Origin of the sequence: Photobacterium carnosum (assembly GCF_002849605.1) — a bacterium.
Taxonomy (GTDB): Bacteria; Pseudomonadota; Gammaproteobacteria; order Enterobacterales; family Vibrionaceae; genus Photobacterium; species Photobacterium carnosum.
Map to the genome: position 1 here is coordinate 115,344 of NZ_NPIB01000005.1, position 57,671 is coordinate 173,014.

At 41.1% G+C, this 57,671-nt stretch carries 58 protein-coding genes (2 of these 58 cut by a window edge); 23 read left to right on the forward strand and 35 right to left on the reverse strand.

What is annotated here, in order from left to right; genetic code table 11:
* Positions 1-567, reverse strand: partial view of a RadC family protein gene (gene radC, locus CIK00_RS06680; RefSeq protein ID WP_101768127.1) — the 5' portion only. It extends 108 nt beyond the left edge of the window; the window shows 567 of its 675 coding nt (coding positions 1-567); it begins with the start codon at positions 565-567; the stop codon falls past the left edge of the window.
* A 238-nt stretch (positions 568-805) separates the two neighbouring features.
* Here radC and coaBC point away from each other — a divergent pair, with 238 nt between their 5' ends.
* The 3 genes from coaBC (at position 806) to slmA (ending at position 3,314) form a co-directional block, all read left to right on the forward strand.
* Complete coding sequence (gene coaBC, locus CIK00_RS06685) at positions 806-2,020, forward strand: bifunctional phosphopantothenoylcysteine decarboxylase/phosphopantothenate--cysteine ligase CoaBC (protein ID WP_101768128.1); 1,215 nt, start codon at positions 806-808, stop codon at positions 2,018-2,020.
* 9 nt (positions 2,021-2,029) lie between these two features.
* Entirely contained in the window at positions 2,030-2,488 is a 459-nt protein-coding gene (gene dut, locus CIK00_RS06690; protein WP_101768129.1) for a dUTP diphosphatase, read from the forward strand.
* A 235-nt stretch (positions 2,489-2,723) separates the two neighbouring features.
* On the forward strand, positions 2,724-3,314 hold the full coding sequence (slmA, locus tag CIK00_RS06695) for a nucleoid occlusion factor SlmA (RefSeq protein ID WP_045035899.1): 591 nt from the start codon (positions 2,724-2,726) through the stop codon (positions 3,312-3,314).
* Positions 3,315-3,408: 94 nt separating this feature from the next.
* Here the strand turns inward: slmA and pyrE are convergent, their stop codons facing one another.
* Both pyrE and rph read right to left on the reverse strand, forming a co-directional pair.
* Positions 3,409-4,050: an orotate phosphoribosyltransferase gene (gene pyrE / locus CIK00_RS06700; protein ID WP_101768130.1), complete on the reverse strand. Its 642-nt coding sequence runs from the start codon at positions 4,048-4,050 to the stop codon at positions 3,409-3,411.
* 164 nt (positions 4,051-4,214) lie between these two features.
* A complete protein-coding gene (rph, locus tag CIK00_RS06705) occupies positions 4,215-4,931 on the reverse strand; it encodes a ribonuclease PH (protein WP_101768131.1) in 717 nt (238 codons plus the stop codon).
* 257 nt (positions 4,932-5,188) lie between these two features.
* On the opposite strand from rph, the gene CIK00_RS06710 reads away from it, so the two are divergent.
* The 7 genes from CIK00_RS06710 to CIK00_RS06740 all read left to right on the forward strand — a co-directional run bounded on the left by CIK00_RS06710 (position 5,189) and on the right by CIK00_RS06740 (position 13,950).
* The gene (locus CIK00_RS06710; RefSeq protein ID WP_101768132.1) at positions 5,189-6,052 is read left to right on the forward strand and encodes a YicC/YloC family endoribonuclease; all 864 of its coding nucleotides are present in this window, start codon (positions 5,189-5,191) and stop codon (positions 6,050-6,052) included.
* A 211-nt stretch (positions 6,053-6,263) separates the two neighbouring features.
* Positions 6,264-6,890, forward strand: coding sequence for a guanylate kinase (gene gmk, locus CIK00_RS06715; protein ID WP_101768133.1), 627 nt, complete (start codon positions 6,264-6,266; stop codon positions 6,888-6,890).
* 51 nt (positions 6,891-6,941) lie between these two features.
* Entirely contained in the window at positions 6,942-7,220 is a 279-nt protein-coding gene (gene rpoZ / locus CIK00_RS06720; protein WP_101768134.1) for a DNA-directed RNA polymerase subunit omega, read from the forward strand.
* Between the two features lie 15 nt (positions 7,221-7,235).
* Positions 7,236-9,338 (forward strand): bifunctional GTP diphosphokinase/guanosine-3',5'-bis pyrophosphate 3'-pyrophosphohydrolase, encoded by a 2,103-nt coding sequence (gene spoT, locus CIK00_RS06725; protein WP_101768135.1) that lies wholly within the window; start codon positions 7,236-7,238, stop codon positions 9,336-9,338.
* A gap of 115 nt (positions 9,339-9,453) precedes the next feature.
* Positions 9,454-10,182 carry a tRNA (guanosine(18)-2'-O)-methyltransferase TrmH gene (trmH, locus tag CIK00_RS06730; RefSeq protein WP_101768136.1) on the forward strand — a complete coding sequence of 243 codons (729 nt, stop codon included), beginning with the start codon at positions 9,454-9,456 and terminating at the stop codon, positions 10,180-10,182.
* A gap of 2 nt (positions 10,183-10,184) precedes the next feature.
* A complete protein-coding gene (recG, locus tag CIK00_RS06735) occupies positions 10,185-12,266 on the forward strand; it encodes an ATP-dependent DNA helicase RecG (protein ID WP_101768137.1) in 2,082 nt (693 codons plus the stop codon).
* Between the two features lie 274 nt (positions 12,267-12,540).
* Complete coding sequence (locus tag CIK00_RS06740; protein ID WP_101768138.1) at positions 12,541-13,950, forward strand: uracil-xanthine permease family protein; 1,410 nt, start codon at positions 12,541-12,543, stop codon at positions 13,948-13,950.
* An 87-nt stretch (positions 13,951-14,037) separates the two neighbouring features.
* Here CIK00_RS06740 and envZ read toward each other — a convergent pair whose 3' ends face one another.
* Both envZ and ompR read right to left on the reverse strand, forming a co-directional pair.
* On the reverse strand, positions 14,038-15,372 hold the full coding sequence (gene envZ, locus CIK00_RS06745; protein ID WP_101768139.1) for a two-component system sensor histidine kinase EnvZ: 1,335 nt from the start codon (positions 15,370-15,372) through the stop codon (positions 14,038-14,040).
* 3 nt (positions 15,373-15,375) lie between these two features.
* Positions 15,376-16,095, reverse strand: coding sequence for an osmolarity response regulator transcription factor OmpR (gene ompR, locus CIK00_RS06750; RefSeq protein WP_101768140.1), 720 nt, complete (start codon positions 16,093-16,095; stop codon positions 15,376-15,378).
* Between the two features lie 416 nt (positions 16,096-16,511).
* Between ompR and greB the strand changes: the two genes are divergently transcribed.
* Both greB and CIK00_RS06760 read left to right on the forward strand, forming a co-directional pair.
* Positions 16,512-16,985, forward strand: a complete 474-nt coding sequence (gene greB, locus CIK00_RS06755; protein WP_101768193.1) for a transcription elongation factor GreB — start codon at positions 16,512-16,514, stop codon at positions 16,983-16,985.
* Between the two features lie 118 nt (positions 16,986-17,103).
* Complete coding sequence (locus tag CIK00_RS06760; protein WP_101768141.1) at positions 17,104-19,434, forward strand: Tex family protein; 2,331 nt, start codon at positions 17,104-17,106, stop codon at positions 19,432-19,434.
* 56 nt (positions 19,435-19,490) lie between these two features.
* On the opposite strand, the gene CIK00_RS06765 is transcribed toward CIK00_RS06760, so the two are convergent.
* Positions 19,491-19,949 carry an ATP-dependent Lon protease gene (locus CIK00_RS06765; protein ID WP_101768142.1) on the reverse strand — a complete coding sequence of 153 codons (459 nt, stop codon included), beginning with the start codon at positions 19,947-19,949 and terminating at the stop codon, positions 19,491-19,493.
* 134 nt (positions 19,950-20,083) lie between these two features.
* Positions 20,084-20,848: a pimeloyl-ACP methyl ester esterase BioH gene (gene bioH, locus CIK00_RS06770; RefSeq protein WP_101768143.1), complete on the reverse strand. Its 765-nt coding sequence runs from the start codon at positions 20,846-20,848 to the stop codon at positions 20,084-20,086.
* A gap of 35 nt (positions 20,849-20,883) precedes the next feature.
* Here bioH and CIK00_RS06775 point away from each other — a divergent pair, with 35 nt between their 5' ends.
* Together CIK00_RS06775 and nfuA are read left to right on the forward strand one after the other, a co-directional pair.
* The gene (locus CIK00_RS06775; protein WP_101768144.1) at positions 20,884-21,594 is read left to right on the forward strand and encodes a phosphoribosyltransferase family protein; all 711 of its coding nucleotides are present in this window, start codon (positions 20,884-20,886) and stop codon (positions 21,592-21,594) included.
* A 126-nt stretch (positions 21,595-21,720) separates the two neighbouring features.
* On the forward strand, positions 21,721-22,308 hold the full coding sequence (nfuA, locus tag CIK00_RS06780; RefSeq protein WP_167388531.1) for a Fe-S biogenesis protein NfuA: 588 nt from the start codon (positions 21,721-21,723) through the stop codon (positions 22,306-22,308).
* A 74-nt stretch (positions 22,309-22,382) separates the two neighbouring features.
* Here nfuA and CIK00_RS06785 read toward each other — a convergent pair whose 3' ends face one another.
* From CIK00_RS06785 to CIK00_RS06810, 6 genes are all read right to left on the reverse strand, one after another.
* The gene (locus CIK00_RS06785; protein ID WP_101768145.1) at positions 22,383-22,766 is read right to left on the reverse strand and encodes a 3D domain-containing protein; all 384 of its coding nucleotides are present in this window, start codon (positions 22,764-22,766) and stop codon (positions 22,383-22,385) included.
* Positions 22,767-22,881: 115 nt separating this feature from the next.
* Positions 22,882-24,219: an MATE family efflux transporter DinF gene (dinF, locus tag CIK00_RS06790; RefSeq protein ID WP_101768146.1), complete on the reverse strand. Its 1,338-nt coding sequence runs from the start codon at positions 24,217-24,219 to the stop codon at positions 22,882-22,884.
* Between the two features lie 99 nt (positions 24,220-24,318).
* On the reverse strand, positions 24,319-25,245 hold the full coding sequence (gene cyoE, locus CIK00_RS06795; RefSeq protein ID WP_101768147.1) for a heme o synthase: 927 nt from the start codon (positions 25,243-25,245) through the stop codon (positions 24,319-24,321).
* 15 nt (positions 25,246-25,260) lie between these two features.
* Positions 25,261-26,292, reverse strand: a complete 1,032-nt coding sequence (locus CIK00_RS06800) for a COX15/CtaA family protein (protein WP_101768148.1) — start codon at positions 26,290-26,292, stop codon at positions 25,261-25,263.
* Positions 26,293-26,321: 29 nt separating this feature from the next.
* Positions 26,322-26,855, reverse strand: a complete 534-nt coding sequence (locus CIK00_RS06805; protein WP_101768149.1) for a cytochrome oxidase — start codon at positions 26,853-26,855, stop codon at positions 26,322-26,324.
* Positions 26,852-27,535, reverse strand: coding sequence for an SURF1 family protein (locus tag CIK00_RS06810; RefSeq protein WP_232598244.1), 684 nt, complete (start codon positions 27,533-27,535; stop codon positions 26,852-26,854). Before CIK00_RS06810 ends, CIK00_RS06805 begins: the two co-directional genes overlap by 4 nt.
* Before the next feature lie 69 nt (positions 27,536-27,604).
* Here CIK00_RS06810 and CIK00_RS06815 point away from each other — a divergent pair, with 69 nt between their 5' ends.
* On the forward strand, positions 27,605-27,817 hold the full coding sequence (locus CIK00_RS06815) for a DUF2909 family protein (protein WP_101768150.1): 213 nt from the start codon (positions 27,605-27,607) through the stop codon (positions 27,815-27,817).
* Between the two features lie 38 nt (positions 27,818-27,855).
* Here the strand turns inward: CIK00_RS06815 and CIK00_RS06820 are convergent, their stop codons facing one another.
* From CIK00_RS06820 to lexA, 5 genes are all read right to left on the reverse strand, one after another.
* Positions 27,856-28,758, reverse strand: a complete 903-nt coding sequence (locus tag CIK00_RS06820; protein WP_101768151.1) for a cytochrome c oxidase subunit 3 — start codon at positions 28,756-28,758, stop codon at positions 27,856-27,858.
* The gene (locus CIK00_RS06825; protein ID WP_101768152.1) at positions 28,742-29,320 is read right to left on the reverse strand and encodes a cytochrome c oxidase assembly protein; all 579 of its coding nucleotides are present in this window, start codon (positions 29,318-29,320) and stop codon (positions 28,742-28,744) included. Before CIK00_RS06825 ends, CIK00_RS06820 begins: the two co-directional genes overlap by 17 nt.
* 11 nt (positions 29,321-29,331) lie before the next feature.
* On the reverse strand, positions 29,332-30,921 hold the full coding sequence (gene ctaD / locus CIK00_RS06830; protein WP_101768153.1) for a cytochrome c oxidase subunit I: 1,590 nt from the start codon (positions 30,919-30,921) through the stop codon (positions 29,332-29,334).
* A gap of 18 nt (positions 30,922-30,939) precedes the next feature.
* Positions 30,940-32,076, reverse strand: coding sequence for a cytochrome c oxidase subunit II (coxB, locus tag CIK00_RS06835; protein ID WP_101768154.1), 1,137 nt, complete (start codon positions 32,074-32,076; stop codon positions 30,940-30,942).
* Positions 32,077-32,355: 279 nt separating this feature from the next.
* A complete protein-coding gene (gene lexA / locus CIK00_RS06840; RefSeq protein ID WP_101768155.1) occupies positions 32,356-32,976 on the reverse strand; it encodes a transcriptional repressor LexA in 621 nt (206 codons plus the stop codon).
* Positions 32,977-33,326: 350 nt separating this feature from the next.
* Between lexA and plsB the strand changes: the two genes are divergently transcribed.
* The gene (gene plsB, locus CIK00_RS06845; RefSeq protein WP_101768156.1) at positions 33,327-35,765 is read left to right on the forward strand and encodes a glycerol-3-phosphate 1-O-acyltransferase PlsB; all 2,439 of its coding nucleotides are present in this window, start codon (positions 33,327-33,329) and stop codon (positions 35,763-35,765) included.
* A 70-nt stretch (positions 35,766-35,835) separates the two neighbouring features.
* On the opposite strand, the gene ubiA is transcribed toward plsB, so the two are convergent.
* Positions 35,836-36,696: a 4-hydroxybenzoate octaprenyltransferase gene (gene ubiA / locus CIK00_RS06850; protein ID WP_101768157.1), complete on the reverse strand. Its 861-nt coding sequence runs from the start codon at positions 36,694-36,696 to the stop codon at positions 35,836-35,838.
* Positions 36,690-37,232 carry a chorismate--pyruvate lyase family protein gene (locus tag CIK00_RS06855; RefSeq protein ID WP_101768158.1) on the reverse strand — a complete coding sequence of 181 codons (543 nt, stop codon included), beginning with the start codon at positions 37,230-37,232 and terminating at the stop codon, positions 36,690-36,692. Before CIK00_RS06855 ends, ubiA begins: the two co-directional genes overlap by 7 nt.
* Positions 37,233-37,402: 170 nt before the next feature.
* Here CIK00_RS06855 and CIK00_RS06860 point away from each other — a divergent pair, with 170 nt between their 5' ends.
* Positions 37,403-37,825: a flagellar basal body-associated protein FliL gene (locus CIK00_RS06860; protein ID WP_101768159.1), complete on the forward strand. Its 423-nt coding sequence runs from the start codon at positions 37,403-37,405 to the stop codon at positions 37,823-37,825.
* Between the two features lie 67 nt (positions 37,826-37,892).
* Here CIK00_RS06860 and glpD read toward each other — a convergent pair whose 3' ends face one another.
* From glpD to ftsY, 9 genes are all read right to left on the reverse strand, one after another.
* A complete protein-coding gene (glpD, locus tag CIK00_RS06865) occupies positions 37,893-39,428 on the reverse strand; it encodes a glycerol-3-phosphate dehydrogenase (RefSeq protein ID WP_101768160.1) in 1,536 nt (511 codons plus the stop codon).
* A gap of 234 nt (positions 39,429-39,662) precedes the next feature.
* A complete protein-coding gene (locus CIK00_RS06870) occupies positions 39,663-40,424 on the reverse strand; it encodes a DeoR/GlpR family transcriptional regulator (RefSeq protein ID WP_101768161.1) in 762 nt (253 codons plus the stop codon).
* A 119-nt stretch (positions 40,425-40,543) separates the two neighbouring features.
* Positions 40,544-41,914 carry a glycerol-3-phosphate transporter gene (gene glpT, locus CIK00_RS06875; RefSeq protein ID WP_101768162.1) on the reverse strand — a complete coding sequence of 457 codons (1,371 nt, stop codon included), beginning with the start codon at positions 41,912-41,914 and terminating at the stop codon, positions 40,544-40,546.
* Between the two features lie 361 nt (positions 41,915-42,275).
* Complete coding sequence (gene glpG / locus CIK00_RS06880; protein WP_101768163.1) at positions 42,276-43,115, reverse strand: rhomboid family intramembrane serine protease GlpG; 840 nt, start codon at positions 43,113-43,115, stop codon at positions 42,276-42,278.
* A 110-nt stretch (positions 43,116-43,225) separates the two neighbouring features.
* A complete protein-coding gene (gene glpE / locus CIK00_RS06885) occupies positions 43,226-43,546 on the reverse strand; it encodes a thiosulfate sulfurtransferase GlpE (protein WP_101768164.1) in 321 nt (106 codons plus the stop codon).
* Between the two features lie 548 nt (positions 43,547-44,094).
* Complete coding sequence (rpoH, locus tag CIK00_RS06890; protein ID WP_101768165.1) at positions 44,095-44,955, reverse strand: RNA polymerase sigma factor RpoH; 861 nt, start codon at positions 44,953-44,955, stop codon at positions 44,095-44,097.
* Positions 44,956-45,133: 178 nt separating this feature from the next.
* Complete coding sequence (ftsX, locus tag CIK00_RS06895; RefSeq protein WP_101768166.1) at positions 45,134-46,066, reverse strand: permease-like cell division protein FtsX; 933 nt, start codon at positions 46,064-46,066, stop codon at positions 45,134-45,136.
* Positions 46,056-46,724, reverse strand: a complete 669-nt coding sequence (gene ftsE / locus CIK00_RS06900) for a cell division ATP-binding protein FtsE (protein WP_101768167.1) — start codon at positions 46,722-46,724, stop codon at positions 46,056-46,058. The genes ftsX and ftsE overlap by 11 nt, the downstream gene beginning before the upstream one ends.
* A gap of 4 nt (positions 46,725-46,728) precedes the next feature.
* Positions 46,729-48,135, reverse strand: a complete 1,407-nt coding sequence (gene ftsY / locus CIK00_RS06905; protein ID WP_101768168.1) for a signal recognition particle-docking protein FtsY — start codon at positions 48,133-48,135, stop codon at positions 46,729-46,731.
* 84 nt (positions 48,136-48,219) lie between these two features.
* On the opposite strand from ftsY, the gene rsmD reads away from it, so the two are divergent.
* On the forward strand, positions 48,220-48,825 hold the full coding sequence (gene rsmD / locus CIK00_RS06910) for a 16S rRNA (guanine(966)-N(2))-methyltransferase RsmD (protein ID WP_101768169.1): 606 nt from the start codon (positions 48,220-48,222) through the stop codon (positions 48,823-48,825).
* Complete coding sequence (locus tag CIK00_RS06915) at positions 48,822-49,088, forward strand: DUF1145 domain-containing protein (protein ID WP_101768170.1); 267 nt, start codon at positions 48,822-48,824, stop codon at positions 49,086-49,088. The genes rsmD and CIK00_RS06915 overlap by 4 nt, the downstream gene beginning before the upstream one ends.
* A 74-nt stretch (positions 49,089-49,162) precedes the next feature.
* Here CIK00_RS06915 and CIK00_RS06920 read toward each other — a convergent pair whose 3' ends face one another.
* Together CIK00_RS06920 and CIK00_RS06930 are read right to left on the reverse strand one after the other, a co-directional pair.
* Positions 49,163-49,492 carry a putative signal transducing protein gene (locus CIK00_RS06920; protein ID WP_101768171.1) on the reverse strand — a complete coding sequence of 110 codons (330 nt, stop codon included), beginning with the start codon at positions 49,490-49,492 and terminating at the stop codon, positions 49,163-49,165.
* 854 nt (positions 49,493-50,346) lie between these two features.
* Positions 50,347-50,706, reverse strand: a complete 360-nt coding sequence (locus CIK00_RS06930; RefSeq protein ID WP_101768173.1) for a DUF4145 domain-containing protein — start codon at positions 50,704-50,706, stop codon at positions 50,347-50,349.
* A gap of 183 nt (positions 50,707-50,889) precedes the next feature.
* On the opposite strand from CIK00_RS06930, the gene CIK00_RS06935 reads away from it, so the two are divergent.
* The gene (locus CIK00_RS06935) at positions 50,890-51,222 is read left to right on the forward strand and encodes a DUF2500 domain-containing protein (RefSeq protein WP_101768174.1); all 333 of its coding nucleotides are present in this window, start codon (positions 50,890-50,892) and stop codon (positions 51,220-51,222) included.
* Between the two features lie 68 nt (positions 51,223-51,290).
* Here the strand turns inward: CIK00_RS06935 and CIK00_RS06940 are convergent, their stop codons facing one another.
* Together CIK00_RS06940 and CIK00_RS06945 are read right to left on the reverse strand one after the other, a co-directional pair.
* On the reverse strand, positions 51,291-52,295 hold the full coding sequence (locus CIK00_RS06940) for an acyltransferase (protein WP_101768175.1): 1,005 nt from the start codon (positions 52,293-52,295) through the stop codon (positions 51,291-51,293).
* Between the two features lie 156 nt (positions 52,296-52,451).
* Positions 52,452-53,174, reverse strand: a complete 723-nt coding sequence (locus CIK00_RS06945; protein WP_045035854.1) for an SDR family oxidoreductase — start codon at positions 53,172-53,174, stop codon at positions 52,452-52,454.
* Between the two features lie 206 nt (positions 53,175-53,380).
* On the opposite strand from CIK00_RS06945, the gene CIK00_RS06950 reads away from it, so the two are divergent.
* The 3 genes from CIK00_RS06950 to CIK00_RS06960 all read left to right on the forward strand — a co-directional run bounded on the left by CIK00_RS06950 (position 53,381) and on the right by CIK00_RS06960 (position 55,854).
* Complete coding sequence (locus CIK00_RS06950; protein ID WP_101768176.1) at positions 53,381-54,238, forward strand: LysR family transcriptional regulator; 858 nt, start codon at positions 53,381-53,383, stop codon at positions 54,236-54,238.
* Between the two features lie 109 nt (positions 54,239-54,347).
* Positions 54,348-55,235: a patatin-like phospholipase family protein gene (locus CIK00_RS06955; protein WP_101768177.1), complete on the forward strand. Its 888-nt coding sequence runs from the start codon at positions 54,348-54,350 to the stop codon at positions 55,233-55,235.
* A 142-nt stretch (positions 55,236-55,377) separates the two neighbouring features.
* Positions 55,378-55,854, forward strand: coding sequence for a Dps family protein (locus CIK00_RS06960; RefSeq protein ID WP_101768178.1), 477 nt, complete (start codon positions 55,378-55,380; stop codon positions 55,852-55,854).
* Between the two features lie 156 nt (positions 55,855-56,010).
* On the opposite strand, the gene CIK00_RS06965 is transcribed toward CIK00_RS06960, so the two are convergent.
* Both CIK00_RS06965 and rhtB read right to left on the reverse strand, forming a co-directional pair.
* Complete coding sequence (locus CIK00_RS06965; protein WP_101768179.1) at positions 56,011-57,237, reverse strand: EAL and HDOD domain-containing protein; 1,227 nt, start codon at positions 57,235-57,237, stop codon at positions 56,011-56,013.
* A gap of 75 nt (positions 57,238-57,312) precedes the next feature.
* Positions 57,313-57,671, reverse strand: partial view of a homoserine/homoserine lactone efflux protein gene (rhtB, locus tag CIK00_RS06970; protein WP_101768180.1) — the 3' portion only. 259 nt of this gene lie beyond the right edge of the window; the window shows 359 of its 618 coding nt (coding positions 260-618); its start codon lies off the right edge, out of view — the gene reads right to left on this strand; its stop codon occupies positions 57,313-57,315.

The following is a 57,671-nucleotide window of genomic DNA, read 5'->3' on the forward strand; positions in this document are numbered from 1 at the left end:
TATTCGATGGTCAGCCTGACTAGGTTCAGCAACGCCTGATGGGTGATTATGCGCTAAAATTAACGCTGCTGCATTAAGTTCTAGTGATCTTTTTACAACTTCGCGTGGATAAACGCTCGCACAATCGAGTGTTCCTTCAAATAATACCTCCCCTGTGATCACTCGATGCTGATTGTCTAGGAATAGGATATAAAAGGCTTCACGCTGTTTATGGCGTAGTTTTTTAACTAAATATTGGCGGGTATTTTGTGGGTTTGTGAGCACATTATCTTTTTTTAAAATTTCTTCTAAATATCGGTCTCCCATGGCCAAAACGGCCTGTAAAAGTGCAAATTTTGCTGGACCCAAACCTTTAACCTGACAAAAAGTCTCTTTATCCGCTGCAAGCAAAGCGCGTAAAGAGCCAAATTCTTGCAATAAATACGTCGCCAGTTCTAACGCATTCATGCCTTTTATTCCGGTACGTAAAAAAATAGCTAATAATTCGGCATCAGTTAGCGCATTAGCACCATGAGATAATAATTTTTCTCGTGGTCGCGAGGCTAACGGCAATTGCTTAAGCGACATATTCCCTCCTTGTATTGATATTTCACTAGCAAAACAGGCTATCGCTTTTATACAACCCAGCAACCAACGTTCCTTGAATGCACCTCCAAAGTTTATGATGAATACTTTGTCTTACAACTGTAGAACCTCGACATGATCACTTCTAAAAATAAAACGAGGGATTGCAAGCAATGACCATTTATACGTTTGATGCTATCGTATCTGCCAAATTTACAGGCTTCTAGACACAGGCAAAACCATGCAAACACTGGCAGGAAAAAAAATCCTTCTCGGCATTAGCGGCGGTATCGCTGCCTATAAATGCGCAGAACTTACTCGTCGTTTAATCGAACGCGGTGCACAAGTCCAAGTCGTAATGACCAAAGCGGCACAAGAGTTCATTACCCCGTTAACAATGCAAGCTGTGTCAGGTAATCCAGTTTCAAGCAGCTTATTGGATCCTTCTGCTGAAGCATCTATGAGTCATATCGAATTAGCTAAATGGGCTGACCTTGTTTTGTTAGCCCCAGCAACTGCAGATTTAATTGCTCGAATCAATGCGGGCATGGGTAATGATTTACTATCAACATTGTGTCTAGCCACCGACGCTCCTATTGCCGTCGCACCAGCCATGAACCAACAGATGTACCGCAATGTCGCCACCCAAGAAAATCTTGCGACTCTGCAACGTCGTGGATTGATGTTATGGGGACCAGCCAGCGGTGAGCAAGCATGTGGGGATGTTGGCCCAGGACGAATGTTAGAACCAATGCAACTGGTGCATCATTGTGAAGATTTTTTTCAACAACCCGATCTTAGTGAACTAAATATTGTTATCACCGCAGGACCGACCCGTGAGGCGATTGATCCGGTACGTTACTTAAGTAATTACAGTTCAGGCAAGATGGGCTTTGCGATTGCCGCCGCCGCCGCTAAACGTGGGGCTAATGTCACCTTAATCAGTGGGCCAGTTAACCTTACGACACCAGCTGGCGTAACTCGAATTAATATTAATAGCGCCGTTGAGATGCAGCAGGCAGCATTAGCTTGCGCAGTAAAGAATGAAATATTTATTGCCTGTGCCGCCGTTGCTGATTTCCGTCCAGCACAGGTTGCAGAACAAAAGATGAAAAAGCAGCCTGGTAATGAAGAGATGGTAATTCAACTAGTAAAGAACCCCGATATCGTTGCCTCTATTGCAGCGCTAACAGAACAACGTCCCTTTACTGTTGGCTTTGCTGCTGAAACCCAAAATGTAGAGCATTATGCTCGTGGTAAACTCACCACTAAAAATCTCGACCTTATTTGTGCTAATGATGTATCCGTCCAAGGCCAAGGCTTTAATAGCGACACTAATGCACTCCATTTATACTGGCCTAACGGCGATAAAGCATTACCATTAGCCACCAAAGCAGATCTCGGCCAACAATTAGTTACCGAAATTGTTGCCCTTTATCAACACGCCACGCACTAGAGCATAATTATGAATACTATCGATCTTAAAATTCTTGACCCTCGAGTGGGAACAGAGTTTCCATTACCCGCGTATGCAACCACTGGCTCTGCTGGGCTTGATTTACGTGCATGTCTTGATCAAGCATTAACCGTTGCACCAGGTGAAACCCATCTCGTCTCAACGGGGTTAGCGATTCATATTGGCAATCCTCAGCTTGCAGCAACAATTTTACCGCGCTCAGGCCTTGGTCATAAGCATGGCATCGTCTTAGGTAACCTAGTTGGACTTATTGATTCAGATTACCAAGGTCAATTAATGGTGTCAGTTTGGAACCGTGGTGATACCACCTTTACTATTGAACCTGGCGATCGTATTGCACAGCTCGTTTTCTTACCTGTCGTACAAGCGCAGTTTAATATCGTGACCGATTTTGACGATGCAAGTCAGCGTGGTGAAGGTGGTTTTGGTCACTCAGGCCGTCAATAGTTTTATTTAAATCAATAACTGCCGGCGCTATACCTTTAATGTATAAAATGGTTTTGATGATAAAATAACCAATAATGTTTAAGTACAAAGCGCGACTATTGAGAGTTGCGCTTTTTTTGCGGATAAACTGCATACATTTACCATCGATCGCTTTTCACGACGCAACGGCATCGCTAAGATAAGCGGGGTTCATGCTGTCCATGGACAGTCTCATTTTGCAAAGGAACGATAATTCATGGCTGGCACCAAAAAAAGCAATCGCCGCGAAGAGATACTTCAGTGTCTTGCTCATATGTTGGAATCAAATCAAGGAAGCCAACGTATTACCACCAAAATGCTGGCGGCTAATGTTGGGGTCTCGGAAGCTGCACTCTATCGCCACTTCCCAAGTAAAGCACGGATGTTTGAAGGCCTGATTGAATTTATCGAAGATTCAATTATTACCCGTATTAACCGCATTCTTGATGACGAAAAAGATACCCTTACTCGTCTGCGTATGGTGCTACAACTAATCTTAATGTTTGGTGAACGTAACCCGGGTCTAAGTCGCATCATGACTGGACACGCATTAATGTTTGAACAAGATCGCCTACAGTCTCGCATTAATCAATTATTTGAACGAATTGAATCACAATTACGTCAAATACTGAAAGAGCGTAAGTTACGTGAAGGCAAAGGCTTTCCTGTTGAGGAATCAATTTTAGCGGCTCAGCTACTCGGTCAAGTTGAAGGTAGCCTTAGCCGTTATGTTCGTTCTAGCTTTAAATATAAGCCAACCGAAAACTTTGATGATTACTGGCAACTGCTTAGCGGTCAGTTAGGTTAACCACACCAACAAAACCCACTATAAAAGCACCATAAAAAAAGCGAGAGTCCATTGACCCTCGCTTTTTTATTACCGCTTACGGATTAAACCGCTATCACACGCCATATTGAGTACGGTACGCGGTGACAGATGCTAAATGTTGTTCCATATCCGCTTGTTCGCTTAAGTAGGTGACGACATCCCCTAGCGATACAATTGAAATCACGGCACAACCAAAGTCACGTTCAACTTCTTGAATCGCAGATAATTCACTTTGGCCTTTTTCTTGGCGATCAATTGCGACTAATACGCCCGCTAAATCAGCACCGTTCGCTTTAATGATTTCCATTGATTCACGAATGGCCGTTCCTGCGGTGATCACATCATCAACTAACATAATACGACCAACAAGATCACTCCCAACAAGATTGCCACCTTCACCGTGATTTTTAGCTTCTTTACGGTTAAAGCAATATGGCGTATCAATATCATGGTGATCCGCTAATGCCACAGCCGTCGTCGTTGCAATGGGGATCCCTTTGTACGCAGGGCCAAACAACACATCAAATTCAAGCTTGGCGTCAACCAATGCTGCAGCATAAAAACGGCCTAGACGCGCAAGATCACGACCAGTGTTAAATAATCCCGCATTAAAGAAATACGGACTCTTACGGCCGGACTTCAGAGTGAACTCACCAAACTTCAATACACCTTTCTCTAGGGCAAATTCGATGAACTGACGCTGATATGCTTTCATTGTGGCTCCTTAAAACGACTTTCGTGTTTTACAATATTGAAATGGAAGCAACCTTTACATTACGGCTAAGCATGTAAAACTGTTGCGGCTAAAAATTACGACTATTCCTATAGCCAATAAAATTTAGATAAAAAAAAGCGGCTCCAATAGGAACCGCTTAATCATTAATTTTCTAAGACTTGTTTTTGCATCGATATAATCTCAGTTATACCGTCTTTGGCCAGTGCGAGCATTGCCAACAACTCTTCATGACTGAACGCCTCACCTTCGGCGGTCCCTTGAATTTCAATCATCTTGCCATCTTCGGTCATCACTACATTCATGTCAGTTTCAGCGGCTGAGTCTTCAAGATATTCAAGATCGCAAATTGGCTCGCCTTTATAGATACCAACAGAAACGGCAGCAACCATTCCTTTAAGTGGATTTTTCTTAATCATACCTTTTTCAAGCATATAATTAATTGCATCAACCAACGCTACCATTGCACCCGTAATAGAAGCAGTTCGTGTACCACCATCAGCTTGAATCACATCACAATCAATAGTGATCATTTGCTCGCCAAGGACTTTTAAATCAACCGCTGCACGTAAACTACGCGCAATCAGACGTTGAATTTCCATGGTACGACCGCCTTGTTTACCACTGGCAGCTTCACGACGATTACGAGTATGCGTTGCACGTGGCAACATGCCATATTCTGCAGTCACCCAACCTTGGCCTTTACCTTTAAGCCAACGCGGCACATTTTCTTCAACACTAGCAGTACAAATTACTTTGGTGTTGCCAAATTCAACTAATACTGAACCCTCAGCATGGGCTGTATAATTACGAGTAATAGTGATTGGACGTACCTGAGTGGCACTTCTTCCGCTTGGACGCATCGGGATTTCCCTTTGGCTGGATGATATTAACCAGCGATTATAGCGACATCTCAATCCCAGTGCACGAGAAACCCACGGCTATAACGATGGATTCAACCTTGTTTTGCATTTACAACAGTAGCCCACAATGGACGATTTCGCATATAATGATAAAACTCGGTTACGACGCACCGCTATCGTTATTAACAGACCAGACTTACCATTGAATATGCTAAATCTAGCCGTCGAAACCATTATAACTAAAAGGTCACAAGCCAATGATCCATAGTATGACTGCTTATGCCCGTCGCGAAGTAAAAGGCGATTGGGGTACTGCTGTGTGGGAAATCCGCTCAGTAAACCAACGTTATCTTGAAACCTATATTCGTATGCCAGAGCAATTCCGTAGCCTTGAGCCAGTATTGCGTGAACGTTTTCGTAAACGTTTAGCGCGCGGAAAAGTTGAATGTAATCTTCGTTATGAAGCTAATATTGCGGGTAATGCTGAATTAACTATCAATGAAGCATTAGCAAAACAAGTGATTAATGCGGCACGTTGGGTAACAGAAACCGCTGGTGAAGGTAATATTGGTCCATTTCAGGTGCTTAACTGGCCGGGAGTGATGGAAGCACCAGAACAAGATTTAGATGTAATTAATAAAGATTTATTAACGGGCTTTGAGCTCGCAATGGATGACTTTATTGCCGCGCGTGCAAGCGAAGGCGACAACATGAAGCAGTTGATCGATCAACGTTTAGTAGCAATTTCAACAGAAGCTATCAAAGTACGCACTTTAATGCCGCAAATTATGATTTGGCAACGCGAGCGTATTATGTCTCGTCTTGATGAAGCTAAAGTTGATCTTGATAGCAACCGCCTAGAGCAAGAACTGATCATGCTGGCACAAAAAAGTGATGTTGCTGAAGAACTTGATCGCCTTGATTCACACGTAAAAGAAACCAATAAAATTCTTGCCAAAGGTGGCGCATGTGGTCGTCGTCTTGATTTTATGATGCAAGAATTTAATCGTGAATCAAACACATTGGCATCAAAATCAATCAATACTGACGTCACAGCATCTGCGGTTGAACTAAAAGTATTAATCGAGCAAATGCGTGAGCAGATTCAGAACATTGAGTAAATAATCCTGACTCAAGCTTTCCAAGCTGAGGATATATCTGCTTGGAAAGTGGTTTAAAAATGTCGTCTTATTGTAAAACCTCATCAAAGCCAGCTAGGCTTAAGTTAAGTTGACATAATAAAAAGATGAATTTTTAAGCAATCAGCTAATTTCAATTATGCGCAGATCGTGATAATCTTCGCGCCCTTCTATCACTGAGTGAAAATAGGCAATGAGCAAAGGTACTCTATACATCGTGTCGGCCCCAAGTGGTGCTGGTAAATCAAGTTTGATTAATGCCCTTCTTGAAACTAATCCGACCTATGACATGAAAGTATCCGTGTCCCATACGACCCGTGGCATGCGCCCGGGCGAGGAAAACGGCGTTCATTACAATTTCGTTAGCGTAGAAGAATTTACTGACTTGGTAGAACAAGGTGCATTCCTTGAGCATGCCGAAGTGTTTAGCAATTATTATGGTACTTCTCGTCCATGGATTGAGCAGCAATTAAATAAAGGTATTGATGTCTTTTTAGATATCGATTGGCAAGGTGCACGTCAAATTCGTAAACTAATGCCTCTCGCCAAAAGCTTGTTTATTCTACCTCCGTCAAAAGAGGAATTGGAGCGTCGACTTAATACTCGAGGTCAAGACAGCGAAGCCGTTATTGCCCGTCGTATGGAAGAAGCACGTTCAGAGATATCACACTATAACGAATACGATTATGTGATCGTTAATGATGATTTCGATGTCGCGTTAATTGACTTTAAAGCAATTATTCGTGCAGAACGATTGAAGCAAGACAAGCAAACTGCTAAATATAGAAGCATGTTGACTGCGCTACTAGCAGATCAGTAAGTTATTTTGTACAATTTTCTATCCCTAATTTAATAACCACTGGAGCCCTCCATGGCACGCGTAACTGTTCAAGACGCTGTTGATAAAATTGGTAATCGTTTCGATCTGATTCAAATTGCTTCTCGCCGAGCACGTCAACTGCAAACTGGTGGTAAGGAACCATTGGTTCCTGCAGAAAATGACAAATACACAGTAATTGCACTTCGTGAAATAGAAGAAGGCCTAATTACTAAAGATATCCTTGATGCTCGCGAGCGTCAGGAACTGCAAGAGCAAGAAGCAGCTGAATTAGCTGCGGTAAGTGCTATTGCTGGCGACCATCACCGTTAATCAGGAAACCAGGCATTGTATCTTTTTGATAGCCTGAAAGAAGTCGCAACCAAGTACCTGTCGGAGCCTCAACTTGAGGTGCTTCGGCAGGCTTATCTTGTTGCTCGCGACGCCCATGAAGGCCAAACTCGTTCAACAGGCGAGCCTTATATAATCCATCCAGTTGCGGTTGCCCGTATTCTGGCAGAAATGCGTCTTGATATTGAAGCACTGATGGCAGCCTTGCTGCATGATGTGATTGAAGATACCGAGGTCACTAAAGAGGATTTAGCCTGCCGTTTTGGCGATACCGTTGCCGAATTGGTTGATGGCGTATCTAAACTCGATAAACTAAAATTCCGCGATCGCAAAGAAGCACAAGCTGAGAATTTCCGTAAAATGATCATGGCCATGGCACATGATATTCGGGTGATTCTGATCAAACTTGCCGATCGTACGCATAATATGCGCACGTTAGGGGCTTTACGTCCTGATAAACGCCGCCGCATTGCTCGCGAAACCCTTGAAATATACTCTCCGCTTGCCCACCGCCTTGGTATCCATAACATCAAATCTGAACTTGAAGAGCTTGGCTTTGAAGCGTTATATCCCAACCGCTACCGCGTTCTAAAACAAGTCGTCGCAGCAGCCCGTGGCAATCGCAAAGAAATGATTCATAAGATCCACGTAGAAATTGAGGGTCGCCTTAACGATGCGGGGATAGCAGCAAAAGTATCTGGCCGCGAAAAGAATTTATACTCTATCTATAACAAGATGAAGAATAAAGAACAGCGCTTTCATTCGATCATGGACATCTACGCTTTCCGCGTATTAGTCAACGATCTTGATACTTGCTACCGCGTTTTGGGTCAAGTACATAACCTGTACAAACCACGCCCAAGCCGTGTGAAAGATTATATCGCCATTCCAAAAGCCAATGGCTATCAGTCACTGCATACCTCATTGGTAGGCCCTCACGGGGTACCTGTTGAAGTTCAGATTCGCACTGAAGACATGGATCAAATGGCAGATAAAGGTGTAGCAGCTCATTGGACTTACAAAGACGGTGAAACCCCTGGTACTACCGCCCAAATTAAAGCCCAACGTTGGATGCAAAGCCTACTTGAATTACAGCAAAGTGCGGGAAGCTCATTTGAGTTTATCGAAAATGTAAAATCTGATCTTTTCCCTGATGAAATTTACGTTTTCACCCCTAAAGGCCGTATTGTTGAATTGCCCGTCGGTGCAACCGCAGTTGATTTTGCCTATGCTGTACATACTGATATTGGGAATACCTGCGTCGGCTCTCGTGTTGATCGCCAGCCTTATCCATTAAGTAAACCACTTAAAAATGGCCAAACCATCGACATTATCAGCGCCCCTGGTGCTCGACCTAATGCCGCATGGCTTAACTATGTGGTCACTTCACGTGCGCGCACTAAAATTCGTCAAGTTTTAAAAACCATGCGTCGTGATGAATCAATAACTCTCGGTCGTCGTCTACTCAATCATGCCTTAGGTGGCGTGAGTATGCAGACTATCGCCCCAGAAAACATCACTAAAGTATTAAGCGATCTTAAACTTGAAACAATTGATGATTTACTGACTGAAATTGGTTTAGGTGAACTGATGAGTGTGGTGATTGCGCGCCGATTATTGGGTAACGCCGACGAACTAACAGCGAAAAGCAGCGATCGTCGATTACCAATTCAAGGGGCTGATGGTATTTTACTAACCTTTGCTAATTGCTGTCATCCGATCCATGGCGATCCAATCGTTGCCCATGTAAGTCCAGGCAAAGGCTTAGTGATTCACCGTGAAGAATGTGCCAATATTCGTGGTTACCGAAAGGAACCCGATAAGTACATGGCGGTTGAATGGAGCGAAGGTATTGAACAAGAGTTTATCACTAACCTCAAAGTCGATATGCAAAATCATCAAGGTGCTTTAGCCGGTTTAACCAATACTATTGCTGCAACTGGCTCTAATATCCAAGGTTTATCGACCGAAGAAAAAGATGGCCGTTTGTATACAATAACGGTACGTCTAACCACCAAGAGCCGCGTGCACTTAGCTAATATTATGCGTCGTATTCGTATTATGCCGGATGTAGTGCGGGTTGCTCGCCAAAAAAATTAACCTTATCTGCGGTTAATGATCTTAATAAAACGCCCACTTATGGGCGTTTTGTGTATTTGGCTTTCAATCCATATTATTATAACGTTATTCTTATTTTCGCAAATAGCATAACAATATGACCCCTGATCGCTTTCAACGTATCCATCAAGTCTTAGCCACTCGCCAACCTGATCTCACCGTATGTATGGAAGAAGTGCATAAACCCAATAATGTCTCAGCGATTATTCGCACCGCCGACGCTGTTGGGGTTCACAAAGTGCATGCTGTGTGGCCAAAAGAAGCAATGAAAGTATTAAGCCATACCTCAGCGGGAGCCCGTAATTGGGTTGAACTTGAAATTCACGACACCATGATCAATGCTATTAGCGCACTAAAATCCCAAGGTATGCAAATACTCGCCACTAATTTATCGACCACTGCAGTTGATTTTCGTGATGTTGATTACACAAAACCGACGGCAATTATTCTCGGTGGCGAAAAAAATGGGATCACAGCTGAAGCATTAGCACTGGCAGACCAAGACATCATTATTCCAATGGTTGGCATGGTACAGTCACTCAACGTGTCAGTTGCCAGTGCCTTAATTCTCTATGAAGCACAACGCCAACGCCAGAATGCAGGCATGTATGATCGCACCACCACCTTGCTTGATGACAGTGTGGTTAATCGCATTTTATTTGAACGTGGTCATCCAGTGTTAGCCAATGTCGCCAAACAGAAAAATCTACCGTATCCACAATTAGACGATCAAGGCCAAATTGTTGCCGATGAACAATGGTGGGCGGCAATGCAAGCGAAGAAAATCAAACGCCCAGTAGCAACTAGCGCAATAAAAAAGGATTAACCATGAGCGGACAACTCCTCAATACTGTCGCCCTCACCGAACTAGTTGGTATCGGCGCAAAAATGGCAGAAAAACTGCATAAAATCGGACTTAATAACGTCCAAGATGTGCTATTTCACTTACCATTACGTTATGAGGATCGCACCCGTATTTGGCCAATTAATCGCGTTGCGCCTGGGCAATTTCTAACGGTTCAAGGTGAAGTCAGCCATTGCAGCATTCAATTTGGCAAACGCAAAATGCTGACCGTAAAAATTGGCGATGATACTGGTTCAGTCACGTTAAAGTTTTTTAATTTTAATGCTGCGATGAAGAATAGTTTTAGTGACGGTAAACAAGTCAAAGCCTATGGCGAAATCAAAGGCAGCCAATTTGGACTTGAAATCATTCATCCTGATTACCGCCTTTTTTCAAAGCCAACAGAACTCAGTGTTGAAGAAACCCTCACGCCGGTATACCCAACCACTGATGGTTTACGCCAAACCACATTACGTAATTTAACCGATCAAGCTTTAGCGCTGCTTGAAAAATCAGCCGTAACAGAATTACTTCCCGCAGGGCTATACGACCAACAAATGACGCTGGCACAAGCGCTACAATTGATGCATCGTCCTACCGCTGACATTTCATTAGAACAACTTGATGCAGGTAAACATCCAGCTCAAAAACGACTGATTTTAGAAGAATTGTTAGCCCAAAACTTATCAATGCTAGCGCTACGCAGTAAAGGTCAACAACATCAAAGCTGGTCATTTTCTCCCCAAGATACACTCAAACAACAACTATTAGCGAGCTTACCGTTTACCCCAACAGGCGCACAGCAACGAGTAGTGGCCGATATTGAAGCGGACCTTACTAAATCACAACCAATGATGCGCTTAGTGCAAGGGGATGTAGGCTCGGGTAAAACCTTAGTCGCAGCCCTTGCCGCTTTACGTGCGATTGAACATGGTTATCAAGTTGCATTAATGGCACCAACGGAATTATTGGCAGAACAACATGTTGCCAACTTTAGCCAGTGGTTGAATCCAATGGGCATTGGTGTTGGTTGGATAGCAGGTAAACTTAAAGGCAAAGCGCGTGAAAAAGAATTAGTACGTATCGCTAATGGTGACGCCAAAATGGTGGTGGGAACCCATGCTTTATTTCAAGACCAAGTGGTATTTAATAACCTCGCCCTGATTATTATCGATGAACAACACCGTTTTGGTGTCCATCAACGGCTTGATCTCCGCGAAAAAGGCGCAACGAATGGATGTTATCCACATCAATTAGTGATGACAGCAACGCCGATCCCCCGCACCTTAGCCATGACCGCTTATGCCGACATGGATACCTCGGTGATTGATGAGTTACCGCCAGGTCGAACCCCAATTCAAACGGTGGCGCTACCAGATAGTCGTCGTCCGCAAATTATTGAACGTATTCGCGCCGCATGCCAACAAGAAGGCCGCCAAATCTATTGGGTGTGTACTTTAATTGATGAATCGGAAGTACTTGAAGCACAAGCAGCATCCGATACTGCCGATGAATTAACGCGGTTATTACCAGACATCAAGGTTGGCTTAGTCCACGGTCGAATGAAACCCAAAGAGAAACAAGCCATTATGGCAAGCTTCAAAGCAGGTGAAATTGATTTGCTGGTCGCAACAACAGTAATTGAAGTCGGGGTTGATGTTCCCAATGCCAGCTTAATGGTGATTGAAAATCCAGAACGGCTTGGATTAGCCCAATTACACCAACTACGAGGTCGAGTCGGTCGAGGTGAAATCGCCAGTCATTGTGTATTGCTTTACCATGCGCCACTAACCAAAACCGCACAAAAACGATTAGCGGTATTACGTGAAAGCAGTGATGGCTTTGTGATCGCAGAGCGCGATCTTGAAATTCGTGGCCCCGGTGAATTACTGGGAACGAAACAAACTGGCATTGCTGATTTTAAAGTGGCTGATTTGATTCGTGATCAATACTTAATTCCCCAAGTCCAAAAATTAGCCCGTCATATTCACGACCAATATCCTGATAATGCGATTGCAATTATCGATCGTTGGATTGGTCAACGAGAAAATTACTCTAACGCTTAACGCTTCTTTCATCACGGTTATAACAACCCAAAGTCATTAACCGTGATTCATTTCCTCTTTATATTTAGACCTACCGACCGCAATGATTAAAAACAAAGCAAACGATTGCTATTTTTCAAAAGATAACTACAATAGCCGCAAATTTACGCCACTTTAATCTCTGCCAGTGTTGATTTGGTTCTGAGTAACAGCAATCACAGACCACCGCCAACAACACAATCAATCGCCCATTCAGCGCGAATAATGGATACCAGAGAACCAGTTAGGATCATCTATGACTCAGCATCACACTAGCGTAACGCCAAGAAATTCTGACCTTGTTTACCGTTTAGATGATAGACCACCGTTGCCACAAACGCTCTTTGCAGCGACTCAACATTTATTGGCAATGTTTGTCGCAGTTATCACACCATCATTGATTATTTGTCAATCACTAGGCTTACCAGCAAGTGACACTAATACCATTGTCAGCATGTCATTGTTGGCATCAGGCATCGCTTCTTTTATCCAAATTAAAACCTTTGGCCCTATTGGCTCAGGGTTACTGTCTATTCAAGGTACTAGTTTTAATTTCTTAGGCCCAATCATTGGCGCAGGCTTGGCACTCAAAGCTGGCGGAGCAGATATTCAAACCATGATGGCGGCTATTTTTGGCACCATTATTTTTGCCGCTTTTACTGAAGTGTTTATCTCTCGCATTTTACAACACGCCCAGCGCATCATTACGCCATTAGTGTCTGGTATTGTGGTGACATTAATTGGTTTAACCTTAATTCAGATTGGCCTAACCTCGATTGGTGGCGGCTACAGTGCAATTGCCGACGGTAGCTTTGGCAGCCTTGATAATCTGATGCTTGCGGGGACGGTGTTAGGTTTTATTGTGTTACTTAACCGCTTTAAAAACCCTTACTTACGCGTGTCATCCATTGTTATCGCAATGGCAGCAGGAACATTACTGGCATGGATGTTAGGCATGATAAATACCAACATCACCAGCACGAATCCGTTAATTGCGATTCCAATGCCAATGCAATATGGCCTTAGTTTTGATTGGGGATTGTTAATTCCGTTAATGATAGTATTTGCGGTGACTTCCCTTGAAGCCATTGGTGATATTACGGCGACCTCTGAAACCTCGGAGCAGCCAGTAAAAGGGCCACTATATCTAAAACGAATCAAAGGGGGCGTACTTGCTGATGGTCTCAACTCGGCAATGGCGGCAGTGTTTAACAGCTTTCCAAACTCAACCTTTAGCCAAAACAATGGCATTATCCAATTAACTGGCGTAGCAAGTCGTTATATCGGCTACTTTGTCGCAGGAATGCTAGTTCTGCTGGGACTATTCCCTGACGTAGCCAGTCTGGTTCAATTGATTCCAGAACCAGTATTAGGCGGCGCAACCATCGTTATGTTTGGCACCATTGCTGCGTCTGGCATTCGTATTATTTCTCGCTGTCATCTTGATCGCCGTGCAATTTTAATCATGGCATTGTCTTTTTCAATGGGATTAGGCATCGCCCAAAAACCTGAAATATTGCAATTCTTACCTGAGATTATAAAAAGTATTCTCTCTTCAGGCATGGCCGCTGGCGGTATTACTGCGATTTTATTAAATATCATTTTACCCGATGATAATGCTGAACCTCTCGATCTGATTGACGAAGCAACAGCTACCGAAAACTAATTATTACCATCATTAAAAAAGCCCGTATCAAAATGAATGCGGGCTTTTTATATGACGTTATTATGCTAAAGAAACGCACTTAGACCATCACTGTTTTACTTTATGTAATGGCAAACTAATCTCAACTCTTAGGCCACCTTCACTACGATTACGTACTAAAATAACCCCTTCATTTTGATCAATGATCCGTTTCACAATCGCCAGCCCTAATCCAGTACCTTCCGTTTCATTACCTCGCGCAGAGTCACCACGAGTTAATGGCTGAAACATCTTTGTTACCTGATCAGGGGCAATGCCAGGTCCATTATCTTCAACACAGAACCATGCTGATTTACGATCAACAGAAGCGCCGCTAGACAGTTTGACCCAACCATTACCGTACCGTTGCGCATTAATAATTAAATTTGCAACGGCTCGTTTAAGTGCAACTGCATTAGCTGAAACTATGCCTGGAATCGGGGTTAATTGCTGTTCAATAACGTTGCCATAACTGCCTTCAGTATACGCAACATCTTCTAACAACAGATTAAGATCAACATCTTCTTCATCTTGTTTTTTAGTCGATTTCAAATAATCCATAAATTGACTAATAATGGCGTTACATTCTTCAGTATCAATAATCATCGAGTCGGCTAAGTAACTGTCCTCAGGTGACATCATTTCCGTTGCTAATCGAATCCGCGTTAATGGTGTTCGCAAGTCATGACTAACGCCTGCCATTAATAAAGCACGATCATCTTCAAGCTGTTTAATCCCTTGTGACATCTGGTTAAATGCCTTAGTTACTGAGCGAATTTCAGATGCACCTTGCTCAGGCAACTGTGGTGGCGTTTCACCACGTCCCACTTGCAATGCTGCTTGTTCCAGCTCGACTAACGGCCTATTTTGAATTCGAATAAACAACCAGCCGCCCGCTATTACAAGAAAAGCAATAATTAGGCTATAACGAAATAAAGGAGAAAAATCATCTTCTTGCAGTTCTGATAACGGAATTCGCATTAAAGAATTTGGCATCGCATCAGTTCTCATCCACAGTACATAACTATGGGCACCTAACAATAACCGCACATCCGTTGGTGAATGTAATTCACGTGACATTTCTTCACTCAAATAACTAATATGAGTGGCATCATTAAATTCTGCTGCACCTGGAGAATTAGGGGCATGTAACGTCACGCCTAATTCTTCAAGTAACTCTCGTCGAATGGGGCGATCAAGATGGACAGTTTGACCATCGGCCATCTTAATGTTTTCTTTCAGCATCAACTTTACTTCGTAAGCTAAAATACGATTAAACTGCTGAATACTAGGAAGTAGCGCGTAATTGACGATGGTCAGATACGAAAAAATCTGGCTTGAAATTAACAAGCCAGCTAATAATATCAGTGTTCGCGCAAAAGTACTTTTGGGCGATAACCGCATGGCTTACGCCTCACTACCATCAGGAACAAACACGTACCCTAAACCCCATACTGTTTGAATATAACGTGGGCGACTAGGATCTTCTTCAACCATACGACGCAGACGTGAAATCTGCACATCAATTGAACGTTCCATTGCTGAATATTCACGACCACGGGCCATATTCATTAACTTATCACGTGACATGGGCTCACGCGCATTGGTCACTAATGCTTTTAATACCGCAAATTCACCCGATGTCAGCGGCATTGGCGCATCGCCACGGAACATTTCACGCGTACCAAGATTAAGACGGAATTCACCAAACTCAATCACTTTACTTGAAATACTTGGTGCACCTGGTGCTTCAATGGTTTGACGACGTAATACGGCACGAATACGCGCTAATAATTCACGCGGATTAAACGGTTTAGGCAAATAATCGTCGGCTCCTACTTCAAGCCCAACAATACGATCAACTTCATCGCCTTTTGCCGTTAGCATCAAAATAGGTAGCATATTGTTAGCACTACGTAAGCGACGACAAATAGATAAGCCATCTTCACCGGGTAACATTAAATCTAATACCATCAGGTGAAACGTTTCACGTGCAAGTAAACGATCCATTTGCTCGCCATTAGCAACGCTACGTACTTGAAATCCCTGTTCAGAAAGATAACGCTCAAGTAATGCACGTAAACGCATGTCGTCATCGACCACTAATATCTTATAATTTTCCTTCATTTTTCACCTTCATCGATCACGATAGCGTAGTGTTACTAAATGTACGTAAGTCGTAATAACTAACGCTTAATTTGATTGTAGAGTGGCAATAATCACCAACACACAATAATCACTACATGTTATAAATTATAACATGCTAATTATTATCATGATTGTGTTATTAGTATTGTTATAACGTTTAACAATTACCCTTTTTATATGCCTTTATAGCATGGCGCTTCAACTCTGAACACTACTTTACCTGAGAGATTAATTTACGATACACACAAGGACACTTCTCGCCGTACTTACGCTATTTACAATTAATTCCTTCAGCGAATTAGTCCTCTTTAAAGGGGCGCAATTTATCATTATGCTACTTTCTATTTTGCACTATCGATGATAGAACAATGCCAAACTATCGTGCGAGAATGATGATGAGAACCAATTTAATCACCCGTGAAGGTTTTACTAAATTAGAGCAAGAATTAGATTATTTATGGCGTGAAGATCGTCCTGAAGTCACTAAAAAAGTCACTTGGGCTGCAAGTCTTGGTGATCGCAGCGAAAATGCCGACTATCAATATAATAAAAAACGGCTGCGTGAAATTGATCGCCGAGTTCGCTTTTTACGAAAACGTTTAGAAGCCGTTAGCGTGATTGATTACTCCCCTCAACAAGATGGCAAAGTATTTTTCGGTGCTTGGGTCGAAATTGAAAATGAAGCAGGAGAACAAAAAACCTTTCGCATTGTCGGCCCTGATGAGATTTATGGTCGTAACGATTACATCTCGATTGACTCACCAATGGCACGCGCGTTATTGAGCAAACAAGTTGACGATGACACGATAGTAACGACGCCACAAGGTAAAAAAACATGGTTTATTAATCATATTCGTTATCAAGATTAACCATGATCACAATCACCTAAAATCAGTTGTTTTAACACACTCTTCACCGCGGTTGACTTGCCAGATCAAGATTCAGCCGTAAAATGGAAGCTTAACGATCAACAAGAGATATCAACGGATGAGCAACGCTATCAACCAACAGATCGCCACCGAACTGAATGTCCGCACCGAACAAGTCAATGCGGCAGTCACCCTACTTGATGATGGTAATACGGTGCCATTTATTGCCCGTTACCGTAAAGAAGTCACTGGTGAATTGGATGACACCCAACTACGTAATCTAGAATCACGTTTAGGCTACCTGCGTGAACTCGATAGCCGCCGTCAGGTGATTTTAAAATCCATTACAGAGCAAGGTAAGCTAACAACAGCATTAGCCGCTGAAATCAATAATGCTGACAGTAAAACTCGCCTTGAAGATCTCTATCTACCTTATAAACAAAAGCGTCGTACTAAAGGTCAGATTGCTATTGAAGCAGGCATTGCCCCCCTTGCTGAATTGTTATGGAACCAACCACAACATTCACCAGAAACAGCGGCTGAGCAATACTTAAATCCAGAGCAAGGCTTTGCTGATAGTAAAGCGGTGTTAGATGGTGCGCGTGCGATATTGATGGAACAATTTGCGGAAGATGCGGCACTACTTGAAAAAATTCGTCGTCAATTAAATACGTCTGCAGAACTTACCTCTCGAGTCATTGGAGGGAAAGAACATGATGGTGCTAAATTTAAAGATTACTTTGACTATAATGAGCCGATTAAAAACATTCCGTCCCACCGTGCGCTAGCATTATTCCGTGGCCGTAATGAAGGTTTCTTACAACTATCACTCAATGCTGATCCCAATAAAGACGAAGCCGTTCGTAGCTCATATTGTGAAATCATTATTGCTGAACATTATAAGGTTACCCTTGGCTCACAAGCTGCCGATGCGTGGCGTAAACAAGTGATCAGCTGGACATGGCGCATTAAGATTTTAATGCACATGGAAACCGAGCTCATGAGCATTTTGCGTGAAAAAGCCGAAGATGGTGCAATTCAAGTTTTTGCAGATAATCTGCATGATTTATTAATGGCAGCGCCCGCAGGTCCACGAGTAACGCTAGCACTTGATCCCGGTTTACGTACGGGTAGTAAGATTGCTGTCGTCGATGAAACAGGTAAAGTTTTAGATACTGCGACCATTTACCCTCACCAGCCGCATAATAAAATCACTGAGTCAGCCAAAGTAGTTGTAGCGCTGATTAACAAGCATAACGTTAACTTAATTGCGATTGGTAATGGCACTGCTTCACGTGAAACAGATGCGTTTGTCGCGAAGCTTATTAAAGATAATCAGCTAAAAGTACAAAGTGTGATGGTCAGTGAAGCCGGTGCGTCGGTTTACTCAGCATCAGAATTAGCTGCAAAAGAATTCCCTAATATGGATGTGTCTATTCGCGGTGCAGTATCAATTGGCCGTCGTCTACAAGACCCATTGGCAGAGCTAGTTAAAATCGACCCTAAATCAATCGGTGTTGGCCAATACCAACATGATGTTAGCCAAAGCATGCTTGCGAAACGTTTGGATGTGGTAGTTGAAGACTGTGTAAATGCCGTCGGTGTAGATGTAAATACTGCATCAGCCGCGTTATTAACCCGTGTTGCAGGACTAAATGCCACCATCGCACAGAACATTGTTAATTACCGTGATGAAAATGGTCGCTTTGATGCGCGAACCGCCCTTAAAAAAGTCGCTCGTTTAGGGCCAAAAGCGTTTGAACAATGCGCGGGTTTCTTACGGATAATGAACGGTAAAAATCCACTAGATGGCTCAGCGGTTCACCCTGAATCTTATGCAGTGGTCAAAACAATATCAGCAGCCAACAACAAGCCTGTTGATGCAATTATTGGTAACAGTGACTTTTTGCGTAACCTTAAAGCCATTGATTATACCGATGCACATTTCGGTTTACCGACAGTAACAGACATCATTAGTGAGCTAGATAAACCTGGGCGAGATCCACGTCCTGAGTTCACCACAGCTACCTTTGCTGATGGCATTAATGAAGTAAAAGACTTGATTCCGGGAATGGTATTAGAAGGCGTGATCACTAACGTAACTAACTTTGGTGCTTTTGTTGATGTCGGTGTTCACCAAGATGGTTTGATCCATATCTCTGCCCTGTCTGATAAATTTATTTCAGATCCACGAGAAGTGGTTAAAGCCGGTGATGTGGTTAAAGTTAAAGTGATGGAAGTAGATATTCAACGCAAACGTATTGCGATGAGCATGCGTTTAAATGATGAACCTGGCCAAGAAAAGCCAAGTCGTCAATCAACGCCAGCACCTCGCCAGCAACCATCTCATCAACAGCCACGTCAAAACAACACATCTGCACCACAAAAGAATACCCCACCAATGGGTAACGCTTTTGCAGCTGCATTTGCTAATGCCAAGAAAAAATAATAACCACTGATGTAATTATTACCCCCAACAGCCAGACATTTGCTCTGGCTGTTAATTTAGATAACGCTAAGATACTGCGTGGGTGGGTTGGGTAATGTTGATTGAGCGTAATGATGACTCACCACACCTTTAGTACGTTCACTGGCACTGATTAGCGCTAATTGTTGTAATAGCTCTCGGGGCAGTTCAATGTGCATCGAATAACCTAATGGCTGATCTGGTGTCACATAATTATCGAGAGATAAAACCTGCACAATCTGTGCTAAGTGTTGTTGGTAACCTTTAAAAAATTTAGTTTGTGGCTGGCTATAATTAGGATGATCACTCGGGTCCCAACTCGATTTATTACGCTGTTTCTCTTCTGCACTAAGGGCATTTTCAGCGGCGGCCTCCCTACTTTCAACAATCGGTACAATCTTTTCACGCACACGGTTATCCCGCGCGACTTGATCCGTTAATGGATTAATGGTTGTCGCTAATACTGGCGTTGTTGACTGTAATGGCGCAATCACCATAGTAGATAATCCATTATCACCATACCCTCAAGGTTGTTATACCACTCTACTAATGATATCGACCGCTCCCGTTAATTATTAACCTAAATCGACCACTATAAATCCAATTATCTGACACAAAGCACTAAAACCAATCACGTCATAAAATTCTTTATTACCGTAATAAATTCATCCAAATGCGAAATAAACGGTGCATGAGATGCGTTAGCAAAAATATAACTCTGTGATTGAGGATATAACGCACCTAATAGCGGTTCAGTTTTAATCGGCACTAACGCATCTAAACGCCCATATAACCGTAACCATGGTTGTGATAACGCAGTTAGCGATTGGCGTAAATCAACGGTCTCTAATAATTCTAACCCTAGCGTTAAAGCCGCTAATTGCGGCTGCGGCCGAGATAACACGGCAGCTTTTAATTGCCGAATATCTTCTTTGGCGGTTTGACTACCCAATGCCTGTAAAACTAAAAACCGTTCAATAGTGAGCGCGAAATCGGCCACTAATTGGAGTTGAAAATTAGCCAAGACTCGCGGTTGAATACCCATCCAATCAGTTTGAGATCTAAAGCAAGGTGAACTTGCAACCGTGATCAATTGCGTTACCCGTTGAGGTGCAACCAAAGCGGCTTGAGTAGCAATAACCCCACCTAATGACCATCCTAACCACACTGCTTTTTCAGGAGCTTGCACTAATAACAGTTCGACAATGTCATTCAATGACGTCGCACTAGCATTGCCGTTATCACCATAACCCGGAAGATCGCACCAATGAACGCAATAGTGCTGACTTAGTCGCGGGATCACATCTTGCCATACTCCTGTATTCATTCCCCATCCATGAATGAGAACCAGATCAGGTCCTTGCCCTTCACAATGCCAATTAAACTGTGATGTCATTTATACTTCCTTTCATCAATTACGAACGAGGGATAATGATGCCAAACAGAGTGCCATCGTGGCGAGATAATTTATATCATCACTTATTATTTCAGCACTGTTCACTATGCCAACTTCCCTTAACTGCATCTGAACATTTTTGGTGCCACCATTGCCTATCTCAGTTTCCATCTTCTCCTTATTGTCAACATTGTGGCACCACCACCTTAACCACTATTGAACATTGTGGTCGTTGCTTAACCTCCCCACCGCTATGGCATCGTCTCTATCGTTTAGGCGAATATCAACCACCATTACAACAACTAGTGCACCAACTGAAATTTTGTGGGAAATTTTGGTTAGCACGACCACTGGCACAACAATTAGCTCATCAAATTACTCAACCTGCACCACTATTATTACCCGTACCTTTACACTGGCGGCGTTATTGCGGGCGCGGTTTTAATCAAAGTCATCAACTCGCATTAGCCCTTGGGACTATTTTAAATAGCCACGTTGATCACCATGCTTTTCAGCGTTTACGGCATACACAACCGCAACAACAACTGACACAAATTCAACGGCAACATAACTTACACCATGCGTTTCGATTACGACCAATAATCTTGCCTGAACATGTCGCTATTGTTGACGATGTCGTCACCACCGGCGCTACAGTAGATCAATTAACTCGGCTGCTAATTCGACACGGTGTAAAACAAGTAGATATTTATACGTTATGTCATACTGAACAATCAGTTAGTTAATCTTGCACAAAAAAGACGCGCATTAATTAATAAAACGTGGTCAAATAAAAAATGTCGCTTTAGAGATGCGACAATGACTCACAAAGAGTAGAATAAATAAAACTTACTAAATCAGTCAGGTATTACATCGTGTCTATGATCACTATTACTGAAAACGCTCAGCAGCACTTTAGCAAGCTACTTGCTCAGCAGCCTGAGGGTACTAATATCCGTGTTTTTGTTGTAAACCCAGGCACTCAAAGTGCTGAATGTGGCGTATCCTACTGCCCACTAGATGCGGTTGAAGCAAGTGATACGGAAATGAAACTTGAGCTATTCTCGGCTTTTATTGATGAATTAAGCCTCACCTTCCTTGATGACGCTGAAATCGATTTTGTCACAGATAAAATGGGCTCACAGCTAACATTAAAAGCGCCTAACGCCAAAGTGCGTAAAGTCGCTGATGATGCATCATTGATTGAACGTGTTGATTACATTCTACAGACTCAAATCAACCCGCAACTTGCTGGCCATGGTGGTAATGTTTCATTGGCTGAAATCACTGAAGATGGCGTTGCCATTCTACAATTCGGTGGTGGTTGTAATGGTTGTTCAATGGTTGATGTCACATTAAAAGAAGGCATTGAGAAAGAACTATTAGCACAATTTGAAGGCGAATTAACGGGCGCACGTGATATTACCGATCACGCCCGTGGCGATCACTCTTACTATTAATCGTTTCGAGCCACTTATTGTAAATAGCAAAAAGCCGCATCAAAATGCGGCTTTTTTATTAGTATTCATTATGATCAGAGGACAGTAATAGTTACCCGCCGTTTTCCCCAATTTTTTGCAGCCCTAACATTTTTACCCATATAGATATCAATTTTACGACTCCAACGGTGATGCATTTTATCTAGCACCACGTACTCACCGGGTAAGCCTGAAATTTTCACTTTAGAACCACGCTTTAAACCCATTTTTAGTAAATCACGGGAAACAGCGATGGCTTTCATGCCGGGTTTTAAACGATCGCCCCAAGCCGCTATGCTAGGGCTGGAATCTGTTTGAGTTGATACTGAATTATATGCTGTTGCTGTAACATTCAATTTTTTAAAGCTACTAGCATAACTATGAACACTGAAGGTTAAACTCAGCACCAGTAATAAATAACCTATAATCTTAGTTGTCATTCGCACCACCTGGATAAGAAGTGAACGCATTTAAGCAAATCACAATCATGATTGGAAGCCTTTTTTGTACAAAAAATCATCAATACTGTTCACTGTAATGATAAGTGGTTGTTTATTAAGTATGCGGTAAAAATATATTTTTTCGCCATAAAGAAATGAAGATCACCGCTAATATCAGCCCTCGCAATGCCATAAAACCGATCATTGCCGCCCACAATGCATGATTTCCATAACTACTCATTGACCACCAAATAGCAAAAAATCCACACGTTGCTAAGAACATACTATTACGCATATCTTTGCCACGAGTAGCACCAATAAAGACCCCATCTAATAAAAAACACCACATCGCCACTAAAGGCACTGCTGTTAACCATGGTAAATACTGGTCGGCTTGCTGCTGTACTGCTGGAATATCAGAAACAATACCAATAATTTGTGTACCAAAGAGTACAAAAATAACGGTTAATACTAATGATATCAATAAACTCCAAAATGTCGTCCCAACTAAATAGCGCTCAAGTTGACCCTTATTTCCTGCACCAACAGCTTTGCCCACTAACGCTTCCATCGCATAAGCAAAACCATCCATTGCGTAAGAGACCAACATTAAGAGACTCATTAATACCGCATTCGCTGCCACCACATTATCGCCTAAGTGTGCCCCTTGAAAGGTCATAAAAACAAAGGTGGCTTGTAAACATAAACTGCGTAAAAAGATATCGCGATTAAGCTTCAGTAACCGTCCCATACCATGACGCACACTGGCCAACTTTTGTTTTAATGGTGGTAAACCTAACCGTAACCATTGTTGAGCAACAAACCATAATCCTAATATCATGCCACTATAATCGGCAATGACAGACGCAGCTGCCGCACCTTGTACTTTCCATCCAAAACCAAGCACAAATATTAGATCTAGCGTTATATTGACGACGTTCGTTACAATTAATAACCACATTGGTAATTTGGCATTCTGCATTCCCAGCAGCCAACCCATGATCACAAAATTAGCTAAAGCGGCGGGAGCACCCCAAATACGAATTGAAAAATATTGTGCGGCATACAGTTTTACTTCACTGCCTGCGCTACTAAAATGAAAAATAACTTGGCTCACTGGCTGGTGCAATGCCACTAACACCACGCCAAATAACCAAGCAAGTGCCATACCTTGGACAAAAATTACCGCTTGTGCATCTTTGTTAGCACTACCTTGCGCTTGTGCAGTAATGCCCGTGGTCGCCATCCGTAAAAAACCAAGCAGCCAAAAGGTCACATTAATCATGGTGCCGCCAACAGCCACACCACCTAAATACCATGATTTATCAAGATGACCAATAACAGCAGCGTCAACTAAGCCCAGTAAGGGTACGGTAATATTAGATAACACCATTGGCAGTGCTAACGCAAAAACTTGGTAATGTAATGCTTTATCTTTTAATACAGCCAGCACACTCGTCCCTTATTCAAGGTATAAACTAAGAGGTTAGTGTACCTATTTGAAGAGAATGACAACAGTCTGATTTTGATACCAAAATATCAGTTGATCCCATTAGGAATGTACTAATGTCCACGAAAGCCACCAATGATCAACTAACAGCACCACAAATAAGGTTAATAAATGCCAAATAGAATACTTAAATGTTGCCCATGCATGACCTTCCGTATCAAAAAATTTTAGCTTAATGGCGTAACCAATAAAACCGAGGTTTAACATGCTACTGCCAATTAAATAAATTCCACCACTCATACCTGTTAGCCACGGTAACAACCCCACCGCAAACAACAATAAGGTATAAAACAACACCATGGTTTTAGTGTATTCAATACCATGCGTCACTGGCAGCATTGGAATGCCAGCTTTAGCGTAATCATCACGCCGATGAATCGCTAAAGCCCAAAAGTGTGGTGGCGTCCATGCAAACACTAGCATCACTAATAGCAGCGCATGAGGATTCAAACTTCCCGTCACGGCTGTCCATCCTAATAGAGGTGGAGCTGCTCCGGCTAAGCCGCCAATCACAATATTTTGCGGTGTTGCATGTTTTAGCCATACCGTATAAACCACCGCATAACCAACTAAACTTGCCATCGTCAGCCATGCTGTTAATGGATTAAGCTGCCACAATAAAATAAATCCTGACACCATTAATACACATCCAAACAACACTGCTTTGGAGGTCGCTATGCGCCCTTTAGCTAACGGCCGATGATAAGTCCGTGTCATCTGAGCATCAAAATGACGATCTAATATATGGTTAAAAACAGCGGCGGCTGCTGATTGCAAACCAATACCAGCGAGTCCAAGCACCACAACATAAACAGTTGGTACGGTTGGCACAGCAAGACACATTCCCACTAAAGCGGTAAGCAATAACATCGCTACCACTTTGGGCTTTGTCATGGTGAGATAATCTCGCCACACTGCAATCGTGACGGTTGAAGTACTTAAACGATCAAGCCATTGTAATTTATCCATGTCATTTATCCTCCTTCAATAGCGGCGATGTTGCTGTGATTGTCGATAGCCAGCACCAACACGATAGCTAACAGTGACCATCATCACTAATAATCCTAGACCTGTGACGTTATGTGCTACGGCTACAGCAAGAGGTAAACTTGCAGCAACATTAGTCACCCCTAATGCAATTTGCAGCGTCAGCAATAATACTAACCCCCAGCTATAACGTCGTAATATCGGCTGTAACCAACATAACCATGCCATAGCTAATACGACAACGGTCGTTACCATCGCACCTATACGATGCACAACATGAATTGACACTCGCTGCCCATAATCAAGTACCCCATATTGATAACTATCATGTTGCGGATGTACTAAAAGAAAGGCTTTACTATCAAATAGCTGCTGCCAATTAGCTTCACAAATAGGTAATTGAGTACACACCAAAGCAGCATAATTAGCCGCCGTCCAACCCCCTAATGCAACTTGGGAGATAACCACAATAACACTAACAATTGCCGCTATTCGCAGCCGATATAATGGCTTTATTCCAACTTGAGTCATGCTTACATGTCCAATATGAAGCTGTAACCGTAATAACCACAGCAAGCAGACAATGGTAAAGCCCCCTAATAAATGCGCCATCACTACCACCGGCATAAGCACTAATGTCACCGTCCACATACCTAATAGTGCTTGAATAATCACGGTGATGAGTAGCAATAATGGTAATAGTTTTGGTCGTGATAGTTGTCGCCACGCCATAATATTGATCGCTAAAATGAAAATACCTAACGTGCCTGCAATATAACGATGCAGCATTTCATTCCATGCTTTTTGAGGCTCAAGTGGCGTTTGAGGGAAAAATTCAGCGGCAGTTTGTTGTTCAAGTGCCGTTTGAGGCACAGTTAAAAAACCGTAGCAACCCGGCCAATCAGGACAGCCAAGCCCGGCTTCAGTCAATCGAGTAAAAGCACCTAACGCCACCACTGCTAGCGATAACACAAAACTAAAACTGACTAAATAAAAGAAGTATCGATCATTCTTGTTGGTGAGAATCATTTGTTATCCTCCATAATAACAGCAATGACTTAGCCAATTTTTGAGACTTTTAATAACCTTTTTAAATCACGTAACACATCTTTACCTTGCATTAAAATGGCCTTTTCGCCAACAACTAAGGGGTAAGCCATCAGCATATTACCGTGAGGGTCTGCAATATAAATCGAGGTTAAACCATATTCTAATTGGATTAACTGTTGACGTAATAACCCACTCACTTGGCGCAGTTCTAACCCTTGTAATAATGCGTTTGAGGAGGTCGGTTGATCCGCAACAAGGACAACACTTTGTAACCGCACACTATCAGCACCCGCAGCTTGTGGTACTTGGCGTAAATTAAATAAAGCCCCTTGGCAACGCTCATCACACGTTGGCGGCAACCAATAAATTAATTGCCATGTTTGTGGCTTTGAAAACGCGGTCACTGTTATTACTGGCTGTAAAAGTTGACCTCGGTTAGTCACCCCGCCTTGATACCATTGCTGCTGCAATATCAATTTCGCAATAATAATCGGTAATGCGAACACAACTGCAACCATTAACAATAAGTGATATTTATTCATACTTCGCGCTCCTTGCGTAGCCATAATAAAGAGATAACAACCACCGCAATCGCTAATAAAAACCACTGTATCGCATAACCATAATGTTTCTTAGGGCCCATCACGACAGGTTGCCATGTTTGAGTTAACGCTATCGGACTTGAGGCTGATATTTGAATAACCCACGGCAACAGTGGTTGTTGTAATTGCAGAGCGAGCCTATCTAATTCAATATTTTGTACCCGTAAAGGCCACTGCTCATCGGTGTTATCGGGTTTAAACTGTAATAATTGCTGAGCGGGAGCTATCACACCACTAATCACCTTTCGCCCATTAAGTTGCGGTAACTTCGGTAATATTTCACGGTATAGTGGTGCCGCAATCCAACCGACATTGACTAACACTTGTTGCTGTTGACTAATAAAAGGTAAATAAAGGTGATAACCCGGTCGACCACGAAACAGTTGATTATCTAACAATATTGGATGTTGATTATCAAATTCCCCTTCAAGGGTAATGCTATGCCATAAGGGTTCAACAGGGAGTTGTGCTAAATCAACAACCCTCATTTGTTGCCGATCTTGAATTTGTGATTGCAGCTGTTTTTTTTCATCAGCACGACTCAGTTGCCACCAGCTAAGTTTGAGTAACAAACTCACCACCGCAATAGAAAAAAGAATAAAAGCGATAGTTCGCATCATTACACCCCCCTTTTTATTACTAATAGTGAAAACCCGCTATGATTAAATAACCACAAAGGAGCAACTAACATGCTAATAAAAATATTATTTATCGTATTGTTACTCTTAATGGTGATCCACTTGTTCCGTGCGTTACCATCCATCATTAAAGGCCAATCATCACGCCCGTTATCACATTATCTTGGGCATCGATTACTGATTGCAGTAATACTATTTGGACTGGTGGTTATTGCTTTACTGACTGGTATTATTCAACCGAATCCAAGCCCCTACACACTCTAACTTATTGAGCGATTAATATTTATTTGATCATTAACCGCTTATAAAATATAAACAAACACAAATAAACATAACCACACTACGTCCACAAAATGCCAATACCAAGCCCCAGCCTGAAAAGCAAAATGGTGTTGAGGGGTAAAATGACCTTTTAACACTCGACACCAGACAATGAATAATACAATCGTACCTAAGGTGACATGCACGCCATGAAATCCAGTTAACATAAAGAAGGTATTGCCGTAGACACCACTTTCTAAACGTAGATTCAACTCATGATAAGCATGGATATATTCCACGGCTTGTAGGTAAACAAACACCCCACCAAGTAATATGGTGACCAATAAAAACAGGCTTAATCGACGCCGTTGATTATTTTCTAACGCAAGATGGGCAATATGCAGGGTTATTGATGAGGTAAGCAGAATAATAGTGTTATATAACGGCAATCCGATCGGCCCCATAGCTTGAGTTTCAGTGCCATCAGGAGTAACAACAAGCGGCCAATCTGCGATAAAATCAGGCCATAATACAACGTTGGTCATTGCATTATTACTGGCACCACCTAGCCATGGCACCGCAATCATTCGAATATAAAATAGCGCCCCAAAAAATGCCCCAAAGAACATCACTTCAGAAAAAATAAACCAACTCATGCCCTGTCGAAATGACCGATCCATTTGAGTGCTATATAAGCCGCCCATCGATTCAGTGATCACATCACGAAACCAACCCGTTAGCATCAGTAAAATCAACCCAACCCCAGTTAATAAAATCCATGGTCCTTGGCCTGCCAGTAAATCACCGACTGTCGCACCTGCACCTAAGGCAATTAAAAATAATGCCACCGCACCTAAAATAGGCCAACCGCTAGCCGCAGGAACATAATATTCATCAGAACTACCTGCCGTTGATTGCTTAGGATCATCATAAGAGTTCGACATCTTTCACCTCATTCTCTTGCTCATTGGATTGAGTAATGGGTTGCACATCAGGGGTTACGTCATAAAGCGTATAGGCTAATGTCAGTATCTTAATATCACGCGGTAAATCAGGATCGACATAAAACACCAACGGCAACTCAGCTTGTTCTCCTGCCGCTAATGGCTGATGGTTAAAACAAAAACATTCAATTTTATTAAAATATTTTGCCGCAATTCCTGGTGATACTGAAGGTACAGCTTGTCCAATTGAAGCCTGTGAATTAAGATTTTTAGCATCATATTTAATGATTGTCGTCTCCCCTGGGTGAACATCTACTTGAGTCACCTGTGGCGTAAATTGCCACTTCACATTCGGGTTTATATAAGCAACAAATTCAACCGTCACGGTTCGACTGCGATCAATATTGTCACTAGCCTTTGTTGGTGTGGTCGCTGTTTTGCCATTAATCCCCGTAATGTCACAGAAAACGTCATATAACGGCACTAGCGCAAACGCAAATCCAAACATAGCTATTGCCGCAAATACCAAGGCAATCACGGAGCGTTTTGATTGCGGTTCCATATCAGCCTCCGTTAATCAATCTTGGGTGGCGTTGAAAAGGTATGATATGGCGCGGGAGAAGGTACCGTCCATTCTAGCCCTTCCGCCCCTTCCCACGGTTTTGATGCCGCTTTTTCTCCGCCTCGAATACACTTCACCACTACCGCGACAAATAACAATTGTGATAAACCAAATAAAAACCCACCGATGCTGACCACCGCATTGATATCAGCAAACTGCAACGCATAATCAGGAATTCGACGCGGCATCCCCGCTAATCCGAGAAAGTGCATTGGGAAAAATAAAATATTGACTGAAATTAATGAACACCAAAAATGCCACTGCGCTAAACGTTCATTGAACATATGCCCAGTCCATTTTGGTAACCAATAATAAGCGGCCGCCATAATCGAAAAGATCGCGCCAGACACCAACACATAATGAAAATGTGCCACCACAAAATAGGTATCATGATATTGAAAATCAGCTGGCGTGATCGCCAACATCAGTCCAGAAAAACCACCGATGGTAAACAACACAATAAACGCAATCGCAAATAGCATCGGCACTTCAAACGTCAGCGATCCACGCCACATGGTTGCCACCCAGTTAAACACTTTCACCCCTGTCGGCACCGAAATCAGCATGGTGCAATACATAAAAAACAGCTCTGCCGCAACAGGCATACCCGTGGTAAACATATGGTGCGCCCACACCAGAAAACTCAATCCAGCAATCGAAGCGGTGGCATACACCATTGAACTATAACCAAAGAGTTTTTTACGCGAAAATGCAGGGATAATTGCCGAAATAATACCGAAACTCGGCAAAATCATAATATAAACTTCAGGATGACCAAAAAACCAAAATATGTGCTGGAACATGACGGGATCACCACCACCAGCGGCATCAAAAAAACTGGTACCGAAGTATTTATCGGTTAAGACCATGGTTACCGCACCGGCTAACACTGGCATTACCGCTATCAATAAAAAAGCGGTGATTAACCATGTCCACACAAATAACGGCATCTTCATGTAAGTCATACCGGGAGCGCGCATATTGATAATGGTCACCACCACATTAATCGCCCCCATGATCGAGCTGATGCCCATAATATGAATTGCAAACACAAACAATCCGGTACTAGCAGGGCTATAAGTCGTCGATAATGGCGCATAAAATGTCCAACCAAAATTAGGCCCGCCCCCTTCCATAAATAGCGTCGACAACAACAGACTAAAAGCAAACGGTAGGATCCAAAAACTCCAATTATTCATTCGTGGTAGTGCCATGTCTGGCGCACCAATCATTAACGGAATCATCCAATTAGCTAAACCGGTAAAGGCTGGCATTACCGCACCAAAGACCATAATCAAACCATGAACAGTGGTCATTTGATTAAAAAAATTAGGTTCAACCAATTGTAACCCTGGCTGGAATAACTCAGCACGAATTACCATTGCCATCGCACCACCAATAAAAAACATCGATAAGCTAAATAACAAATAAAGCGTACCAATATCTTTATGATTAGTGGTAAATAACCATCGCTTAATCCCTTTCGGTGGATGATGCTCATGGTGATCAATAGTGGGTTGTTGATGCAATATATCCGTCATGCTGATAATTCCTTATAACTACTGTCCGTTTTTAATTGCCTGAATATCAGCCGCTTGTACGGTTTCTCCAGTATTATTACCCCAAGCATTACGCTCATAAGTAATCACGGCCGCTAACTCTTTAAGACTTAATTGCGGACCAAAAGCTTGCATCGCGGTTCCGGTACTGCCATGTACCACAATCTTGATATGTTCAATTCGACGTTGCGGATCAATCGAAATGCCTTCAGCCGCTAACGCAGGAAAAGCCCCCGGAATCCCTTTACCATTAGCTTGATGACACATTGCACAGCGGTTGTTATAGGTTTTTTCACCAAGTGTCATTAGTTCATCCATTGGCATGGTCATGTCTAATAATTGTTGTTCTTGCTCACTCGCTTGACGCTGACTGGCTTGGGTTTGTTGCAACCATTGATCGTACTCAACTTGTGTTTTTGCAATGACCACAATCGGCATAAAGCCATGATTTTTACCACACAACTCTGCACACTGGCCGCGATAAATACCCGGCTTATCAATACGTGTCCATGCTTCATTAATAAAGCCAGGATTAGCATCTTTTTTAACGGCAAAAGCAGGTACCCACCAAGAATGGATAACGTCTTGTGAGGTAATTAAAAAGCGGATTTTTTTGTTAATCGGCACCACTAATGGGTAATCGACTTCTAATAAATAATTGGCCCGTTTAGGTTGTTGGTTATCAATTTGAGCAGCACTGGTCGCTAGGTGTGAATAAAATTCAACATCTTGATCAAAATAGCGGTAATGCCATTTCCATTGCGAACCTGTCACTTGAATAGTGAGATCTGATTTTGAAGGGTCTTCCATTGCAAGTAGGGTTTTTGTGGCCGGAATAGCCATCGCAATTAAGATAATAAAGGGGATCAGTGTCCAAATAATTTCGACTTTGGTACTTTCATGAAAAGAGGCAGCAACAGCACCTTTAGATTTTCGATGATGGAAAATAGACCAAAACATGGCCCCAAACACCACCACACCGATAGCGATGCAGATATAAAGAATCGTCATATGTAAGCCAAACACATCTTGGCTTATTGCAGTAACGCCCCGCGTCATATTGAATTGCATTGTTTCACTCAACAATGGGGATGAAAATATGATTAATCCACAACTACCGATCAGTTTACGTATCATCGTTCTGACCTCCTTTGTCGGCAACATCTCGCCTTACACAGCACATGCAGCGACAAATTGATCCACCCGCAGCAAAGCTAAAATAACATTCCTCTATGTTTAACTTAGGCACTAAACAGTAATAGCGCAAAAAAATACTCATAAAAAATTACTAACAAACTACTAGATAAGCTAATGATATAAGGAAGAAAATAATTACTCACCATTTTAAAGACAAAAAAAAGCGCAGCTTATGCGCTACGCTATTTGGTGTTTACTCAATCTGTCGTTAGCGGATCTTTACATCCAGTCAGCGGTACGAATCACGCCAACAGCAATACCTTCAATGGTCAGGCTTTGATGTTCTAAATTAACTTCAATGGGTGAAAACTCTTCATTTTCAGCATGAAGCAATACTTTAGCACCTTGTTTATCAAGTCGCTTAACGGTCACTTCATCATCAACTCGAGCAACAACCACTTGGCCATTATGTACATCTTGGGTTTTATGCACAGCAAGTAAATCACCATCCATAATACCAATATTCTTCATACTCATACCATTGACGCGTAATAAGAAATCCGCGCGAGGTTTAAATAAGCTTGGATCCACCTCATAATGAGCTTCAACATGCTCTTGCGCCAAAATTGGCTCACCAGCAGCTACTCGGCCAATTAAAGGTAACCCTTTTTCATCTGCTGCATCGTCCGCAATTAATAAACGGATCCCTCGTGATGCACCAGGAATAATTTCTAATACACCTTTACGGGCTAAAGCTTTTAAATGTTCTTCTGCTGCATTAGCAGAGCGGAAGCCAAGTTCGCGAGCAATTTCAGCTCGTGTCGGTGGCATTCCAAAGTCATCGATTTTTGTTTTGATTAAATCAAAGACTTGTTGTTGTCGCGGCGTTAACGGCTTCATGAGTCACCTGTCTTTTTATACAGTTGCTGTGAGTATATCCAGTGTTCAGAGACAATAAAAGCCAATTGTTTACGAAAACAGCAATTTGAGTAGGAATTCAAAGCCATTCAGTAACTTGGCTAAAAAAAATATAAAACTATTATTTACAGCAATAATTCTAACAGAATCAATCATCTTTCATTAACTGGTCATGCCAGATCGATTTTCAATCCAAAAGTTGTTATAAAAATAAACCATGACTTAGTCAAAAAAGTGGTATTTTAAGCTTTATTTACCGCATATCTCTTGCATGAAAGCGGCATTTTTCTGCTGTTGTGCGGCGTATTTAGATTCAGAGGCTAATTATATCTATGTCAAGCGGGCAAAAAATCTATCAACAATTATTAAAATTGCCACTTTCTATATTGGTAAAACCTCATTCGATCCCATCTGATCCAGTTGCTGACTTAGAACTCGATTTAGCTCGCCCAATCGTCTATATATTGCCGTACCGTTCTAATACTGATCTATTAACTCTACGTAGCAGTGCACTCGCATCAGGCTTACCAGATCCATTATCGCTATTAGAAATTAATGGCCAATCCTTTCCTCGCTTTGTTTGTGTTGCTGAAAATCCAAGTGTATTTGGTAATAAAACTGGTTTACCACAAGACTCAATCACGCTTTTTAGTGACTTATTGGAATTACATAAACAAGACAGTGAATTAAATATCCAATTAATTCCAGCCTCTATTTTATGGGGTCGCGCGCCGGGTAAAGAATCAAAAAACAAACCTATTCTACGTCCTCTTAATGGCCCTAAAAAAACCTGGGCGATTGTGGGTCATGGTCGCGATTGTTTAGTCCGTCTAAGTACACCAGTATCTTTACGTTATATGGCAGATAATCACGGTACTGATGATGCCATTGCACAAAAATTAGCACGAGTAGCAAAAATTCACTTTTCGCGCCAATTACTAGCAACCTCAGGTCCTCGTCTGCCGGATCGTAAACAACTTTTTAAACGTTTATTAGCATCGAAAGCGATTGATAAAGTCGTACAAGAAGAAGCATTAAGCCGTCAAGTTCCCGTTGAAAAAGTGCGTCGTGAAGCGATTGCAATGATGGAAGAAATTGCAGCAGATTTCTCTTATCCATTAATTAAAAATGGTGAGCGTTTCTTAGGCTGGTTATGGAATAAACTTTACCAAGGCCTCAATATCACCAATGCGCAGCGTATTCGTCGATTAGCGCAAGATGGGCATGAAATTGTCTATGTTCCTTGTCACCGCAGTCATATGGACTATTTGTTACTGTCTTATGTTCTGTACCAAGAAGGTTTAGTACCACCGCATATTGCCGCCGGTATTAATCTTAATTTCTTCCCTGCAGGCCCTATCTTCCGCCGTGGCGGTGCATTCTTTATTCGTCGTAGCTTTAAAGGCGATCGTCTTTATTCAACAGTTTTCCGCGAATATCTAGCACAGTTGTTTGCTAAAGGTTATTCGGTTGAATATTTCAGTGAAGGCGGCCGTTCTCGTACCGGACGCTTACTTCCTGCCAAAACGGGCATGCTATCAATGACCATCCAAGCAATGTTACGTGGCTTAAATCGTCCTGTAACCTTGGTACCCGTTTATATTGGTTATGAGCACGTAATGGAAGTGGGTACGTATGCCAAAGAGCTACAAGGCAAACGTAAAGAAAAAGAAAATGTTGGCCAAGTACTGCGTACCCTACGTAAATTACGTAATTTTGGTAAAGGTTATGTCAACTTTGGTGAGCCGTTATCACTTAATCAATATTTAAATGATAACGTGCCTGACTGGCACCAAGACATCAACCCGATAGAACCCCAACGTCCAAGCTGGCTCTCTCCGGTCGTGAATGATTTAGCGGTTAAGATGATGACCCATATTAATGATGCCGCAGCGACTAATGCACTAACATTATGTGCGCTGGCACTATTGTCATCACGTCAACGGGCATTAAGTCGCAGTTCATTAGAACAACAAATTGAGTGTTACCTTGAACTACTGCGTAATGCACCATATTCAAAACATTGCACCACACCAAAAGACAATGCTACTCAATTGGTCGATCATGCAATTACCATGGACAAGTTCTTGGTCGAGCGTGACGTATTAGGTGAAATCATCTCGCTTGATCGTGAACAATCAATCTTGATGACTTATTACCGCAATAACATTATTCACTTGTTTGCGCTACCATCATTAATTGCCCATATTGTGATCCAACAGCAAAGCCTAAATCGTGCTGAGATCCATCAAAAAGTTGAGTTATTGTATCCGTTCTTAAAAGCTGAATTATTTTTACGCTTTGATGCCGAACAGTTACCACTAGAAATTGATCGTTTAATTGCAGAATTAGTACGTCAGCGATTGTTGCTACTTGATGGTGACACTATTGCGATTAATAATACACGCATTGGTCCATTACAGCTCCTAGCTCGCACTATTACTGAAACCTTACAACGTTACGCAATTGCGTTGACACTACTTAATGCTGAACCGCAATTACCTAAAACCGATTTAGAACAACAGAGCCAAGTACTTGCTCAACGTTTAAGTCGTTTACATGGTATCAATGCGCCCGAATTTTTCGATAAAGGGGTGTTTAGTACGCTAGTGAAAACATTACGTAATGAAGGCTATCTCAATAATGAGTGCCATGCTGTTACTCAACCGGTTGAAAAACTTGCTGATTTATTAACGTCATTAGTTTCACCTGAAGTAAAATTAACCATTCAAGCCGTTATGCAGCCAGATGAAGAACGGATAAACGACTAATGGTTCGCCATAAAAAAAGCGCCTAACGGCGCTTTTTTTATGCTTCAAGATCACTGCTATTGATCGCTTATTACCATAATACACTTAAGCTAATACCGATAAATATCACCATTCCAACGTAATTATTATTTAAAAATGCTTTAAAACATTGCTCACGTTGACGACCTTGAATCAGCATTTGTTGGTAAACAAACAAAGCTGATGCTAATAATAACGCCCAATAATAACCTTGATTTAATTGTAAAATGCCACCGATAGCAATCAGTAACATGATTGTTGCTAGCTGCAATATTCCAATAATTAATTTATCAAACCGCCCAAAAAGAATCGCGGTAGATTTAATTCCAACCTTGATATCATCATCACGATCAACCATTGCATACAGCGTATCGTAAGCAACTGTCCATAAAATATTAGCAACAAATAACAACCATGCCACAGTGGGTAATGCACCTGATTGGGCAGCATAGGCCATTGGAATTGACCAACCAAAAGCAGCGCCCAATACTAACTGCGGTAAATGGGTATAGCGCTTCATAAACGGATAAGATGCAGCCAATATTACGGCTACCACTGACAACATAATAGTCAAGTTATTCATGGTGAGTACTAATAAAAACGACACTAACACCAATAAAATAAATAGCCCCAGCGCTTCGCGTTCAGAGACTTTTCCTAATGGCATTGGTCTATTAGCAGTGCGCTTTACATGACCATCAACATTGCGATCTGCAAAATCATTAATCACACATCCAGCGGCACGCATAAACACCACCCCAAGCACAAACACCACCAACACATCTGATTTAGGAAAGCCATCTCCAGCCAAAAATAACGCCCATAAGGTTGGCCATAATAATAATAAACTGCCAATTGGGCGATCAAAACGGGCTAACTGCCAAAAAGCTCTGGCCTTGGTTATTTCTAACATCCTTTTTCCTTAGCATATACTGGCGATTCGATTAAGAATAACTCCGCCACCAGCATTGGCTTTTCATTGATCCATAATCGCGAACGTCGCGCCCATCGAGGCTGTTGCTGAGTACCAAGATTGGCAACTTCCAAAGCATCACGGCGTGAATTTTTATCATTAAAGACACGATACCCTAACGGAATATCACCTAAATCGACGAGGTCTTGTTCCTCACCACTTAAGGTTGTCATTGGGATCAACGTTCGCGCAAATACCCATGGTTGTTGATCACCATAAAGCATTACTTCTCGTTCTAAACAATCACTATCACCTACAAGTTGCCGTTCCATAACTGACAGATGACTGTTGCTAATCATTGTCTGGGCTAACACTGTCACGGTAAAATGTTGACAATATTGTGCCAATCGACGTGACAATGATTCAGACTCTAGCAACCAGGCTCCATGTGATGTTTGTTCTAATGCCCATGATTGTACCGAGTACCATTTAGCACTTTGAATCAATGGACTGTACAACTGTTTGAATTCCGACATTTTTTATACTACAAAATTAACAAAGACGTGATCAAAAACACTTGGTTGAAAGCAGTTAATTTATTACCATATTGATCTGCTATTGTAGCAAGAGGTAACGAGTTCGAATATCGTTAACCGTGGTAGATTACACCTAGTTGCGTCTAAATGTCCCTAACTGCATGAGTATCATGATGAAAAAAACTGTTTTTGTAGCTTGTTTCTTGATGGTGATAACATTACTGTCGCCAATCACTTATGCAAAACAGCCCACTAGCGATCCAACCCAATCAAATATTGGTTATTACACCTTAACACCAGATATCACTACCAACTATGTCATTAATGATTCTCGATTAGGGTATATTCAGTTGCGAGTCGATTTAATGCTGAAAAATAACAATCAATTAATGAATATTAAGCATCATGATCCTTTGATCCGTGACGCTATAATTAGCATTATTAACCAACAATCAGAACAACAAATAAAATCATTAACTGGCCGTGAAAAAATTCGTCAATTAAGTAAACAAAAAATCAACCAATTATTACTTGTCGAGACAGGCCATACTCCAGTCAATGAGCTTTTATTTACTAAATATTTATACCAATAATAACGCCCATAAAAAAAGCGCCCATCGGCGCTTTTTATTGAAATGTTTACTATAAAGTAAATAATAGTTATGCAGCCGCAATTACCGTCTGCGCTTGATGATCAATAATATAATCACCAATTAATTGTTGCTGTAATGGCGTTAAATACAAACCTAGTTTACTGCGACGCCATAGCGCATCCGTCGCTGTTTGTACAAATTCATGCGCTATTAAATAATCAAGCTCACATTGATAAACCCCTTCACCAAAGTGCTGTCCCATCTCAGCTTCGGTGGTAATTCCTGCCAATAACGTCTCGGCACGAATACCATAATTGTGTGCTATGCGCTGACAAGTAAATTCATTTAACCACGGATACTGTTGTTGTAGCTGCATTGCTAACTTATCACCATCAAAATCAGCACTACCACCAGGTAAGTAGCTATCTTTGGTCCAAGAAGGCCCCATGTTAGAATAAAACGGCGCTAATTTAGCTAATGCTGATTCTGCCAACTTACGGTAGGTAGTGAGCTTACCACCAAACACAGAGAGCAAAGGCGCTTCATCTGCTTGCTGCTCTAACTCTAAGGTATAATCACGCGTTACCGCTTGTGGTGAATCGGATTCATCATCGCACAATGGTCTAACGCCACTCCAATTCCATACCACATCTTCCCGCTGGCATTGATGCACAAAATGGTTGTTATACACCTTCAATAAATAATCAATTTCTTGATCATCAATGGCGACATCACGCGGATCACCATGATATTCAACATCGGTAGTACCAATCACAGAGAAGCGATCTAAATAAGGGATCACAAATACAATTCGATTATCTTCGTTCTGAAGAATATACGCTTGCGGCTGATCATGCACCCGCGGCACCACAATATGGGAGCCTTTAATTAATCGAATATTGCGTGGTGATTCTAAATCTGTACTGTGATCATAAAATGATTTCACCCATGGTCCAGTTGCATTCACTAGCCCATGAGCACAACGGTGGAATGTTGCGCCCGTCACAATATCTTTAATAGTCACGCGCCAAATATCCCCTTCTCGAACGGCTTTTTCAACCCGACAACGGTTACGCACTTCTGCGCCATATTTTGCGGCTTCCATCGCATTTAAAATCACTAATCGCGCATCATCAACCCAACAATCAGAATATTCAAAACCTTGTTTAATCGTAGGTACTAATACCGAATCAGCACCAAATGATAATCCATTGCTGGCTGGTAAGGTGGTGCGTTTACCCAAGTGATCATATAAGAATAATCCAGCACGAATCATCCATGCAGGACGTAAATGCGGCTGGTGTGGCAGTCGAAATCGCATTGGTTTAGCAATATGAGGCGCTTTTTTTAATAATACTTCTCGCTCAGCTAAGGCTTCAGCCACTAACCGAAATTCATAATGCTCAAGATAACGCAAACCACCATGAATTAATTTTGAACTGGCTGATGAGGTCGCTGATGCAAAATCATCCGCTTCATAAAGACCAACACTCAACCCGCGACCCGCGGCATCAGCAGCAATGCCAGTACCATTAATGCCGCCACCAATCACAATTAAATCTAACGTTTGACTATTTTCGAGGCCGCTTAATGCTACTGTCATAATGTTCACACCTATTCAATCAAACATAACAAAACGAACTATAAATGTTCGTTCGAAAGTAATTAATTTAATAATAGCGTATATATTGATCTAATCCAGCATTAGTTAACATTGTTATGACAAAAATTTGATCATTACCGCAAACTTAATGCTTATAACAATTACAAACCAAAAAAAACGGGCTTCTATTTAAAGAAGCCCGTTATTTAAGTCTCTGGTTATCGATATAATGATTTACGCTACCACCTCAAAATGGATTTCATTTTCTTGTAATCGCTCAACCAAACTGAGTGGGGGTAATTGATCAGTGAATAACATATCAATTTGACTAATATCACCTAGATTTACCATCGCATTACGACCAAACTTAGTGTGATCAACGCCTAACATCACACAACGGCTATTCTCAATAATCGCTTGTTTAACCCGAACTTCATGGTAATCAAAATCTAATAATGAACCATCAAGATCAATACCACTGATACCCAAAATACCGAAATCTAATCGAAATTGTGATACAAAATCGAGGGTTGCTTCACCTACAATACCGCCATCACGATTACGTACCTCACCACCAGCTAAAATCACTCGAAAGTTTTCTTTAGCCATCAGTAAGCTAGCAACATTAAGGTTATTAGTTACGATCCGTAAATCGTTATGATTCATTAATGCGCGCGCCACCGCTTCTGGCGTAGTACCTATATCTATAAATAAGGTTGCACCGTCAGGAATATGGCTCACTAATGCTTTGGCTATGCGGTCTTTCTGCTCTAACTGTAAGACCTTACGAGTGGTATAAGCCGTATTAACTGAACTGGAAGGGACGGTTGCACCGCCATGATGACGACGAATTTTATTTTCATCGGCCAGCTCATTAAGATCGCGGCGAATCGTTTGTGGGCTTACATTAAAACGCGCCACAAGATCGTCAGTACTGACATATCCCTGGCCCATAACTAAATCAATAATTTCTTGATGACGTTTACTTTGCTTCACGGCTGGAAAGCTCCTATCTATACCTGCCATATTCAGCAATGAAAGGTAATAAAAACAAGGCTCCGCCAATGCGAAGCCTTTTTATATTACTCACAGCTTTACCAAGAAGCCAAACTTAATCAACCATTTTGCTGTTGTAACTCAAGTTGCTGCTTCTGATAGGCCTTCTTTTCACCAATCATAGTGATAATAAAGAAGAAAATAGCTAACACACAAGAGCCGGTTAGAACCATAAAGCCGCCATCCCAACCAAAATTATCTACCGTATAACCCAGTAATGCATTCGCTGCTACTGCACCACCTAAATAACCAAATAACCCCGTTAGCCCAGCCGCAGTACCTGCCGCTTTTTTAGGTGCAAGCTCTAACGCATACAAACCAATCAACATCACAGGACCATAGATTAAGAAGCCAATCGAGATCAATGCCATCATATCAATAGTCGGATTACCCGGAGGATTAAGCCAGTACACCAATACTGCAACAGTCACTAGCACCATAAATAAAATCCCTGCTGGTGCTCGACGACCTTTAAATAGCTTATCGGATATCCAACCACATAATAATGTACCGGGGATCCCTGCCCACTCATAAAGGAAATAAGCCCATGATGATTTATCGACGGTAAAGCCTTTCGCTTCACCTAAATACACTGGTGCCCAATCTAATACGCCATAGCGAATCAAATAAACAAACGCGTTCGCAATCGCAATAAACCACAATAATTTATTATTAAAAATGTACTTAAAGAAAATTTCTTTGGCGGTCATCTCTTCTTCAAAAGATTTGTCATAGCTCTCAGGATAATCGTCTTTGTATTCTTCAATCGGTGGTAAGCCACAAGACTGCGGGGTGTCACGCATCACTAAGATAGTAAATCCCGCAACTAATAGCGCAAAAAAAGCAGGTACATAAAACGCTGAACGCCAATCATCATTAAACGCCCATAAACCAAATAAGAACAATGGACCAATTAAGCCACCACCGACGTTATGAGCCACGTTCCAGACCGAGACTAACCCACCTCTTTCTTTATGTGACCACCAGTGCACCATGGTTCGCCCACAGGCTGGCCATCCCATCCCCTGAAACCAGCCATTTAAAAATAACAGCACAAACATCGCGGTAATACTGCCAGTCGCCCAAGGCATAAAACCAAAGCACAACATCACTATCGATGACAATATCAATCCCGAGGCTAAAAAGAAGCGAGGATTGGATCTATCTGACACATTCCCCATTAAAAATTTAGATAAGCCATAAGCAATTGATACTGCCGCTAACGCAACCCCTAATTCACCGCGGCTATAGCCATATTCTTCAATCAAATAGGGCATCGCTAGCGAAAAGTTTTTACGCACTAAATAGTAGCCAGCATAACCAAAAAAAATACCTACAAACAATTGCCACCGCAATCGCTTATAAACTGGATCGATACTTCCATCAGGCAAGCGCTGTTTATGCGCTTCAGGGGTAAATAAACCAAACATAAATGTTCCTTTCTGTTATCTCACTGCTGTAGGGCATCGAGTACCATTCGCGCATCACGATACGCTGTGGCATCTTATAGATACTATTTTTACAATCCCACGCTATAAACGATCGTTTTATTTTCGATGTCGCTCAAAACGAGACTGATTATTGCGCGAATGAATAATTAAAAATGTGAAAACAGTCAAAGACAGACGGATAAATATGAATAGATATGAAAATAACGCGGATTTATATCAACATTGGACTCACTGTCAAATAATCAACAGCTTTAGTTAATATCAAGATAATTATCACTACTGTGGTGATGTAAGCAGGCCAAACATCACCACAGTAGTTGCAGGAAAAACTGCCAGAAGACTAGTGTTTAGGACGAAGTAATTTAGCATCCACTAACGCAATCGCACAGCCCGTCAATAAACCCATTAAGTGCGCCATATTCGCAATGGCAATGCCTGCAGGCTCAGCAAAACCAATGATCAACCACACCAACATAAACACTACATAAGAGCGAGCAATCACTAATCCACGTTGTGGTGCTAGCCAACCCATCCACCAGATATACCCCAGCAAGGCATAGACAACCCCAGATAGGCCACCAAAATTAGGACCATCAAGCCAGAATTGACCAAAGCCAGAAATTAGCGAAGAGATAAGAAATAACTGTACTAATTTAGCAGAGCCACTGTGACGTTCAATTTGTCCGCCTAATAACCACCACCACAAACAGTTAAAAATTACATGCATGGCTGAAAAGTGGAGTAGCGCATGGCTGAAATAACGCCACAACTGCCATTGATCACCATTCATAAACGGGAAGTGGAACCAATTAAATAATAGCGATTCAAATCCTAATAACCACAATCCGTAAATGACCAGTGATGCCACCATCACTAGTAATGTAAATGGACCAGCTTGGGCTTTAACCATCGAGATTAGACTCGGGCTAGAATAATCAAATTTTGCAGTGCGACTTTCTGCCACTTGCCATGATGCTTCTTGATATTTGCTATCATTAGGATTAGCAATAAATGCATTCAATTCAGCTTCGGCTTCAATCAGATGTTGGTTATCTTGCAACCATAACGCAAACTTACCCTCAGGCTCTGGCGCTAAAGTCAGTTCAATCCCCCGTGAAGCCATATAATCAATAAATGCTTGTGCGTGACGAGGGTTATAAAATTCAGCTAAGCGATGCATAGTTATCACTCTAATGGATTGGAGATTATCAGTACTAAATACCAAAGGAAGTTACATTCAAAGTGAGTAACTCGCCCTCTTATTACTCATCTTATCAAGGATAAACTTAACTAAGCTTGTACCATCGGTAAGCCTTCACGACGCCAAGCTTCAAAACCACCCTCAACGCTATACACCTGTTCATAGCCTTGATTAGCTAAATATTGCGCGGCGCCCTGACTACTGACACCGTGATAACACATCACTAATAATGGTTGTTCAAAGTCAACCTCATCCATCAATGTCACCATTGTATCGTTAGTAAGGTGAAATGCCGCTTGAGCATGAGCTAATGCATAAGATTGGGGATCACGGATATCAACCAGTACGGTCTCTGGTTGTTGTAATAATTGCAGGGCATCTTGTACTGAAATATGTTGAAACTGTTCCATGATGTTTCCTTTTAATGGCATCAATAAAAGTAATAGCAAAGGCTGATAATGCTATTTATGATCGCGATCGATAATGTTCATATTGGATCGTAAACACACGATCCTGACAATTCATCCACCAAAATCGGTAATTAATCACTATTGTACCTTAGCTTAAGCACTGTATCTCCCACCAAAAAATAAGGCTTTATCCACATAACAATCACGGCTCGCAACAATAACAGTTCAATACCAACAAGGAGTTATTGGTGATAGCAATTCACAATCGAACACAAAGTAACCACCTGTGGAAAAGTCTGTGGATTGCGTTGATAATGTGGTTTTCACCAAAAAGATCCACAACATGTAGATCGGATCCCACAACAAGCTGTGCATAAGTTAACTAAGCATACACACAATTATTCACAAATGTGACTTATGACACATAAAATCAGATAGATAAGCTCCTACCTTATAATAGTGATTAGCGACTATAAATTTAGACGATCGACAGCTACAAAAAAACCGACACTAAGGTCGGTTTTTATAGCGTAAAGTAACATGACCAATTAGTAAAAATCGCCCACTGAATCTTTAAGCTTTTTCATGGCATTTTTTTCTAACTGCCGAATACGCTCTGCTGATATACCATAATTATCGGCTAAATCTTGCAAAGTCGACTTTTGATCATCTAACCAACGTGAACGAACAATATGCTGGCTGCGTTCATCCAGACTGGCTAATGCTTGTGATAAACGATTATTGGCATGAGTTTCCCAATTACTTTCTTCATAACTCAAAGCAACATCAGAGCCTTTATCTTCAAGGAAATATGCGGGAGCCATAGGTGCTGAATCACGTTCATCATCATCATTTTGCATTTCAAACGTAGGATCTTGTGCCGCTAAACGTGATTCCATTTCGCGTACTTCAGCAGGTTCAACCCCTAACTGTTGAGCGACCATGTTCACTTCGTCGTTATTAAACCAGCCTAAGCGTTTCTTTGATTTACGTAAATTAAAAAATAATTTCCGTTGTGCTTTGGTGGTTGCTACTTTTACTATTCGCCAATTACGTAATACATATTCATGAATTTCAGCTTTAATCCAATGTACCGCAAAAGACACCAATCGTACGCCAACTTCTGGATTAAAGCGTTTAACCGCTTTCATCAACCCAATATTACCTTCTTGGATTAAATCAGCAATCGGCAAACCATAGCCAGAATATCCACGAGCAATATGCACCACAAATCGCAAATGGGACATCACTAATGCTTTAGCAGCATTAATATCACCGTCATAGTGTAAAGCTTCAGCAAGCTCTTTTTCACGCTCAGGCGTTAGCATTGGATAACGGTTTACAGTCTGAATATAACTTTCAAGACTATCCGCCGAAACTAGAACTAATTTCGACATCTCATTTGACATTCGAAAACCTCGTGTAATTTTCGTGCAATCACAACGGTTATTGAGCACATGCTATCGTTGTGTGAACCGACAATGATGCCTGTAAACATAGTTCAAATGCAAGTCACAGCACAAATATATATGATTATAAGCATCACTTTTTCTTATCATGTTGTTTTAAAATGATTAACAACAACAATTATACTGGGTTAATTTCACGCAAATGACGTCCAGCAGCAAGACGAGCAGCCATTAGACCTAAGAAGGTGGCTATCATTATCATGATTACGCTCTCATCCCAATTCAAGCCCAGCATTCTAAAATGACTACCATACAAATTAGATAACTGCGCAACAGCATCACCTAATAATAAAACTACCCCTTGGGTTAATCCCCATGCAATTAGCGCTGCAATCAAGCCATACCACACCCCGACATAAAGATAAGGACGTAAAATATAACTATTGGTCGCACCAACCATTTTCATGACTTGGATTTCATCTTTATGGCTAAGCACTTGTAAGCGCAGGGTGTTACCCACAATTAAGAACACCGCAAACAGCATTAAGCCTGACATTAATAATGCCAACGCAATCGCTAACTGTTGAATTGCGGCTAAACGTTGCAGCCAATCACGATCTAAACGCACTTCAGCAACATGCTTTTGCTGTCCCAATTTTTGGGCTAATTCATTGGCTTTAGCCGTCGTTTGCCAATCACTCTTTGGCTCAACAATTACCACTGCGGGTAAAGGATTATTTTGCTCATCAAACAAATTGAGGGCTTTATCAAAACCACCATTTTGCCGAAACTGCTCTAAACCTTGATCCGCGGTAATAAATTTGACGCTATTAACTTGTGACCAATTTTTAATTTCATCAGCAAGTGCCTGCCCATCGTCATTACTGGTATTGTGCTTTAAATACAGTGTAATTTGGCTTGGGTTTTGCCACGCATCAGCAACCGCTGTAATATTTTTCGCCATTAAATAAAAAGTACATGGCAAGGTTAATGCGACAGCTAATACGGCAAGAGTTAAAAAATTACCGAGTGGATGACGAAACATGTCTTTTAATGCAGAGCTTGCTTGTTGGCGATGAATTGCAAAAAAACCAATAGATTTACGCGCCATGAGCTAGCTCCCTTAAATTACCTTTATGTAGATCTAAACGACGATAATCACGGCTAGCAAGCAATGATGTGTCATGCGTTGCCATTAATACTGTTACGCCAACTCGATTAAATTCTTCAAATAATCGCAACACTTGTTGTGATAATTCAGCATCCAGATTACCTGTTGGTTCATCAGCCAACAGTAACATTGGTTTGTTAACAATTGCGCGGGCAATGCCGACGCGCTGTTGTTCACCGCCAGATAATTGGATAGGCAAACATTTTGCCTTATCCAATAATCCGACTTTATCCAAAGATGCACTCACACGACGCTTGATATCATGTTCATTCATTTGTTCAACCCGTAATGGCAAAGCAATGTTATCGAAAACACTGCGATCCATTAAAAGCTTATGATCTTGAAAAATAATACCAATATTGCGGCGCAAAAATGGGATTTGTTTATTTGGTAATCGAGTAATATCGTGACCATTGAACCAAATCTTGCCGTCATTTGGACGCTCAAGGGCACAAATTAATTTCAGCAGGGTACTTTTACCAGCCCCAGAGTGACCCGTTAAAAAAGCCATATCTGCGGGTTTGAGGTGAAAATCTACTTTTTGTAGGGCTTGCCTACCACCACGATAAGCTTTACTTACCTGCTGAAATTGAATCACTTTATTATTCCTCGTTGCTAAATAACGCTTCTATAAACTCATCGGCCACAAATGGTCGCAAATCATCAATGCCTTCACCAATACCAATATAACGAATTGGAATATTGAATTGATCAGCAATTGCAAAAATAACACCACCTTTAGCCGTACCATCTAATTTAGTAATGGTGATCCCCGATACTGGAGCCACTTCACTAAACAGTTTTGCCTGACTAATGGCATTTTGACCCGTACCAGCGTCCAATGTCAGCATAATCTCATGCGGGGCTTCGCTATCAATCTTTTGCATCACCCGCACAATTTTACGTAACTCTTCCATCAAGTGACCTTTGTTTTGCAAACGCCCAGCGGTGTCAGCAATAACAACATCAACATTTTTGGCTTTAGCTGATTCAATGGCATCAAAAATCACGGATGCACTATCAGCGCCAGTATGCTGAGCGATCACAGGCACATTATTACGATCACCCCAAACTTGTAGTTGCTCCACAGCCGCGGCACGGAAGGTATCACCAGCAGCTAGCATGACTGATTTACCATCTGCTTGGAATTGTTTGGCTAATTTACCAATGGTAGTCGTTTTACCGACACCATTAACGCCAACCATCAAAATAACATAAGGCTTTTTAGTCATATCAACCACTAACGGTTGTTCAACTTTAGCCAACATTCCACCTAATTCATCTTTTAATAAACTATAGAGAGCTTCGCCGTCATGTAAATCACTGCGTGATGCTTTGTCAGTAAGGTTATTAATGATTTTTAACGTGGTATCCATCCCAACATCAGCGATCAATAATTGCTCTTCTAACTCTTCAAATAATTCATCATCAATTTTCTTACCACGGAACAAACCAAAGAAACCAGCACCAAAGTTGGTTTTAGTACGCTTTAAACCGCGCATTAAGCGGCTAAAAAAACCTTCTGATTTTGGTTTTTCTTGTTCAGTAGCCGCCGTGATGACTACAGTATTTTGATCGTCATCGTCAGCAATTACATCACTAACATTGGCATCAATAGCATTTTCAGTTACCGATGTTAGTAATGGCTCACTTCCATCATTGCTATTATTTAATAACGCTTGATGGTTTTCATCTACGGTTACAATCTCATCATTAATAACACTATCAGTAACAATACTGTCTTTTTGATGATCATTTTCTTGCAACGTCGTAGCCAATTGGCGATCATTAGTTTTAGCGATTAATTCTGGGTTGATGGGTGTTTCTAGCTCAAAGTCATCATTATGACCGGCTTTCAACGACTCATCGTCAGAGGAATGTGTTGATTTTTGGCTATCAACCGAGCCATCAACTACTGATTGATCAGTAGCTTGTTCCTTTGATGCGTCGTTATCTTCAGAGCTAAATCCTAGCCATGAAAATAATCCGCGTTTCTTTTTTTCTGCCATTGGCAAATCCTAGCGCTTGATTGGTACAATTTACGGCCTAAAAACAGGTGTATACTATCATTTTCTTAACGGTCAAAAAAATCTATGACGCAGCGAAGACAGCAAACAACTCGCAAAATACAAAATAATCGTCCTGGTGGATTCGTTAGAATCATCAGCGGACAATGGCGTGGACGCAAATTACCCGTTCATGATGTCGAAGGACTCCGCCCAACCACTGACCGTGTCAAAGAAACACTTTTCAACTGGTTAGCGCAAGACATTTATCAATCTAAATGCCTCGATCTCTTTACTGGTAGTGGTGGCTTAAGTTTTGAAGCACTTTCACGTGGTGCAGAAAGTGTCACCATGCTTGAACTTGATAAAAAAGCGGCCACACAACTCGAAATAAACCTCAACACAGTAAAAGCGACCAATGCTACTGTGATCAATGGCGACAGTTTACGCTTTTTGTCACAAACAGGTACGCCACACGATATTGTTTTTATCGATCCTCCGTTTCGAAAAGATCTTATTCAGGATGTTATCACAGCGTTAGAAAATAATGGCTGGTTAACACCACATGCAATGATTTATATTGAAGCAGAAAAGGAATTAGGTCAGTTGGCAATACCTAGCCACTGGCATTTACATCGTGAAAAAAGCGCAGGCCAAGTGTGCTACCGCTTATTTTCCAGAGAGGAACCATGAAAGCACTGATCATTACTGCCAAAATAGCGATTGCCTTAGTCTGGCTAATATTATTTATTAATATCGTCCACCCCTTTCCAGGAGTGTCCGCGATAGCGCTGTATATCATGACCGCTTTTTTGTTCATGATGCATGGCTTACAAATGCTCATTTTCGTTGGCGCATTTGGTGATAAAATCAAGATGTCGCGTTGGGAGTATTGGTCAATTTTAATTTTTGGTATCTTCGCGCTGCTAGATATCCGTCGCAAGCACATGATGTAATACCTATTGAGCGGGCAACATCATTGATGCTCGCTTTTATTATCTATAACTCAAATATTATCTATAACTTAAAATTAATGATCGAGTGACTCTTCTCTATCATGCTGACACTGCCAACACAGTTCAAATTGGCCCTGATTAACCTCGCCACAATGCTTGCAATGCCAATCGTGATAATCATTACGTAAATACCCCTCAATAACGACTAAAGCTTGCTGCCATTGAGATACGGTAACCCATAACTGCACTTCAATCACACTCATCGGTAGCTCACCCGCAGCAGCAGCTAATGCTTCCCCCGTCAACCGTACTGATATTCCAGTATTTTCTAACAAACCTTTTAAACTATGTGCTTCTAAGCTGTTTCCGGCGCTATACACACATTGCCATTGTTGATTCGCCATATTTCTACCCTACTAAATATGAAAATAATTAATTAAAGATAGCAATACTGACTCAAGTCTCTGTCTCTAATCTTAAATCCACTTGATTCCTCACTCATTATTACACAATGAAAAACAAATAAAATCACGTTACTTATCATTACTAATTCAGCCAAAAAATCGAAAGATTACATATAAATAAAATAAAAATAATGCTTTAAATACAATTGGTTAATTTTAAATCTTGTTAAAATATAGAAAAAAAACAACAAGCCATACCAATGCTCAATTTAATAATGAAAACAATATTTTTTATTGCTAAAAAAAATGAAAAACCAATAACTTAACCATTTAATATACAACCGCCGTTACAGATCAAAAGATAACCAAAAAAAACAATACAAAAATAGCATTACAGACACACAACATCTATTTTTGGTTATTTTTTACAAAAATCATCATAGCCATTACAGATTGAAAGAAACAAAGAAATAAAATACATTAAAAACAATGAGTAACATTAAAAACAAACCGCAATACAACAGTTAACATTATATTTACAATATAAAAAACTATGGGTTTAATAGTGATAAATGGCTTTTATTGCCATGTAAAATGTTTTTATATGACATAATTACCCATCCACACTGTAAATAACGTTAAAAACATGTTATCTTTATTGTCAAGAAAAAATAAAACCACCATTAAGGATTATAAATTATGCTTACACACTCACAAAAACAAGGGCTTGTAATGATTGCTATTGTTGTTGGTTTAATGACACTACCTGTTATTTACTAAGCTTTACTCAAGAAACAAAAAAATAGCGCCTAATGGCGCCATTTTTTTATCTGGATTATCTCTATGCTCTTTCGTTATAACGTAATGTGCTGCCAATGATAAAAATAGAACCCCAACGCCGCTAACGTAATCCCCCCAAGCAGTAAAACCGCAGCTCCCCACACTAAGCGACTACTACGTGGCATTAATTCCACTTCACACTCCGCACATAAATCCATAAACAACTGATAATTATCGATATCAAAGCCATCTTCCGTCATTAACTTCTGATGTATTATATTAATTTCATTTAATTTACTAGAGACATCATCAGGAAAACGATTATCACAACTATGAACTAATTGCGTTAAATCAGTACCTTTAGCGTGATAATGTTGGCGTAATAAGTCTTCTAGCCGACGCGATCTCTCAATGACTTGTTCAATATCCATCATCACCTCCCTCAACCTTCAATTACAATTACCTTACCTAAGCTACCCATTCAACATAGTGTTTTAGTAAAATAATTGTATTCAGATCACGCTTTTATTATCCAAAGTTAGGCATGTATAAATTTGCTGTGAATAATATCGCGGTATTTATTTAATATAGCGTATTAACCACCAAGGAGCTTGGAGATGCCGACATGGATTATTGTCGTACTGTGCCTACTATTACTACTGGCATTAACCTATTTTATCTATAACTATCGCCGTCATATCTTAGGTATTGATGCACCAGAAAAAAAAGTTGATGTTCAAATTTTAGATAAACAAAGTAACCGTATTATTGGTGCGCAGCCGGGAGAGGAAGATGAGGAATATTGGTTTTATGTTCAACCGTTAGCGGGCGGGCCTAAGCGTGAGTTTATGATTGGTATTCATTATTACCAAGCGCTCAATCCTGGCGACATCGGTACCATGACCTACCGTGGCCAGCAATTTATTCACTTTGCACTACAGCGCCAATAGCCAATAGCCAATAGCCATCGTACTGTTTGCTCATTGCCTAATGAGCAAACAGATGATAATTAATACCGTTATGGCACTAACCACGCCGTATAACGATGACGGCTCAATAACCAACTGGTCGCCAACGCTAAGCTCGCTGCAATCATTGTCCATACTGGAATAGCAATTAACGGATTAGCAAAATAGAGATCATATTCCCGTAATGGCCATAAAAAGATCGGATGAATCAAATACACTCCAAGGCTATATTTACTTAACCAACCTAATTGAGTTTGAGTCGATACACTTAACTTATTACTCGCCGCTCGACAAAGTAAAAAGACCGTTGCAGCAACCACAACCGTGTTCAACGTTTTGTATGACATCCAGCGAGCGACTTTATATTCATCAGCAGCAAAACTATGGCTGATCACGCTATAGTCAGTTGCGACAACCGCAATCACCGCTAACGGCAGTAGTACCATTAAACTAGGCCAACGGTATTGATACAGGCAATAACCTAATAATAAATAACCGCTATAAAGTAAATAGGTTTCACTCCATAAGCCATCAATATAAAACAGATATAACCCCGTGATCAGCAGCCATACCATAATGACCCCTTTCACTTGCCCTGGTTCTGCTTTTTGTACCCACCACTGAATAACCGGAATAACCAAATAAAGAGGAATGAAGTAATAGAAAAAACCAAGGTGATAATAGGTTTCATGGGTCGGCAGTTTTTTCAGTACCGACCAACTTAGTGCGCTATCAAAACCATTAACCGTTAGACCAGAGAAGAAGGCATAAAATACCGACCATACCAAAAAGGGGATTAATACTTTACCGAGGCGACGTTTAATATAATAAACAGGCTCAAAAGGACGCTGATCACTGAGCATCAATGCTCCAGTAATCATAATAAACACAGGGACAGCCCAGCGACTAAGGCTATTGATCGTAATCGCACTCATCCACTGCCAATCCGGTATTTGACCCAACTGATCTCGATAGGGGCCAAGGACATGGATCACGACGACTGCCAAGGCAGCAACGACTCGCAGTAAATCAAAAAATCCCACTTTTTCTCTCACCAACGACCCCTTATATAAACAGCAGATATAAAAAAGCAGAGCCATAATCATTTATGGCTCTGCTTTGAATATAGCAGTCACTTAACTGTAAGTATCTATCACATTGATGAATTAACCGATAACTCACTCATTATTGACAGCGATTTAACCTGAGGCTTAAGGTTGTTGACGTGTTGCCGCTAATACAATTTCACGCACACATAAATTTTGAGGCTGGTTATAAGCATAGCTAATCGCATTAGCAATATCTTGTGGTGCAATTACACCACCCATGCCTTGTTTCCATTCTTGGTAGCCGGCTTTAATCGCATCGCTACTAGTATGGCTTAGTAATTCAGTTTCTACTGCACCAGGCGCAATAGTAATAAAGCGTACGTTATCATCAGCCACTTCTTCACGGATATTTTCAGTGATAGCGTGTACAGCAAATTTAGTGCCGCAATAAGCTGCATGGTTAGGGAATGTTTTACGACCCGCAATTGAGCTGATGTTAATAACAGTACCTGTTTTACGTGCTTTCATGCCCGCAAGAACAACATGAATACCGTTCAGCATCCCCATCACATTGACATTAAACATGGTTTGCCATTCAGCAGGATCCTGCTCATCAGCAAGACCTAATAACATCATACCGGCATTATTGATTAAGCAATCGACTGGACCAAATTTTTGCTCAGCTTCAGCAACCGCCGCCGCAATCGCTTTAACATCAGTCACATCTACTTTACGGCACAATGTATTCGGTAGGTTTAATGCTTCCATCGCTTCAACACGACGCGCTAACAATAATAATGGGTAGCCTTCTGCTGCTAATTTACGCGCAGTAGCTTCACCAATACCTGAACTTGCACCGGTGATCACAACTAAAGATTTCGACATGTTTTTGTTCCTCTAGAATAAACCGCACTATTGATGCAGCCAGCTAAGATGCTGTTGATGGCAATAACTATAGAACGAATTATCGAAACTGAAAAATATCTATTTCCTTGGTTTATCATCAATAAAAACTATGGATAACAACAAGCCGTCATAAGTTTCAACAATGTGATAGGCTAACCGCGTCTTTTTTGATCGAGTATTACCTGATGGATTTACGCTTATTACGGTTTTTTATTGCTGTTTATGAAGAAAAAAATATCACTTTAGCCGCAGAGCGCTGTTGTGTATCTCAACCATCAATATCAAGTGGTATCAAGCAATTAGAACAAGAGCTAACAACTCAACTTTTTGTGCGACATAAAAAAGGGGTTAACCTTACCGACGAAGCACACTATTTATATCCATTAGCGATTCGATTATTAAATGACGTTAATACGCTGCCACAACTCTTTCAACAACGCACTGAACGTTTACCCCTAACATTGGCTAATTTTGCCGATCTTAGTCAAAGCCAATTAGCACTTGTATTAGCACAATTGCACCAGCAAATTCCAAATCTTTTAATTGAATTAGTCGATCATGATAAAAAAGCCGATGCGCGATTAACGTTAGATATGTTTAAAGCTGAAGATGAAATTTTTCTGCCGTTATGGGATGAGGATTATGTGCTGTGCATGTTGCCCGATCACCCACTCGCCAGCTTAACCAGTGTGTCGCCTCAACAATTACACCAACATGATTTTATTGAGTGTCCGCCGTGTGAAGCACATCAACAAACTATTGGCTTACTGGCGTGCGATGGTCTATCGCTTAATTTAGTGGCTAAAGCAGAACATAAAACCCAAGTAATGCATTTAGTTCAAGCTGGATTAGGGATCTCTTTTCTACCGACGGGTGTGTTAGAAAGTGCGACCCAATTAGTCACAGTCCCTCTTGAAGGGCCACGCATGTTTCGTCGTTTAGGGTTATGTTATCCCGCTACTAAAACGCTAAATCCGGCGTTAGCAGCTTGTATTAAAGTGTTAAGCCAACGCGTTGCAATTGACCACCAATCTAACCATTAAGTTTTACCTATCACAGTAATAAGAAAAATCGAATTTTTTATTACTGTAAATCTCTTTATCCTTACATTAGAGAATATGAGTTAAATAGATTAAATAAATAGGTTACTCAATGAATACAACCCAACATACTTCCCATGCATTAGTCGTTGAAGGTGGTGCAATGCGCGGTATTTTTGCCAGTGGTGTGTTGGATGCATTCCTTGAAAATAACTATTTACCGTTTAACTTTGCAATTGGTGTTTCGGCGGGAGCAACTAATTTAATCGGTTATTTAAGTGGTAATTATGGTCGCAGCCATAAAATTATTACTCAATATTCTCGTGATCCTCAATTTATTAATTTTTCTCGTTTCACTCACGGCGGTCATTTAACCGATATCGACTGGTTATGGCGTACAACCTCTCGTTATTTACCGCTGAACCTACTCAAATATGAGCAACGCCAAATTCCACTTTATGCGACCACAACCAATTTAGAAACGGGCTCCGCAGAATATATTAAGGTAACGCGCCATAATATTATGCCATTAATGGAAGCGACCTGTGCCCTGCCTGTTGCTTATCGTCATAATCCGACGATTGATGGCATTGCGATGAGTGATGGCGGAATTGGTGATTCAATTCCTGTTATTGAAGCATATCGCCGTGGAGCGCGTAAGATCACGGTTATTTTATCTAAACCACTTGGTTTTCATAAACAGGACACCAAACTGCCGTGGTTAATCAAATCGATGTTTCACGATCACCCAGCTTTTGCAGACGCCGTGATGACGCGCGCTAGCCGCTATAATGCCGCCCTCGATTTTATTAATCATCCGCCAGCAGATTGTACGATTACCGTTATCGCACCTAATCACGATTTTCATGTTGGTCGTCTAACTCGCAATCTCAATAAATTAGAACAAGGTTACTTTCAAGGAAAACAAGCCGGTCATCGTATCTGTGGAATTATTCCTTGTGAAGGTGAGCATTGCGATCCTGAAGTATTAGTTGCCTAGTCATTCATCGCTTAGTAATTATAGATTAAAACTATCGTTATAATAGATAACAACAGTTATACCTATCAATAGTGTTTATCTATACTGACTTCATCAAAATGAAACCTGCTTTTGTTTTTAACCATTTTATGAGGAATGTACCATGGCTCACCAAACCAATTTAATCGGTCTTGATAGTGATAAAGCCCAAGCGCTAGCGACAGACCTCAATCAGCTGTTATCTAACTACCAAGTGTTTTATATGAATACGCGTGGTTATCATTGGAATATCAAAGGCCAACAGTTTTTTGAATTACATTTAAAGTTTGAAGAAATTTATACGGATCTTCAAATTAAAATCGATGAATTAGCTGAACGTATTCTAACCCTTGGCTACACACCCGATCACAGCTTCAGCCGCTATTTAGCAGCAAGTGACATCAAAGAACAACAAAATATCTGTGATGGTCAACAAGGGGTACAAGGCTTAGTTAATAGCTTTAGTATTTTACTCGGTCAACAACGTCGCATTCTTATAGCGGCAGGTGATGCAAGTGATGAAGGTACTGCGGCATTGATGGGCGATTATATTCGCGAACAAGAAAAATTATTGTGGATGCTTAATGCTTATCTGCAATAACTATAACCGAAACTACATAATGTTAGTGAATTAGTCACTTACTAACATTTAAAAAATATACGAGTGTCATAACCGTATATTTCTATCCAAGGCGACCCGCCTGACTATGGCAATACATTATATGGTTCTTTTTGGGGTCTTTATGGCCCCGTTTTTTTAATTCGAACAATCAATTTGAGTACAGTTTTCAGCCCACGTAACAGCTTGTAAATAACTGTCTTGCACCTGCTGTTCTGATAACCCTAACCCACTACATTTTATTGCCACTTGTTGCCAATCTGCTTTATCAAAAGCATCAACTAAATCTAATACTTGTCCAAGCTCCCCTTCGCGATGTAACAACGATGCTTGAATATGAGGCTGCAGTTTTAATAACACTAATAAATCGGCTAACGAACTGTCTAATAATGCATCTAATAATGAAAACATCCCCGCCAAAAATGCTTGTTCTTTGGGTATCATTGATGAACTATAATTAACTAATTCTTCACACATTTTAGCGCGTTGTAATGATAGAGCATACAGTGCTTTAGGTTTATCTAATGCAGCATGAGCGGTTGCGACAACCCCCACAAACATGCGGAGTTTCTCTTCCCCTAAATACACTAATGCCTGATGAAAGGAACTGATGGGTTCAACTAATCGATGATGATTAGCATTATTCACATAACGCAGTAATAAATAAGACAGTGATACGTCACTACTAATGATCTTTTCGATATTATCAAAATCAACGGGTTCACAACTAATAGCTTGTAATAACTGAATAGTGATTAATTCAGATGCAGCAACTTTACGATGTTTTAAAACTTCAGGCCGACTAAAATAATAACCTTGAAAAAAATCAAAACCCGCAGCAAGTGACGCCTGAAAAGCAGCATGATTTTCAACTTTCTCTGCTAAAAATTTTACTTTTAAATGACGATTATCGCGCACAAAATCACACGCCTTTTTCAAACCGAGCATCAACAAATCAAGTTTAATAATATGTACATAACGGAAAAAACGTTGCCATCTTATATCATATTCAAAATCATCAAGCGCAATAATATAACCTTTTTTATAAAGGCGTTTTATAGCGAAAAATAACTCATCATTGGGAATACAGGTCTCTAATATTTCAATAACCACTTTATTTTTTGGTAGTAGTAATGGCATTAAATTCACTAAACAATTTTGGGGGAAATTGATAAAGTTTCGTTGACCTTTAAAAATATGATTATTGCCAATTGCCATATAATTTTCAAGGACAAGTCGACATGTTGCTTCGTTAGCATCAATCACAGGAAAAGCATTACACTCTCCATCACGAAATAACAGCTCATGACCAATCGTTTGTTGACGACGGTTAAAAATAGGCTGACGAGCAACATAAGAAAACATGGTAATAATACCTTTTAGACCACAATGATTAATGACAGGTTATCACAAGATACCAACCTCGAAATATTATCGATATTATGCGCGCGCTAAGGCAAGTAATGCACCACAACCAATAAACATCGACCCAAATATACGATTAAGGCGCGTCATTACAGTCGCTGAACGAATATAGTGGGTAAAACGTGATGCCAAACTAACATAAAATAACATCACACAAGCATCAATAATCAATGTTGTTCCCCCTAAGATCAATAATTGTGGTAATTGCGGCTGAGTCGCGTCAATAAATTGTGGGAATAGAGCCACCAAGAATACAATCGTTTTAGGGTTGGTCAAATTCACCAGCACCGCCCGTTGAAATAAACGCTTAGCAGTCACTGACTTATCAACGCTATCAATGGATAATGCACTCTGCTCACGCCATTTTTGAATGC

Bases quoted from the DNA above. Each gene is read 5' to 3' on its own strand.
- coaBC (WP_101768128.1), top strand. From the start codon at position 806: ATGCAAACACTGGCAGGAAAAAAAATCCTTCTCGGCATTAGCGGCGGT.
- ctaD (WP_101768153.1), bottom strand. From the start codon at position 30,921: ATGACGGATATATTGCATCAACAACCCACTATTGATCACCATGAGCAT.
- glpE (WP_101768164.1), bottom strand. From the start codon at position 43,546: ATGGAACAGTTTCAACATATTTCAGTACAAGATGCCCTGCAATTATTA.
- ftsY (WP_101768168.1), bottom strand. From the start codon at position 48,135: ATGGCAGAAAAAAAGAAACGCGGATTATTTTCATGGCTAGGATTTAGC.
- rpoZ (WP_101768134.1), top strand. From the start codon at position 6,942: ATGGCACGCGTAACTGTTCAAGACGCTGTTGATAAAATTGGTAATCGT.
- CIK00_RS06920 (WP_101768171.1), bottom strand. From the start codon at position 49,492: ATGGCGAATCAACAATGGCAATGTGTGTATAGCGCCGGAAACAGCTTA.
- envZ (WP_101768139.1), bottom strand. From the start codon at position 15,372: ATGCGGTTATCGCCCAAAAGTACTTTTGCGCGAACACTGATATTATTA.
- gmk (WP_101768133.1), top strand. From the start codon at position 6,264: ATGAGCAAAGGTACTCTATACATCGTGTCGGCCCCAAGTGGTGCTGGT.
- CIK00_RS06740 (WP_101768138.1), top strand. From the start codon at position 12,541: ATGACTCAGCATCACACTAGCGTAACGCCAAGAAATTCTGACCTTGTT.
- coxB (WP_101768154.1), bottom strand. From the start codon at position 32,076: ATGATACGTAAACTGATCGGTAGTTGTGGATTAATCATATTTTCATCC.
- CIK00_RS06800 (WP_101768148.1), bottom strand. From the start codon at position 26,292: ATGATTCTCACCAACAAGAATGATCGATACTTCTTTTATTTAGTCAGT.
- CIK00_RS06950 (WP_101768176.1), top strand. From the start codon at position 53,381: ATGGATTTACGCTTATTACGGTTTTTTATTGCTGTTTATGAAGAAAAA.
- CIK00_RS06805 (WP_101768149.1), bottom strand. From the start codon at position 26,855: ATGAATAAATATCACTTATTGTTAATGGTTGCAGTTGTGTTCGCATTA.
- CIK00_RS06855 (WP_101768158.1), bottom strand. From the start codon at position 37,232: ATGTCGGAATTCAAACAGTTGTACAGTCCATTGATTCAAAGTGCTAAA.
- lexA (WP_101768155.1), bottom strand. From the start codon at position 32,976: ATGAAGCCGTTAACGCCGCGACAACAACAAGTCTTTGATTTAATCAAA.
- plsB (WP_101768156.1), top strand. From the start codon at position 33,327: ATGTCAAGCGGGCAAAAAATCTATCAACAATTATTAAAATTGCCACTT.
- trmH (WP_101768136.1), top strand. From the start codon at position 9,454: ATGACCCCTGATCGCTTTCAACGTATCCATCAAGTCTTAGCCACTCGC.
- CIK00_RS06765 (WP_101768142.1), bottom strand. From the start codon at position 19,949: ATGGTGATTGCGCCATTACAGTCAACAACGCCAGTATTAGCGACAACC.
- CIK00_RS06945 (WP_045035854.1), bottom strand. From the start codon at position 53,174: ATGTCGAAATCTTTAGTTGTGATCACCGGTGCAAGTTCAGGTATTGGT.
- CIK00_RS06930 (WP_101768173.1), bottom strand. From the start codon at position 50,706: ATGATGGATATTGAACAAGTCATTGAGAGATCGCGTCGGCTAGAAGAC.
- slmA (WP_045035899.1), top strand. From the start codon at position 2,724: ATGGCTGGCACCAAAAAAAGCAATCGCCGCGAAGAGATACTTCAGTGT.
- CIK00_RS06965 (WP_101768179.1), bottom strand. From the start codon at position 57,237: ATGTTTTCTTATGTTGCTCGTCAGCCTATTTTTAACCGTCGTCAACAA.
- CIK00_RS06820 (WP_101768151.1), bottom strand. From the start codon at position 28,758: ATGTCGAACTCTTATGATGATCCTAAGCAATCAACGGCAGGTAGTTCT.
- CIK00_RS06825 (WP_101768152.1), bottom strand. From the start codon at position 29,320: ATGGAACCGCAATCAAAACGCTCCGTGATTGCCTTGGTATTTGCGGCA.
- CIK00_RS06785 (WP_101768145.1), bottom strand. From the start codon at position 22,766: ATGACAACTAAGATTATAGGTTATTTATTACTGGTGCTGAGTTTAACC.
- CIK00_RS06710 (WP_101768132.1), top strand. From the start codon at position 5,189: ATGATCCATAGTATGACTGCTTATGCCCGTCGCGAAGTAAAAGGCGAT.
- greB (WP_101768193.1), top strand. From the start codon at position 16,512: ATGAGAACCAATTTAATCACCCGTGAAGGTTTTACTAAATTAGAGCAA.
- CIK00_RS06860 (WP_101768159.1), top strand. From the start codon at position 37,403: ATGATGAAAAAAACTGTTTTTGTAGCTTGTTTCTTGATGGTGATAACA.
- pyrE (WP_101768130.1), bottom strand. From the start codon at position 4,050: ATGAAAGCATATCAGCGTCAGTTCATCGAATTTGCCCTAGAGAAAGGT.
- CIK00_RS06810 (WP_232598244.1), bottom strand. From the start codon at position 27,535: ATGATGCGAACTATCGCTTTTATTCTTTTTTCTATTGCGGTGGTGAGT.
- glpD (WP_101768160.1), bottom strand. From the start codon at position 39,428: ATGACAGTAGCATTAAGCGGCCTCGAAAATAGTCAAACGTTAGATTTA.
- CIK00_RS06955 (WP_101768177.1), top strand. From the start codon at position 54,348: ATGAATACAACCCAACATACTTCCCATGCATTAGTCGTTGAAGGTGGT.
- glpG (WP_101768163.1), bottom strand. From the start codon at position 43,115: ATGCATCGCTTAGCTGAATTTTATAACCCTCGTCACGCACAAGCATTT.
- CIK00_RS06915 (WP_101768170.1), top strand. From the start codon at position 48,822: ATGAAAGCACTGATCATTACTGCCAAAATAGCGATTGCCTTAGTCTGG.
- ompR (WP_101768140.1), bottom strand. From the start codon at position 16,095: ATGAAGGAAAATTATAAGATATTAGTGGTCGATGACGACATGCGTTTA.
- ftsX (WP_101768166.1), bottom strand. From the start codon at position 46,066: ATGGCGCGTAAATCTATTGGTTTTTTTGCAATTCATCGCCAACAAGCA.
- glpT (WP_101768162.1), bottom strand. From the start codon at position 41,914: ATGTTTGGTTTATTTACCCCTGAAGCGCATAAACAGCGCTTGCCTGAT.
- rsmD (WP_101768169.1), top strand. From the start codon at position 48,220: ATGACGCAGCGAAGACAGCAAACAACTCGCAAAATACAAAATAATCGT.
- CIK00_RS06960 (WP_101768178.1), top strand. From the start codon at position 55,378: ATGGCTCACCAAACCAATTTAATCGGTCTTGATAGTGATAAAGCCCAA.
- recG (WP_101768137.1), top strand. From the start codon at position 10,185: ATGAGCGGACAACTCCTCAATACTGTCGCCCTCACCGAACTAGTTGGT.
- rpoH (WP_101768165.1), bottom strand. From the start codon at position 44,955: ATGTCAAATGAGATGTCGAAATTAGTTCTAGTTTCGGCGGATAGTCTT.
- cyoE (WP_101768147.1), bottom strand. From the start codon at position 25,245: ATGGATAAATTACAATGGCTTGATCGTTTAAGTACTTCAACCGTCACG.
- bioH (WP_101768143.1), bottom strand. From the start codon at position 20,848: ATGACATCACAGTTTAATTGGCATTGTGAAGGGCAAGGACCTGATCTG.
- ubiA (WP_101768157.1), bottom strand. From the start codon at position 36,696: ATGTTAGAAATAACCAAGGCCAGAGCTTTTTGGCAGTTAGCCCGTTTT.
- rph (WP_101768131.1), bottom strand. From the start codon at position 4,931: ATGCGTCCAAGCGGAAGAAGTGCCACTCAGGTACGTCCAATCACTATT.
- dut (WP_101768129.1), top strand. From the start codon at position 2,030: ATGAATACTATCGATCTTAAAATTCTTGACCCTCGAGTGGGAACAGAG.
- CIK00_RS06760 (WP_101768141.1), top strand. From the start codon at position 17,104: ATGAGCAACGCTATCAACCAACAGATCGCCACCGAACTGAATGTCCGC.
- CIK00_RS06815 (WP_101768150.1), top strand. From the start codon at position 27,605: ATGCTAATAAAAATATTATTTATCGTATTGTTACTCTTAATGGTGATC.
- CIK00_RS06935 (WP_101768174.1), top strand. From the start codon at position 50,890: ATGCCGACATGGATTATTGTCGTACTGTGCCTACTATTACTACTGGCA.
- CIK00_RS06775 (WP_101768144.1), top strand. From the start codon at position 20,884: ATGATGCCAAACAGAGTGCCATCGTGGCGAGATAATTTATATCATCAC.